This window comes from Acidobacteriota bacterium (assembly GCA_016712445.1).
Taxonomy (GTDB): Bacteria; Pseudomonadota; Alphaproteobacteria; order Caulobacterales; family Hyphomonadaceae; genus Hyphomonas.
In genome coordinates, this window is sequence record JADJRB010000002.1 from 394,513 (window position 1) to 452,183 (window position 57,671).

Genomic DNA, 57,671 nt, shown 5'->3' on the forward strand with positions numbered 1-57,671 from the left:
CAGACTTGCTGAGCGGGTTCACCGGCAATCTCGCCTCCGGTACCGGGCTCAGCGCACCGGCGGGATTGCCGGGATTCGGGGTGTGGATCGGAACTTCCTGACGGCGCCCTCAGGCGAGGCCGCAGGACTCACGCACGATCAGGTCGGTTGGCAGACGCTCGGACCGGGGCGTGCCGAACTCGCCCGCTGACAGCAGCTTCGAGATCATCAGCCGTCCGGCATGTTCCATGTTCTGGGCGACCGTGGTCAGCGCCGGAGAGGCATAGGCGGCGAGCTGGATGTCGTCATAGCCGACCACGGCAACGTCACCCGGCACCGACCGTCCCGCCTTCGCGAGGCTGCGGATCGCGCCGAGCGCGATGAGGTCACCGGCGGAAAAGATGCCGTCGAACGCTGTGCCCCGGGCAAGCAGGCCATCGACGGCTGCTTCGGCGTAGCTGATCTCGAAACGGGCCGGCACGAGCAGGGCAGGGTCGATCTCGAGCCCGGCGCGGCGATGGGCGTCGGCATACCCGTCGAACCGTTGCTGCACTTCGAAGGGAGCGGTGTCGCCAAGGAACACGATCCGCTTGCGGCCAAGGTTGATCAGGTGAGAGGTCGCGCGCGCCCCGCCACGCACATTGTCGGAGCCGACCGAGCAATACTTCTGGCCGGGCAGTTCGGCGCCCCAGACCACGAAGCGGTGGTCGGTCGAGGCGAGTTCGTTCAGGCGGTCGTGCAGCAGCGTCTGCCCGAGGAAGATCACGCCATCGGCGCGGTTGGCCGTCATCAGCCCGGCGAGGTCGTCCTGGCTTTCGAGGTCGAGGTGCGAGATCAGCAGGTCGCAATTGCTGGCCCGCGCGGCTTCGGCGATGCCGGCAATCAGCTCCTGGAAGAACGGTGCCGACATGCGTGTCTGGCGACCCTGCAGCGCCGGAATGACGACCGCGATTGTGGCTTCGGCGCCCGACAGGAGGGCCGGCATGGACGGGCGGAAATGGTAATTCTGCTCACGGGCGATCTTCCAGACCCGCCGCTTGGTCTCGTCATTGACGGCGGGGCTGTTGTTCAGGGCGCGGGAAACGGTGGCGATGGAGACCCCCGCGATCGAGGCGAGGTCTTCGAGCCGGGTGCGGCTGGACATTTCCGGTGAATTCCCCCATGCTCAATACAACGTTGTCATTCGGCCTGACGGGCAACGTCGTGTTCGACTATAGCTGATGCAACAATTTGCAAAATACCCTTGAGCAGTTGAGCGCCTGGGGATTCTAGTGAAAAAAAGTGTTTTAATTCATGGATTTGGACTTGTTCCCTCGACCCGCCGCGCGAAATAACCTGCAACCTTGTGTTGCTAACCACAGGATTTCCTCGCGCGGCCGGCCGGCATGCGTCCAGATTTCGAAACGGAGAGCCTGAAGTGGCCAAGTTTGTTCCCGTCGAACCGTTCGACATCGTCATTTTCGGCGGCACCGGCGACCTGTCGCGCCGCAAGCTCCTGCCGGCGCTCTACCACCGCTGGGTCGATGGCCAGATTCCGCCGAACAGCACGATCATCGGCACCGCAAGGTCGGAGCTGGACTGGGAGGGGTATCGCAAGCTCGCACGCGAGGCCTGCGAGGCCGCGTCTGGCAAGAGCTGGGACCCTGCGGCGTGGGCGAAGTTCGAGAAGCTGGTGCGCTACGTGACCATCGATGCGACCGACCCGAAGGCCGACTGGCCCGAGCTCAAGAAGCAGCTGACGATGAAGCCCGACCGGCCGCGGGTGTTTTACCTCGCGACCGCGCCGCAGCTGTATGTCGATATCTGCCGGGCAATCGGGAAAGCGGGGCTTGCGAGTGAACCGGCGCGTGTGGTCCTCGAGAAGCCGATCGGCACCGACCTCGAATCGGCGCGGGCGATCAATGACGGCGTGGGCGAGGTATTCTCGGAGCGCCAGGTTTTCCGCATCGATCACTATCTCGGCAAGGAAACGGTTCAGAACCTGATGGTGTTGCGGTTCGCCAACATCCTGTTCGAGCCGCTCTGGTCGCACAACTATATTGACCACGTGCAGATCACGGTTGCCGAGAACCTCGGGCTGGAGGGGCGGGCGGACTATTACGACCGGTCCGGCGCGCTGCGCGACATGGTTCAGAACCACATGCTGCAGCTTCTTTGCCTGACGGCGATGGAAGCGCCGAATGATCTCGATGACGACGATATCCGCACCGAGAAGATCAAGGTGCTGAAAGCGCTGGCGACCATTTCCAATGCCGATGTGCGCAAGCAGACCGTACGCGGACAATATGCGGCGGGGCTGCACGCGGGCCAACCTGTGAAGGGATACCTCGAGGAGCTATCGGCCAGGTCCGACAGCCGCACCGAGACCTTCGTGGCGATCAAGGCGGAAGTGAACAACTGGCGCTGGGCCGGCGTGCCGTTCTACCTGCGCACCGGCAAGCGGATGTCGGCGCGCCACTCCGACATCGTGATCCAGTTCAAGAAGGTGCCGCACAACATATTCGGGCAAGGCGGCGACAGCGTGAACCGGTTGGTGATCCGGCTGCAGCCGGATGAAGCCGTGCGCCTGTTCGTGCAGATCAAGGAGCCAGGGCCGGGCGGTCTGCGCGTCAAGTCTCTGCCGCTGAACCTGTCCTATGCGGAGAGTTTCATGCTGCGCTATCCGGATGCCTACGAACGGCTGCTGATGGACATCGTGCGGGGCAACCTTTCGCTGTTCATGCGCCGTGAGGAGGTCGAAGCGGCGTGGCGCTGGGTCGACGGGCTGATCGACGCCTGGGACGCGAGTGGATATGAGCCGGAGGCCTATCCTGCCGGCACCGACGGTCCGCTTGCGGCAGCCATGATGCTCGACCGCGATGGCCGCAGCTGGTGGAAGGAGGCTTAGGCGCAATGGCGCTGGAGCTCTCCGAATTCGCGGGAAGGGAAGACGCCTCCGTTGCCGCCGCCGCAGTGTGCGCCGGCGCGCTGGCAGACGCCATTGCAGCGCGCGGAACGGCGAGCCTGATGGTGTCCGGCGGGTCGACGCCGACCCGTATGTTCGAGTTGCTCTCGGATGCCCGGATCGACTGGGCGCGCGTGACGGCCGGCCTCGTTGACGAGCGCTGGGTGGCGCCGGATGATCCGGACTCGAATGAACGGCTTGTTCGCCGCCACCTCTTGCAGAGGCGCGCGGCCGCGGCGGGGTTCCTGCCGATGTGGGCGCCAGCCGCCACGCCGGAAGAAGCGCTCGAAGGCCGCGATGCCGCCTACCGCGCCCATTGCCGGCCGCTGACGGTCGCGGTGCTGGGCATGGGCCTCGACGGGCATACGGCCAGCTGGTTTCCGGGCCTGCCCGGACTGGCAGAGCTTGTGGCGCCGGATCAGGACCGATGCGTGGCGGCAGTGCGGGCGGCGGGCGCGATCATACCCCAGCGGATGACGCTGACGGGCGGCGCGCTGATGACAGCTGCGCGCGCCGTGCTGCTTGTATTTGGCGCCGAAAAGCGCAGCATGTTGCTGCGGTCGGCGAGCCTGGACCCGATGACGTGTCCGGTGCGGTTTGCGATCGATGGGCTGGGTGACCGGCTGTCAATTTTCTGGGCCCCCTGAATGACTGAAAAACTCAATCCTGTGATCGAAGCGGTAACCGCGCGGATAATCGAGCGCTCGCGCGACTCAAGGGCGGCCTATCTCGACATGATCCGGTCGCGGCGGCCGACCGCATTCGCGCGCGCGCGGCTGACCGAAGGCAACCTTGCCCACGCGTCGGCCGGCTGCGCCGTGATCGAGAAGGCGCAGGTGCTGGGTGGCGGGTGGCCGGTGATCGGCATCATCACGGCCTATAATGACATGCTTTCGGCGCACGCGCCGTTCGAGGACTATCCGAAGATCATCCGTGAAGCGGCGCGCGAGGTGCATGCCGTGGCGCAGGTCGCTGGCGGCGTGCCGGCGATGTGCGACGGCGTCACCCAAGGCCAGGAGGGGATGGAACTTTCCCTGTTCTCGCGCGACGTGATCGCGATGGCCTCGGCCATCGGGCTCTCGCATGACGCGTTCGACGCCGCGCTGCATCTCGGCGTGTGTGACAAGATCGTTCCGGGGTTGATGATCGCGGCCTTGCGGTTCGGCTGGCTGCCGTCGGTGTTCGTGCCGGCGGGGCCGATGACGTCTGGCCTGCCCAATCCGGAGAAGGTCCGTGTGCGGCAGTTGTTCGCCGAAGGGAAGGTTGGCCGCGAGGCACTGCTGAAGGCGGAAGCCGACAGCTATCACGGGCAGGGGACCTGCACGTTCTATGGCACGGCCAATTCCAACCAGATGCTGATGGAAGTGATGGGCATGCACCTGCCGGGTGCGGCCTTTGCCAATCCGGGTACGGCGATACGTACGGCCCTTACGCGCGCTGCGGCGCAGCGGGCGGCAGCGATCACGGCGCAGGGGCAGAACTACCTGCCGGCCGGCGAACTGATTGATGAGCGCTCGATCGTCAACGGCATCGTGGGTCTGATGGCGACCGGCGGCTCAACCAACCATGCTCTGCACATTCCCGCGATCGCGGCGGCGGCTGGCATTGTCGTGACGCCGCAGGATTTTGCGGAGATCTCGCATGTGACGCCGCTACTGGCGCGGATTTATCCGAACGGGCCGGCGGACGTGAACCACTTTCATGCGGCGGGCGGCATGAGCTTCCTGATCGCGCAACTGCTGGCGGGCGGATTGCTGCACGGCGATGCGCGCGGCGTTGCCGGGCCGATCACAGACTACGCGCAAGAGCCCGTTCTGTCGGAGGCGGCGTTGACGTGGCGCCCTGCGCCGGGAGCGAGCGCGGATACCGATGTGCTTCGTCCGCTGGATAATCCGTTCTCGGAGGATGGCGGGCTCAGGCTGGTCGAGGGACTGCTGGGCGAGGGCGTGGCCAAGGTGTCCGCCGTGAAGCCGGCCCACCGCGTGGTCGAAGCGCCGGCCATCGTGTTCGAGTCGCAGGAGGCGCTGAAGACGGCGTTCGAGGCCGGGCAACTGGACAGGGACTTCATTGCAGTCGTCCGGTTCCAGGGCGCTGCGGCGAACGGCATGCCGGAACTCCACGGACTGACGCCCGTGCTGGGCGTGTTGCAGGACCGGGGGCGGAAGGTCGCGCTGGTGACGGACGGGCGGATGTCTGGGGCGAGCGGCAAGATACCGTCGGCGATCCATATCAGCCCGGAAGCGGCGCATGGCGGCCCGATTGCGAAGGTACGCGATGGCGACGTGATCCGGCTCGATACCGAGGCCGGGCGGCTGGACGTCAAGGTGGATGCGGCAGAGTTCATGGCGCGGCCGGCAGCGCCGTTCCGTCCGAACCGGGCGCCGGCAGGGCTGGGGCGCGAGATGTTTGACCTGTTCCGGATGAACGTCAGCAGCGCGGCGGCCGGGGCGAGCCCGTTCAATTTCCTCGGCCTGCGGGGCTGAGCGTCGTGGCGGGGGTGCTGGTCGGAGATGTGGGGGGCACGAACGCGCGGTTTGCGTTGGCAGACTGGGCGGAGGGGCGCCTCGTGCTCAGCCGGGTCGAGCTGCACGCGGGCGAGGCGTTCGCGACGTTCGAGGACGCCGTCGGACATTACCTTGATGCGACCGGGCTGAAACCGGCGGGGGCCTGCATCGCTGTGGCAGGGCCGGTGCGGGACGGGGCGGCGCACCTGACCAACCGTGACTGGCGCGTTTCCGAGGCGGTACTGAGAGACCGGTTCGGGATTGCGGCGCCGCTGGTGATCAATGATTTCCTGGCGATGGCGCGGTCGGTGCCGGAAATGGGGCCTGAGTCCTTCGAAGAGGTATATGACGGCGAGGCCGTCGCCGGGGCGCCGCTGATCGTGGCGGGGCCGGGAACCGGGTTCGGCGTGTCGACCCTGGTGCCATCGCCGGAGGGGTGGACGGTGCTGGCGGGAGAGGGCGGCCATATTGCCTATGCGCCGCGCACGGCGCTGGAGCGCGAACTGGCGGCGGTGCTGGCGCGGGACCATGGGTATGTGTCCAATGAACTCGTCGCTTCAGGCAGCGGGCTGGACGAGGTGCATGCGGCCCTGAGCGAGATCCGCGGTGTGCCCTGCGCCGCCATGACGGCCGCGGAGATGCAGGCGAAGGCCGACGCGGGGGACGGGTTTTTCGCGGAGCTGGCGCAGGTGCGGGCGCTCGCGGTGATGGGCGCCGTGGGCGACCTCGCGCTCGCGAATGGCGCGCTTGGCGGCGTCGTGCTGGCCGGCGGGGTGTCGGAACGGCTCGCCGCATATTTCCGGTTGCCGGCGATGCGGGAGAGGTTTGTGGCGAGGGGGCCGATGAGCGATTACCTCGCGCGGTGCCCGGTGCGGCTGCTGCGGAATCCGGAGGCGCCGTTGATTGGCGCGGCCGCCCACTACGCGCAGGTTCACGGCGTCTAGCGACGGCGCCTTGGCGGTTCACTTCTTGAGAAGAATTCGCAACTAGATTCGCCCGAACGGCGGCGATCTGAGGCCTCTCCGTGACGCACCGCCGCAGCCAATCGCCCGTGTATTGGTGCTTCGGAGCGATATACTGCGAAAGTGCGCCTTGGGCGGGGCGGTACGAGTTGCACACGCAAGAAAACCGTCCTAATCGGGCGGCCATTGGCTCTGTACCTGGAGGTACCAAGCATGTCCGAAGTCGAGCGTCTGGCCCTAGACTATCTGCCGGTCATCTTTTTCATTGTCCTGGGCGCGGTGATTTCCGGCCTGTTCGTGGTTGGCTCGGTGCTGCTGGCACCCTCGAAGCCCGACCCGGAGAAGAACTCGGCGTACGAGTGCGGCTTCAACGCCTTCGATGACGCGCGGATGAAGTTCGACGTGCGCTTCTATCTCGTCGCAATCCTGTTCATTATTTTCGACCTTGAAGTCGCCTTCCTGTTCCCCTGGGCTGTCAGTCTGGGCGAGATCGGCATTCTCGGCTTCTGGTCTATGGTGGCCTTCCTTGGCGTGCTGACCGTCGGCTTCATCTACGAGTGGCGCCGCGGCGCGCTGGAGTGGGAATGATGGCTGACGCTTCGAACAAGCCCTATGCCCTGGGCGCGGCCCGCGCGGGTGTCGAAGGCGGCCACAAGCCGGGCCTCGACGATCCGTTCTACACCGGCCTGTCGGACCAGCTGGCGGACAAGGGATACTTCACGGCCGCGGCCGACGACCTGATCACCTGGGCACGCACCGGCTCGCTGATGTGGATGACGTTCGGGCTGGCCTGCTGCGCAGTCGAGATGATGCATGCAGGCAACCCGCGTTACGACCTCGAACGTTTCGGCATGGCGCCGCGCGGGTCGCCGCGCCAGTCGGACGTGATGATCGTCGCCGGCACCCTGACCAACAAGATGGCCCCGGCGCTGCGCAAGGTCTACGACCAGATGCCGGAGCCGCGTTACGTCATCTCGATGGGCAGCTGCGCGAATGGCGGCGGTTATTATCATTACAGCTACAGTGTCGTGCGCGGCTGCGACCGGATCGTGCCGGTCGACATCTACGTGCCGGGTTGCCCGCCCACGGCTGAGGCGCTCGTGTACGGCTTCCTGCAACTGCAGAAGAAGATCCGCCGCGAAGGCTCGATTGAACGGTAAGGGCAGATGACCATCAACGTCGAAAACCTCGTGGATCTCGCCGCGCACATCGAGAGCCGGATGCCGGACGCTGTGCGTTCGACGAAGATCGTCGTGGGCGAGCTGACCGTGCTGGCCGAGCGTGACCATATCCTGCCGCTGCTACGTTTCCTGCGCGACGACCAGCAGTGCAATTTCGAGACGCTCGTGGACATCTGCGGCGTGGACTATCCGGAGCGCACCGAGCGCTTCGAAGTGGTCTACCATCTGTTGTCGATGCGGATGAATCACCGCCTCCGGATCCGTATCCGGACGGACGAAGAGACCGCCGTGCCGAGCAGCGTGGCCATCTGGCCGTCCGCCAACTGGTTCGAGCGTGAGGCGTTCGACATGTACGGCATCCAGTTTTCCGATCACCCGGACCTGCGCCGGATCCTCACCGATTACGGTTTCGAGGGATTCCCGCTGCGCAAGGATTTCCCGCTGACGGGCCATTATGAAGTGCGCTTCGACGATCTGGAGAAGCGCGTGATCTACGAGCCGGTGAAGCTGACGCAGGAATATCGCAACTTTGATTTCCTCTCGCCGTGGGAGGGAATGACATCCGAGATTCCGGGCGACGAAAAAGCGCGGGGAGGCACCTGAAGCCATGGCTGATTCCGCCCATCTCATCGAAGAAGAAGACCGCAAGTTCACGCTGAACTTCGGGCCGCAGCACCCGGCTGCGCACGGCGTGCTTCGCATGATCATGGATCTCGACGGCGAAGTCGTGACCCGGATCGACAGCCATATCGGCCTTCTTCACCGCGGCACCGAGAAGCTGCTGGAATACAAGACCTACCTGCAGGGCATGCCGTATTTCGACCGGCTGGATTACTGCTCGCCGATGAACCAGGAACATGCCTGGTGTCTGGCGATCGAGAAACTGCTCGGGGTCGAAGTTCCGCGCCGCGCCAGCCTGATCCGCGTGCTGTTCTCCGAAATCGGCCGGATCATGTCGCACCTCCTGAACGTCGGCACCGGCGTGATGGACGTGGGCGCGCTGACGCCGATCACCTGGTGCTTCGAGGAGCGCGAGAAGCTCTGCGTGTTCTACGAGCGCGCGTCCGGCAGCCGTATGCACGCCGCCTATTTCCGCCCCGGCGGTGTCCACCAGGACCTGCCGCAGAAGCTGGTGGATGACATCGCCGACTGGTGCGCCCAGTTCCCCGGCAAGCTCGACCAGATCGAAGCGCTGGTGACCGAGAACCGGATATTCAAGCAACGCAACGTCGATATCGGCGTGGTCGACCAGCGCACGATCATGGAGTGGGGCTTTTCGGGCGTGATGGTGCGCGGCTCGGGCCTCGCCTGGGACCTTCGCCGGTCGCAGCCCTACGAGTGCTACTCGGAACTCGACTTCAAAATTCCGGTCGGCAAGCACGGCGACAATTACGACCGCTATGTCTGCCGCATGGAAGAGATGCGCGAGTCGGTGAAGATCATCCTTCAGTGCATCGAGCGAATGGTGAAGGAAGGTCCGGGGCCGGTATTGCTGGCGGGCAGCAAGCTGGCGCCGCCGCGCCGGGCCGAGATGAAGAACTCGATGGAAGCGCTCATCCATCACTTCAAACTGTACACGGAAGGTTTCCACGTTCCGGAAGGCGAATGCTACGCGGCCATCGAAGCGCCGAAAGGCGAATTCGGCGTGTATCTCGTGGCCGACGGCACCAACCGGCCTTACCGCGCAAAGATCCGCGCGCCCGGCTATCCGCACTTGCAGGCGATGGACCACCTGTGCAAGGGGCACATGCTGGCGGACGTGTCGGCCGTGCTCGGCACGCTGGACATCGTGTTCGGGGAGATCGACCGGTGAGCGCGTCTGCCGAACTCGTGCAGCGCCAGCTGGACGCCTATAACAGCCAGAATATCGACGCCTTCATGGCGTGCTATGCCGATGATGCCGTGCTTGCGGGTTTCAACGGGGCTGTCACGCACACAGGCCATGCTGCCATCCGCAAACGCCATGAGGACCTGTTTTTCGAGTTTCCGAAGAACCGGGCGAAGCTGGCCAACCGGATCGACCTCGGCACCACCGTCATCGATCACGAGCAGGTCGAGCGGGCGCCGGGCGGCGACCGGTTCGAGGTGGCGGCAATCTATACGCTGCGCGACGGAAAGATTGCCCGGGTTGATTTCGCGCGGGCGGGCACGTTCTGATGGGCGTGCTTCCGCAGCAGCGCGTTTCGGTGCTCACGCTGGGGGTCAGGGACCTGCCGGCGATGATCCGTTTCTACACGGACGTTCTGGGCTTCGAGGATCGCGGCGTGGCGGGCGAAGTTGCCTTCCTGAATGCGAACGGCGTGGTGCTCGGTCTCTGGTCCGAAGAAAAGCTCGCAGATGATGCCGGCGTGGCGGCTGACCGGGCCGGAAATTTCCGCGGCTTCGCAATCGCGTTCAACGCGCGCAGCACCGAGGAGGTCGACCAGATCTTCGCGGGTGTGGAGAAGGGCGGTGCGCGCATCACCAAGGCGCCACACAAGACCTACTGGGGCGGCTATTCAGGATATTTTGCAGACCCGGAAGGGAATGCCTGGGAAGTGGCGTTCAACCCTTTCTGGACAATGGATGCGGCGGGCCACGTGAGCGTGCCTGCCCCGAAGGAGCGATAGATGGCATTGCGCCGGTTTGATCTGGAGGCGGGCGGTGACAGCTTCGCTTTCAAATCCGAGACGGAAGAGAAGATTGCGTTCTGGCGGGCGAAATACCCGGCGGACAAGCAGCGCTCGGCTGTGATCCCGTTGCTCTGGCTGGCGCAGAAGGACAACAATGGCTGGCTGTCCGAGCCGGCGATGCGCGCGGTGGCTGACCGTCTCGAAATGCCGTATGTGCGCGTCTACGAGGTGGCGACGTTCTATACGATGTTCCGTCTGCAGCCGGTCGGCAAGTTTCATATCCAGCTTTGCGGCACGACGCCGTGCCAGCTGCGCGGCGCGGAAGGCCTGAAAGAGGTCTGCAGCAAGGAAATCGGCAAGGCGATGTACGTCACCGACGACAAGCGCCTGTCGTGGGAAGAGGTGGAGTGCCTCGGCGCGTGCACCAATGCGCCGATGGTGCAGATCAACGATGATTTCTTCGAGGACCTGACGCCGGAAACGCTGTCGGGCATCCTGTCCCGGCTGCGGCACGGCGCCGATGTGACGCCGGGCCCGCAGATCGACCGCATCAACAGCGCGCCGGAGGGCGGCACGACTGTGCTCACCGAGCCTTCGCTGTTCGATGGAAGCCGCAACAGCGTTCGCACCCTTCCGAACCTGCCGGCAGCGCCCGCCGAAGCCCCGGCTTCGCCCGAAGCGACCGGCAAGCCGGACGCGCCGGCGCCGACGAACAAGCATCGCGAAGAGCCTGCGCCGGTCAACGACAAGCAGGACGCCGCCAAGACCGGCAGCGCCGCGGATGACCTGCTGCAGATCAACGGCATTGGCCCGAAATATGCGCAGCTGCTCAACGAGATGGGCGTGACCCGGTTTGCGCAGATCGCGGCTTGGAACCAGGAAACGGTCGACGGGATGGAGAAGCAGCTCGGCTTCAACGACCGTATCGATCGCGAGAAATGGGTCGCCCAGGCAAAGCTGCTTGCCGAGGGCAAGGTTGACGAACACGCGCGCGAATTCGGCCGGGGGAAAGACTGATGCTGCAGGACAAGGACCGCATCTTCACGAACCTCTACGGCCTGCACTCGCCAGAGCTTGATGCTGCGAAGAAGCGCGGTGCGTGGCACCTGACGAAAGAGATGCTCGATCTCGGGCCGGACTGGCTGTGCGACCAGATCAAGGCGTCGGGCTTGCGCGGCCGCGGCGGGGCTGGATTCCCGACCGGGCTGAAGTGGACCTTCATGCCGAAGGAAGTGCGCGACCGGCCGCATTATCTGGTCGTGAACGCTGACGAGTCGGAGCCCGGCACCTGCAAGGACCGCGAGATCATGCGTCATGATCCGCACCTGCTGATCGAAGGCTGCATGGTGGCAAGCCGCGCGATGCGCGCCCACAAGTGCTACGTCTATATCCGGGGCGAATACATCGCGGAACGCCATGCGCTCGAGAAGGCGGTGAAAGAGGCTTACGAAGCGAAGCTGATCGGCAAGGACAATGTCAACGGCTGGGACTTCGACCTGTATGTGCATCACGGGGCAGGCGCGTATATCTGCGGCGAGGAAACCGCGCTGCTCGAAAGCCTTGAAGGCAAGAAGGGCCAGCCGCGCCTGAAGCCGCCGTTCCCGGCGAATGCGGGCCTGTATGGCTGCCCCACGACGGTGAACAACGTGGAATCGATCGCGGTGGTGCCGACGATCCTGCGGCGGGGCTCGCAGTGGTTCTCGAGCTTCGGGCGGCCGAACAATGCCGGCACGAAACTGTTCTGCATCTCCGGCCACGTGAACAAGCCGTGCAACGTGGAAGAAGAGATGTCGATCACCTTCCGTGAGCTGATCGAAACGCATTGCGGCGGTATCCGCGGCGGCTGGGAAAACCTGAAGGCGGTGATCCCGGGCGGCTCGTCAGTGCCGATGGTGCCGGCCGAGCAGATCATGGACGCCTACATGGATTTCGACACGCTGCGCGACCTGAAATCAGGTCTCGGCACGGCGGCCGTGATCGTAATGGACAAGCAGACGGACCTGATCAAGGCGATCGCGCGCCTTGCCTACTTCTACAAGCACGAGAGCTGCGGCCAGTGTACGCCGTGCCGGGAAGGCACCGGCTGGATGTGGCGCGTGCTTGAGCGCATGGTCAAGGGTGAAGCCACGCATGACGAGATCGACACGCTGCTGGATGTGACCAAACAGGTGGAAGGCCACACGATCTGCGCGCTGGGCGACGCGGCGGCCTGGCCGATCCAGGGCCTGATCCGCCACTTCCGCCACGAGATCGAAGATCGCATCAACCGCTACCGTGCCCCGCGCGCCTTCGTGCAGGGGTCGACCGTGGCGGCGGAGTAGGGACCATGTCAGACACGTTCAAGCTCAATATCGACGGCAAGGAAGTCGAAGTGCCTCGCAGCTACACGCTGATGCAGGCGTGCGAAGAGGCGGGCGCAGAGATTCCGCGCTTCTGCTACCACGAGCGCCTGTCGGTGGCGGGCAATTGCCGGATGTGCCTGGTCGAGTGGGAAGGCGCGCCGAAGCCGATTGCTTCGTGTGCGGAGATTGTCGGCAACATGCGCCCGAACAAGGATGGTTCGGCGCCGAATATCCGCACCAAGGGTGCGTATGTCGACAAGGCCCGCAAGGGGGTCATGGAATTCCTGCTGATCAACCACCCGCTGGATTGCCCGATCTGCGACCAGGGCGGCGAGTGTGACCTGCAGGACCAGGCAGTGGCCTATGGCCGCTCTGACAGCCGGTATGACGAGAACAAGCGCGCCGTCGAAGACAAATACATGGGTCCGCTCGTCAAGACGATCATGACGCGTTGCATCCAGTGCACGCGCTGCGTGCGGTTCGTGGCCGAAGTGGCCGGCGTAGAAGAAATCGGCATGATTTCGCGCGGCGAGAATGCCGAGATCACCACCTATCTCGAAAAATCTCTGACCTCGGAGCTTTCCGGCAACGTCATCGACCTTTGCCCGGTCGGTGCGCTGACGTCGAAACCTTACGCCTTTAACGCGCGCCCCTGGGAGCTGCGCAAGACCTCATCCATCGACGTGATGGATGCGATGGGCGCCGCGATCCGGATCGACTCGAAGGGAGACGCCGTCATGCGGATCCTTCCGGAGACGAATGAAGAGGTGAACGAGGAATGGCTGTCGGACAAATCCCGCTTCGTGTGGGACGGGCTCGCGCGCCAGCGTCTTGACCGGCCGTATGTGCGCCGGAACGGCAAGCTGCACCCGGTCTCATGGCCGGAAGCGCTCGATGCCGTGAAGTCCGCGCTCGCCGTGGGCGCTGACCAGACTGGTGTTGTTGCGGGTGACCTTATCGAGGTGGAACAGGCCAAGGCAGCGCTGGATTTCTTCCGCAGCCTCGGCGTGAAGAACACGGATTGCCGCCCGGCAGGCGCGCAATATGGCGTGGACGGTGTGCGCGAACATTACCTTTTGAACCCGACCTTTATGGGTGTGGAAGATGCGGACGCGCTATTGCTCGTCGGCGCCAACCCGCGCGTTGAGGCGGCCGTCTGGAACGCCCGCATCCGCAAGTCGTGGCTTTGGGGTGAGTTGAAGGTGGCCGTGATTGGAGAAGCAGTCGACCTGACCTATCCGTACGAGCACCTTGGCACCGGCGCAGATGCAATTGCCTCCGACGCGGCGAGAAAATTCCTGAGCGGCGCCAAGAAGCCGATGATCGTTGTCAGCGAGGCGGCTGCGTGCCGCGTGGATGGCGGCGCAATTCTTTCGGCGGCCCGGAAACTGGCGTCGGACGCCGGCGCGATTGCCGAAGGCTGGGCTGGCTATGGCATGCTCCACACGGCGGCTGGCCGGGTGGGCGCGCTCGACACCGGGTTCGTGCCGGCCGAAGGCGGCAAGGCGACCAAAGACATTCTCGCCGGGGGCCTGAAAACCGTTGTGCTTCTGGGGGCCGACGAAGTCGATCTCAGCCAGCTCGGTTCAGCGACTGTGATCTATGTCGGCTCGCATGGCGATGCGGGCGCGTCGCGCGCGGACATCGTGCTGCCGTGTGCGGCTTACTCGGAGATCAGCGCTACGTTCGTGAACACCGAAGGCCGCGTCCAGATGACGACCCGGGCGGTTCAGCCGAAGGGCGAGGCCCGCGAAGGCTGGGCCATTTTCCGGGCCCTGTCGGGCCTGATGGGGAAGGCGCTTCCCTACGACACGGCAGATGCCCTGCGTACCGTCCTGCGTGGCAAGGCTGGGCAGAACACGGTCTTCTCCGGCCGTGGCTATGCGCCCGGCGCAAAGGGGGCTGCGGCCCTGATGAAGCCGGTCGATACCGCCGCCGGCACGCTCGACAAGACGCCGTTCAAGGCGTCCGTGACGGACTTCTATCTCACCAACCCGATCGCGCGCGCCTCGCGCACGATGGCCGAGTGTTCTGCGCTGGCGACCAGCCTAGACACCGCAGTTGCAGCGGAGTAGGGCGGCGCCATGAGTAACGCCATCGAGTCTTTGGGAGGCCTTTGGGGCCCGCTTCTGGTGCTCGGCCAGATCGGACTGTTCACGCTCGTCCTGCTGCTTTCGATTGCGTTCCTGCTTTTGCTGGACCGGAAAATCTGGGCCGGCGTGATGATGCGAAAAGGCCCCAACGTGGTCGGCCCGTTCGGCCTGCTGCAATCGTTCGCGGACTTCGGGAAATTCCTGCTGAAGGAAATCGTGATCCCGGCGGGCGCCAACAAGTTCGTCTTCATCTTCGCGCCGATCCTGACCTGTACGCTGGCCTTTGCGGCCTGGGCAGCCATTCCGGTGGCGCCGGGCACGATGGACAACACGACCTGGGTCATCTCGGACCTGAATGTCGGCGTGCTTTACCTGTTCGCGATCAGCTCGCTCGGTGTCTACGGCATCATCATGGGCGGCTGGGCTTCCAACTCGAAATACCCGTTCCTCGGCGCGCTGCGCTCGGCCGCGCAGATGGTGTCCTACGAGGTTTCCATCGGCTTCGTGATCATCACGGTGATCCTGATGGTCGGCTCGATGAACCTCAGTGACATCGTCGCCAACCAGGCGGGCGGCATCCAGAACTGGCACGCCTTCAGTTTCCAGAACTTCCCGCTGATCGTCGTGATGTTCCCGATGTTCGTGATCTTCTTCATTTCGGCGCTGGCCGAGACGAACCGCCCGCCGTTCGACCTGCCGGAAGCGGAATCGGAACTCGTGGCCGGCTACCAGGTCGAATACGGCTCGACGCCGTACCTCCTGTTCATGCTCGGGGAATACCTGAACATCGTGTTGATGTGCGCGATGATGACGATCCTGTTCCTCGGCGGCTGGCATGGTCCGATTGCCATTGGCGCAGAAGCGGCCAGCAAGTTGCCGCCGCTGCTGCTGAGCCTCGCCGGCCTGTTCTGGTTCATGGCGAAGATCCTGTTCTTCTTCTTCCTGTTCGCCATGGTGAAGGCCATCGTGCCCCGGTACCGCTATGACCAGCTGATGCGGCTCGGCTGGAAAGTGTTCCTGCCGACGTCGCTGGCGGCCGTGCTCGTGGTTGCGGGCTACGTTACCTACTTTGGAGTTCAGTCATGAGCCTCGCGCAGACCATCCGCGGCGCGCTTCTCACCGATTTCCTGGGTGCCTTCTGGGTGGCCACGATCGAGATGTTCCGCCGCAAGGCGACCGTGAACTACCCGTTCGAGAAAAACCCGCTGTCGCCGCGCTTCCGGGGCGAGCATGCGCTACGCCGCTATCCCAGTGGCGAAGAGCGCTGCATCGCGTGCAAGCTGTGCGAGGCAATCTGCCCGGCGCAGGCGATCACGATCGAGGCCGAGCCGCGCGAAGACGGCGCCCGCCGCACCACCCGCTACGACATCGACATGGTGAAGTGCATCTATTGCGGCTTCTGCCAGGAGGCTTGCCCGGTCGACGCCATCGTCGAAGGGCCGAACTTCGAGTTCGCGACCGAGACCCGCGAGGAGCTGTTCTACGACAAGGAACGGCTGCTCGCGAACGGCGACCGCTGGGAGCGTCTGATCGCGAAGAATCTTGAGCTGGATGCGCCGTACCGTTAGCGCGCCGGAAACTTAACACATCCCGATCCGGCGAGGGGCCGCGGGAGCAAAGAGGGGCGAGAAGGCTGTGGCACTGATCGCATTTGGATTGATCGCGGTCATCGTGATCCTGTCGGCAACGTTCGTGATTGCCGCGCGCAACCCGGTGCACTCGGTGCTCTGGTTGATCCTGTCATTCTTTTCGGCTGCGGGCCTGATGGTGCTGATTGGCGCCGAGTTCCTCGCGATGCTGCTGATCGTCGTCTACGTGGGCGCCGTGGCCGTGCTGTTCCTGTTTGTCGTGATGATGCTGGACGTCGATTTCGTCGAGTTGAAGCAGGGGACGCTGCGCTACTGGCCGTTCGCCCTTTTGGTCGGGGTCGTCTTCCTTGCCGAACTGGCGCTGGTCTGGTCGGCGAGCGGCTCGCTGAATTTCGACCAGTTCGATCCTTCGCCCGGCGGCGAGACCAACGCCGAAGCGATCGGTGCGGTGATGTACACGGATTACCTGCTGCTGTTCCAGCTCGCAGGGGGCATCCTGCTCGTCGCGATGATCGGCGCCATCGTGCTGACCTTGCGCCACCGGCCGCACGTGAAGCGCCAGGATGTCGGCAAGCAGACCAGCCGCCGGCGCGCTGACGCCTTTGACTTGAAGGACCCGACACCGGGGCAGGGTATCTGACATGGCTGAACTGGGGCTCATCCACTACCTGATCGTCTCGGCGGCGCTGTTCACAATTGGCGTCGTGGGCATCTTCGTGAACCGCAAGAACGTGATCGTCATCCTGATGGCGCTCGAGCTGATCCTCCTGTCGGTCAACCTGAACCTGGTCGCCTTCTCGGTTTTCACCGGCACGATCCAAGGTCAGATCTTCGCGATGCTGGTGCTGACCGTGGCCGCTGCCGAAGCGGCGGTCGGCCTCGCGATCCTCGTCGTCTATTTCCGGAACCGCCGCGACATCTCGGTTGAGAATGTCGACCTGATGAAAGGCTGAACCCAGTCATGCTTCCGGACAGCCTGCTCATCTATATCGTCCTTGCGCCCGGTCTCGCCGCGCTTACCGGCCTGTTCCACAAGTGGATCGGCGACCGTCTGGTCATGCTGGTCACGACGGGCGTTGTGCTGTCTGCCGGCGCGCTGTCATTGTACCAGCTGTTTGCCTACGTGGCAGGCCTCGGTCACGCGCCCGCAGCGGAGCATCATGCCGGGCTTGATGCCTACCTGACTTCGGGCACCGAAGCGGCCGCGGCGCACATCCAGCAACACATCATCACCCTGATGCCGTGGATACATGTCGGCGATTTCCACGCCAACTGGGCGATCCGTGTGGATACATTGTCGATCGTCATGATGGCGGTGATCACCGGCGTGTCCGGTCTCGTGCACCTCTATTCATGGGGCTATATGAGCGAAGACCCGCACAAGGCACGCTTCTTCGCCTACCTCTCGCTCTTCACGTTCATGATGCTGATGCTCGTGGTCGCGGACAACTTCATCCAGCTGTTCTTCGGCTGGGAAGGGGTGGGGCTCGCGTCCTACCTGTTGATCGGGTTCTGGTACACCAAGAAAGCGCCAAACGACGCCTCGATCAAGGCGTTCGTGACCAACCGCGTCGGCGATTTTGGTCTCGCGCTGGGCATCATGGCCGTGTTCTTCATGTTCCGCTCGGTCGAGTTCGCACCGGTCCTCGAAGCAATCCGGACCAATGCCGTGATCAACCCGATCGCGTTCGCGGAGCCGCTGCCCGCGCGCGAGTCGGTGATCGTGTTCTTTGGTGAGCGCGTCTACGCGCTGGAGCTGATCGGCATTCTCCTTTTCATCGGCGCGATGGGCAAGTCTGCGCAGTTCTTCCTGCACGTCTGGCTGCCGGACGCCATGGAAGGCCCGACGCCGGTCTCGGCGCTCATCCACGCGGCGACGATGGTGACCGCAGGCGTCTATCTCGTCTGCCTCCTGTCGCCGATTTACGAGTACACCTTCTACGCCTCCGGCATGGTGGCGCTGGTGGGCGCCGTGACGGCGCTCTACGCCGCAACAGTCGGCATGGCGCAGAACGACATCAAGCGCGTGATCGCCTATTCGACCTGTTCACAGCTCGGCTACATGTTCTTCGCGGCGGGCATCGGCGCGTACGAAGCGGCGATGTTCCACCTCTTCACCCACGCGTTCTTCAAGGCGCTGCTGTTCCTTGGCGCCGGCTCGGTCATCCATGGCATGCACCACGAACAGGACATGCGGAAGATGGGCGGCCTGGCGAAGTTCATGCCGCTGACCTATGCCGCGATGATGATCGGCACGATTGCGATCATCGGCCTCGGCGTGCCGCACACCAAGATCGGTTTCTCCGGCTTCTTCTCGAAGGACGCGATCCTCGAGAGCACGTTCGCGGGCGCAGCTGCCGGCGTGAGCTTCGGTCAGCTGGCGTTCTGGTTCGGCCTGATCGCGGCTTTCCTGACGAGCTTCTATTCCTGGCGCCTGATCTACATGACCTTCCACGGTCCTGCGCCGCATGAAGCGCATGATGACCACGGGCACGCGGCCCACGATGCGCATGGGCATGACGACCACGCGCATGACGTTCATGGCCATGGCCACGATCACACGCCGCACGAGAGCCCTGCCGTGATGTTGATCCCGCTGGCGCTGCTCAGCCTGGGCGCGATGTTTGCGGGCTTCTACTTCTATAATGCGTTCGTGGACGGACAGAACGAAGCCTTCTGGGCGGGCGCGATCTACCGGTCTGCCGAGAACCACGTGCTGCATGCACGCCACGACGTTCCGGACTGGGTGATCTGGGCGCCGCTGGTGGTTACGGTGGGCGGCTTCCTGATCGCGACGTTCACCTATTTTTTCAATCGCGGCATCGGCAAGCGCATTGCCGACAGTGGCGGCCCGCTACACGCCTTGTTCTACAACAAGTGGTTCTTCGACGAGATCTACCAGGCAACGCTCGTGCGTGGCGCAGCACTGCTGGGTAACCTGTTCTGGAAGGCCGACAAGAAGGTCATCGACGGCATCGGCCCGGATGGTTTCGCGAAGGTGGCGAGCATAAGCTCGCGCGGCCTGTCGCGCATGCACTCGGGTTACCTCTACCACTATGCCTTCGTGATCATCGGTGCGGCGATTACGTTCGGCGCCATTCTGTGGATGCGTTCCGGGGGAGCTAACTAATGGGCGGGTTCCCGATCCTTTCGGTCATGACGTTCCTGCCGCTGGCGGGCGCCGTGCTCGTGATGCTGGTGCGCGCCGCGACGGCGGGCAGTTCGCAGCGCGGCGGCGGAACGGATTCGAGCAAGGCCACCCTGATGGCTGCGTTCATCATCTCGGCCGCAACTTTCGTGGCGTCGATCGCGGCCTTCGCATCCTTCGACCGGAGCGCCGATGGCTATCAGCTGGTCGAGCAATATGCCTGGTACGGACCGATCAGCTTCAAGCTGGGTGTCGATGGCCTGTCGCTGTCGCTTGTGCTGCTGACAACTTTCCTGACGCCGATCTGCCTTTTGGCGAGCTGGAATTCGATCGAGAAGCGCGTGACGGAATATGTCATCGCTTTCCTTGTACTCGAGACCTTCATGATCGGCGTGTTCGTGTCGCTCGACCTCGTGCTGTTCTACATCTTCTTCGAGGCGGGCCTGATCCCGATGTTCCTGATCGTCGGCATCTGGGGCGGCAAGGACCGCGTCTATGCGGCGTTCAAGTTCTTCCTCTACACGCTGCTCGGTTCGCTGCTGATGCTCGTGGCGATGGTCTACATGATCCAGGTGTCCGGCTCGGCCGACTTCGAAGTGCTGGAGAAATTCGCATTCGATCCCTCGGTGCAAACCTGGCTGTGGCTGGCTTTCGTCGCCTCGTTCGCGGTCAAGCTGCCGATGTGGCCGGTGCATACCTGGTTGCCGGATGCGCACGTACAGGCACCGACGGCCGGCTCGGTCATCCTTGCCGGCGTGCTGCTGAAGATGGGCGGCTACGGATTCCTGCGCTTCTCGCTGCCGATGTTCCCGGACGCGAGTGCGCTGTTCCAGCCCTACATGTTTGCCCTGGGTGTGGTGGCGATCGTCTACACCTCGCTCGTCGCCTGGCGCCAGACCGACATGAAGAAGCTGATCGCCTATTCGTCGGTGGCGCACATGGGCTTCGTGACGCTCGGTATCTTCGCGTTCAATGAAACCGGGGTGCAGGGCGCCATCTTCCAGATGCTCAGCCACGGCATCATTTCCGGCGCGCTCTTCCTCATCGTTGGTGTCGTCTATGACCGGATGCACACGCGCGAGATCGCGGCCTATGGCGGCCTCGTGAACCGGATGCCGATCTACGCTTCCTTCTTCATGCTGTTCACGATGGCCAACGTCGGCTTGCCGGGCACCAGCGGCTTCGTGGGCGAGATCCTCACCATGGTCGGCGGCTTCCAGGCGGCAACCTGGGCCGCTGCGGGCGCCGCGCTCGGCGTGATTTTCTCGGCTGTCTACATGCTGACGCTCTACCGGCGCACCGTGTTCGGCGAGATCACCAACCCGGCGCTGAACGGCATCAAGGACATGAACCTGATCGAGTGGCTGTGCATCGCACCGCTGGCCGCCCTCACGCTGCTGTTCGGTGTCGCGCCGAACCTGATCTTCAACCTGACAGACAGTTCCACCGCACGGATACTGTCGATGATGGCCGGAGGCCAGTAAGCCATGCTGGACGTTACAGCCATCCTGATGACGGTCGCGCCCGAAATCTGGCTCGCGCTCGCGGGGCTGACCGGGGTCGTGCTCGGCGCCATTTTCGGAGAGCGCTTCAATTCGCTTTCGTTCAAGTACGGCACGCTTGCCCTGTTCGGCGCGGCGGCGCTGGCAGCGCTGCATTTCCAAGGGGGCGAAGCGTTCGGCGGTCTTGTGCGGACCAATACGTTCGTGAACTTCGCCAAGGTCGTCAGCTTCTCGCTGGCCGGTGTCGCGCTGTTCATTTCCGAGGGCTTCCTGAAGCGGCACGAAACGGACCGCTACGAATATGCCTTGCTGACCATTTTCGCGAGCATGGGGATGGGCATCATCCTGTCCGCTGCTGACCTGATGACGCTGTACATGGGCATCGAGACGCTGAGCCTCTCGTCTTACGTGCTGGCGGCGTTCCACCGCGATTCGGCGCGGTCTTCGGAAGCTGGCCTCAAGTACTTCGTGCTCGGCGCGCTGGCGTCGGGCATGCTGCTGTATGGCGCGTCGCTGGTATACGGATTTACCGGCCACACCTCGTTTGCCGGTATCGCGGCGTCGGAGATGTCCGGCGGCGTGATGTTCGGCATGGTGCTGATGATCGTGGGCCTGGCGTTCAAGATCTCGGCGGCGCCGATGCACGTCTGGACACCGGACGTTTATGAAGGCGCCCCGACTGCGGTCGTCGCCTTCTTCGCGTCTGCTCCGAAACTGGCCTCGACAATTGTGTTTGCGAACGTCCTGTTCACCGTGTTCGGTGAGGCGATCATGCAATGGCAGCTGATCGTGTCGATCATTGCCGGCCTGTCGATGATCATCGGGTCGCTGGGCGCGCTGCTGCAGACCAATATCAAGCGTCTGCTCGGGTACTCCTCGATTGCCAACGTCGGTTATGCGCTCGTCGCCGTTGCGGCGGGCCAGGAGACCGGCGCTGCGGCGCTGCTGACCTTCTCGACGATCTATGCCGTCACCTCGCTCGGCCTTTTTGCGGCCGTGCTGGCGATGCGCCGGCGCGGCGGCATGGTGGAAGGTATCGGCGAGCTCGGCGGCCTCATCCGTACCAAGCCGGTGCTCGCGGTGATGATGTCGATCATGATCTTCTCGATTGCGGGATTGCCGCCGTTCGGGGGCTTCTTCGGCAAGTTCGAAGTGCTGCGCGCCGGTCTCGACGCCGGCCTGCTGCCGCTCGCCATCCTCGTGGTGATCGCCTCGGTGATCTCGCTTGGATATTACCTGAAGCTGATCAAGATCATGTGGTTCGACGAGCCGACCGAGCGGTTCGAGAATGTCGACATGTCGGTGATGACTGCGGTGGTCGTCAGTGCTCTCGTCGCAGGCGTGGTATTCATGGTCTTCATCAGCGAGCTGGGAACCGGCGGTTGGGCCACCTATGCAGCATCGGGGCTATTGCGTTGAGCGAGGCCTGGCCCGTCTACCAGATGGGCGTGATCGACAGCACCAATACCGAAGCCAAGCGCCGGGTTTTGACCGGATTCCATGACCAGTGGCTGGTTGCCTCGCAGCAGACAGCCGGACGCGGCCGGCAGGACCGCCAATGGCTCTCGCCAGCCGGAAACATCTATGCGACGGCGCTGTTCCGGGAGCCAGGCGGGTTGGCGGTCGCGCTGCGCGTTCCGTTCGCGTGCGCGCTGGCAGTGCACGATGTGGTCGCGGCCTATGCGCCCAAGGCGGACGCGCGGCTGAAATGGCCGAACGATGTGCGCATCGACCGGCGGAAGGTCTCAGGCATCCTGGTGGAGACCGGGGGCAGCGGCGCCGATTTCTGGATCGCCGCAGGGATCGGCCTCAACGTGCTGGCCCTGCCGGACAACGTCTCGCAGCCGGCGACCAGTCTGGTTGAACTCGGCATGCCGCCTTCGGTGGGGCTGGACGCGGTGTTCCAGAGCCTGCGCGAAGCCTTTGCGAGGCGTCTGGGGCAGGCGCGTGGCGGGTTCGCAGGCATCCGGTCCGACTGGCTCGCACGGGCGGAAGCGCTCGGTGAGTCCCTTCACATTCGCGCGGGCGATGTTGAAATTGAAGGGATTTTCGAGGATCTGGAGCAGGATGGCGCCCTCGTCGTTCGATTGCGGGATGGATCGCGGCGTTCCATAAGGGCTGGTGAAGTAGAAATCCGCAGGAGCTGAAGAGCCATGTTGCTCGCAATTGACGTTGGCAACACCAACACCGTGTTCGCCCTGCATGACGGGGCGGACTGGGTCCATAGCTGGCGGAGCGCCACCGACTCGACGAAGACGGCTGACGACCATGCTTCGTGGCTATGGCGGCTGGCTGACATGCACGGCGTTGACATGACCAAGGCCGAAGGCTGCGTGATTTCCACGGTTGTGCCGCAGGCGCAGTTCAACTTCCGCAACCTCGCCCGCCGCTACCTGAACATCGAGCCGATGTTCATCGGCGATCCTGACCTGAAGACGGGTGTCGAAATCCGGGTGCGCCACCCGGAGCAGGTGGGGGCGGACAGGATCGTCTCGGCGCTCGGCGCACATGTGAAGTATCCCGGTCCGCTGATCGTGATCGATAGCGGGACGGCCACAACGCTCGACGTCGTCGGCGCGGATGGCGGATTTGAAGGCGGGATCATCTCGCCCGGGATCTACCTTTCGATGCGCGCGCTGCACGAGGCGGCGGCCCAGCTGCCCCGGATCGCCATCCAGAAGCCGGCGCATGTGATTGGCAAGGATACCGTCTCAGCGATGCAGTCCGGTGTTTTCCTTGGATATATTGAACTGATCGACGGGCTCGTGCGCCGGGTGAAAGCCGAGTATGGTGAGCCGATGACCGTCGTTGCGACAGGAGGCGTTGCCTCCCTGTTCGAAGGCGCGAGCGAAACCATCGACCATTATGACCAGGATGTCCTGATCCGCGGGTTGCTGGAAGTCTGGAAGCGGAATCGTTGAGACCTGATGCCCGATAGCGCTGCGACGACAGACGAACTCGTATTCCTGCCGCTCGGCGGATGCGGCGAGATCGGCATGAACCTGAATGCCTACGGGTACGGTCCGGCGCACGCACGCCGCTGGATCGTGATCGATGTGGGGGTAACGTTCGGCGGGCCGGACACGCCCGGAATCGACCTGATCTGCGCTGATCCGGCCTATCTGGTCGGCGAGCAGATCGACGCGATTTTCCTGACTCACGCGCACGAGGACCATATCGGTGCGATTGGTCTGCTGTATCCCCTGCTGCGGACGAAGGCGCCGATCTATGCGACGCCGTTCACGGCCGAGCTGGCGCGCGGGAAGTTGCAGGAGCGGGGCGCCGACACCAAGCGGCTCAAGACCATTGCGCTGGGTGCGTGTGTCACGGCGGGCCCGTTCACCGTGCGCTATGTCACGCTGACCCATTCCATTCCCGAGCCGAATGCGCTCGCCATCGAGACGCCCGCTGGCACGATCCTCCACACCGGCGACTGGAAAATCGACCCCGAACCATTGATCGGGGCACGGACGGATATCGAGGGCCTCACCGCGCTCGGCGACCGGGGCGTGCTGGCAATGGTCTGCGATTCCACGAACGTGTTCGAGAGTGGCGAGTCCGGCTCCGAAGATACCGTGCGGCAGGGTTTGATCGACCTCATCGGCAAGCAGACCGGCGCCGTGGCGGTCACCACTTTCGCGTCGAACGTGGCGCGCGTGAAGTCGATCATCGAGGCAGGCAAGCGCGCGGGGCGGGAAGTGTGCCTCGTTGGCCGCAGCATGCACAAGATTACCGGCGCCGCGAAGGCCGTTGGCATTCTTCCGCCCAATCTTGAGTTCATCGACGAGTCGGAAGCGGGATACCTGCCGCCGGAGAATATCCTTTATCTGTGCACTGGCAGCCAGGGCGAGCCGAATGCGGCGCTCACGCGCATCGCGCGGGGCGACCATCGCAATGTCGTGCTGCGCGAAGATGATACCGTGATCTTCTCGTCGCGCCTCATCCCCGGAAATGAATCGTCGGTTTACGCCTTGCAGAATTCGCTGGCGGAGCAGGGCATCCGGATCATAACGCCGCGCATGGTGGACGAGCCGATCCATGTGTCCGGCCATCCGTGCCGGGACGAATTGCGCCGGATGTATCAATGGGTTCGCCCGCGGGTCTCGGTGCCCGTACACGGTGAGCGGCGGCATATCGTCGAACACGCAGCTTTCGCCCGATCGCTTCAGGTCCAGTCCGCCTTGACGCCCCGAAATGGCAGCCTGATCAGGCTCGCGCCCGGAGAAGCTGAAATTGTCGACGAAGTTCCGGCCGGGCGGCTGATGCTGGACGGGTCGAAGCTCGTGCCGGAGGCGGCCGAAGGATTGATCCAGCGGCGGCGCCTGTCGGTCAGCGGGGTGATCCTGGCGACGCTCTGCCTCGACAGTTCGGGCGAGATCATCGATGGCCCGGTCATCGCCGTCAAAGGCCTGTCGGAAAGCGATGGACGCATCGCGGACGAGAGCCTCGAACCTTTGGACGAAGCGGCAATGCGCGCGCTAGAAGGCATCAAGCGCCGCGACCGCTCTGATGACGAAGTTGTCGAGAAGATTGTCGGCCGGGCCCTGCGGAAGGCTTGCGATGCTGAATTCGGAATAAAGCCACTCATAGAAGTGATCGTATTGAGGAGTTGAGACAAGATGAGCGCATTCAAGATCGGCCCCTGAACCATGTCGGCGTGGCCGTGCCCAACCTTGAGCAGGCCTGCGAAACCTACCGGACGCTCTACGGGGCAACAGACATCACGACGCCGTTCGACATGCCGGAACAAGGCGTGAAGGTCTGTTTCGTCAACCTGCCCAACAGCCAGATCGAACTGATCGAGCCGCTGAATGAAGCGTCGCCGATTGCCAATTTCATCAAGAAGAATCCGTCCGGCGGACAGCATCATGTCTGCTTCGAGGTGGCAGACATCAACGAGGCGGTGACCGAAATGGAGAAGCGCGGCGCGACCGTGCTCGGCAAGCCGCGTATCGGCGCGCACGGCACCATGATCATCTTCGTTCACCCGAAGAACTCCAACGGCGTGCTGATTGAGCTGATGGAAACACCCAAGGGTCACCACTGATGTCGGTAGCCGGGGGTATCATCGTATTCGTCCTGGCCTGGTGGATCAGCTTCTTCGCCGTCCTGCCCATAGGTGTGCAGGGCCAGTGGGAGGATGGCTCGACGATCCCCGGAACGGAGGAAGCCGCCCCGAAATACCCCATGCTGAAGAAGAAGGTGCTGTGGGCTTCGATCGCGGCGGCGGTGATCACTGGCCTTGCTGCGCTGATCATCCCGCGCCTGCTTGCCTACTAGGCCCCCGACCGGCTAGGTGAGCCCGGTCTGAATTGCCCGAAAGAGAGCCCTGAATGCGTCTGTCGAACTACTTCTTGCCGGTTTCCAAGGAAGCGCCGGCGGACGCCGCAATCGTGTCGCACCAGCTGATGCTGCGCACGGGCATGGTGCGTCAGAATGGCGCCGGGGTCTATTCCTGGTTGCCGCTGGGCTACCGAGTGCTGAAGCGGATCGAGCAGATCGTGCGCGAGGAAATGAACCGGGCAGGCGCCATCGAGATGCTGATGCCGACGCTGCAGCAGGCCGATCTTTGGCGCGAGTCCGGCCGGTACGAGGCGTATGGCAAGGAAATGCTGCGCATCAAGGACCGGCATGACCGTGAGATGCTCTACGGCCCGACCAATGAAGAGCTCATCACCGACGTGTTCCGCACCTATGTGAAGAGCTACAAGCAGCTGCCGCTGAACCTCTATCACCAGCAATGGAAGTTCCGGGACGAGGTGCGCCCGCGCTTCGGCGTGATGCGAGGCCGCGAGTTCCTGATGAAGGATGCCTACTCGTTCGACCTGACGGAGGAGGGGGCGCGCGTTGCCTACCGCAAGATGTTCTGCGCCTATCTGAATGCGTTTGACCGGATGGGTCTGACGGCGATCCCGATGCGCGCCGATACCGGTCCGATCGGCGGCGACCTCAGCCATGAATTCATCATCCTGGCCGATACGGGCGAAAGCGCCGTTTTCTGCGACCGGGAGCTACTGGACATGCCGGCGCCCGGGCTCGACCTGGACTTCAGCGCTGACCTCGTGCCGGTGGTTGAGCAGCGCACCAAGTATTACGCCGCGACCGAAGAGATGCACGACGAGGCGGCGTTCAATGCGCTGCCGGAGGATCGCCGCGTCTCGGCGCGCGGGATCGAAGTCGGGCACATCTTCTATTTCGGCACCAAGTATTCGGCGCCCATGAACGCGGTGGTGCAGGGCCCGGACGGCCAAATGGTGCCCGTGCAGATGGGCAGCTACGGCATCGGCGTGTCGCGGCTCGTCGGTGGCATCATCGAAGCCAGCCATGACTCAAACGGGATCATCTGGCCTGATGCGGTTGCGCCGTTCACGGTTGGCATCATCAACATGCGAGCTGGTGATACGGCCTGCGATGCGGCGTGCACGGAGCTTTACGCACAGTTCGACAAGGCAGGCATCGACGCGCTTTATGACGACACCGATGACCGGGCCGGCGCCAAGTTTGCGCGCATGGACCTGATTGGCCTGCCTTGGCAGATCGTGATCGGACCCAAGGGACTGGAGAAGGGTCTCGTCGAACTGAAACGCCGGAAGACCGGTGAGAAGGTCGAGGTGACGGTCGAGGAAGCGTTCCGGAGGATCACTGCGTGAGCAATGGCGGCGCGAAGGCGGCTGCTCCTTTCGGCCGCCTCGAACGAACCCTCGCCTGGCGCTACCTGCGCGCGCGCCGTGAACATGGCGGTGCCAGCCTGATCGCTGTGATTTCGTTCGTCGGCATCTTCTTTGCCGTGGCAGCGCTCATCATCACCATGTCGATCATGAGCGGGTTCCGGGCCACCTTGCTGGATGCGTTGCTTGGCGGTGAGCCGCATATCGCCGCTGCGGTTGACGGATATCCGCAGGAAGAGGCGGAAGCCTTTGCCGAGACGATCCGGACGGTCCCGGACGTGATCAGCGTTTCACCGTACATCGAGCAGTTCGTGCTGCTCTCGGCCAACGGTGTGCGCACTGGCGGCGTGGTGCGCGCGATTCCGCCGGCCGACCTGAAGACCATGCCGATCTTCAAGGACGGCGGCGCCACAGCCATCGCAAACGGCTTCGGCGAAGGGCGCAATGGCGGCAACATCGTGATGATCGGCCAGTACCTTGCGGCCAATCTCGGTCTGGGGGTGGGCGACAAGGTCGAGATTGTCACCACGCAGATGCGGTCCGGTCCGGTCGGCCAGACGCCGATCAGCAAGTCTTATGTTGTCGGGGATATCTTCCGTACCGGGAGCGCCCAACTCGACAACGTCTACGTGTTCATGCCCATGCAGCAGGCCCAGATCCTGTTCCAGTCCAAGGGCCGGTACCAATATCTCGACATCCGTGTGAAGAACCCGGACCTGACAGAAGCAGCAATGCAGAAGGTGACGGATGCGACCGGCTACAGCCTCATGTTGCGCGACTGGAAAACCAAGAACCGCACCTATCTCGGCGCGCTGCGTACCGAGCGCGTCATGGTGCGCCTCCTTGTGACCATCATCATGATGATCGCCACGCTCAACATCATCGTCGGTGTCGTGATGCTGGTGAAGAACAAGACGCGCGATATTGCGATCCTCCGGACGATCGGGCTCAGCCGTTCGGGCGTGCTGCGGGTGTTCCTGATGGTTGGCACGGCTCTCGGGTCGCTTGGCGCGCTGCTGGGCATGGTCGTCGGCATATTGTTCATCCTGAACATCGGGCCGATCGAAGCACTGATCAACATGGCCATCGACGGTGAAGTCTTCCCGGCGGAACAGTACGGCCTCGACCACCTGCCGGCGATCCTGGACTGGAGCGATGTGCTCAGTACGGGCGCCTATGCGCTGTTCATGTCGATGTTCGTATCGATGATCCCGGCCATCTGGGCGTCTTCCCAGGATCCGGTTAAAGCCCTGAGGTTCGAATGAGCACGGTGCCAGTCCTCGAACTCAAGGCGATCGAGCGCACCTACAAGACCAGTGCGGGGGCGCTGCCTGTGCTGCGCGGCACGGACCTGCGCATTGCGCCCGGCGAGCTGGTCGGTCTCGTGGGGCCTTCGGGCTCGGGCAAGTCGACTTTGTTGCACACCGCGGGACTGCTGGAACGGCCGGAGGGCGGCGACGTGCTGCTCGACGGGGTGGACTGTCTCGAGCTGAACGAAAACGGCCGTACGGCCATCCGCCGGAAGAAGATCGGCTTCGTCTACCAGTTCCACCACCTGCTGCCGGAGTTCAATGCCATCGACAACGTCGCTATGCCGTTGATGATCGCCGGTCTGAGCCGAAAAGCGGCGCGGGAGCGGGCGGCGTCCCTGCTCGACGACATGGGCCTTGCCGAACGCCTCTATCATCAGCCGGGCCAACTTTCAGGTGGCGAGCAGCAGCGTGTCGCTATCGCGCGGGCACTTGCCAACGATCCGCGCCTTGTGATCGCCGATGAACCGACCGGAAACCTCGATCCGGCCACCACCGAACGGGTTTTCGCCACGCTGATCAAGATGGTGCGTGAAGAGGGGGCCGGCGTGCTGGTGGCGACGCACAACCTCGCCTTGACGCGCCACATGGACCGTGTCCTGACGCTTCAGGACGGCAAGCTGGTGGATTTCACAGAGTAACAGCCTGTGGAACATGGCCATTGGCCATTGGCGAACCGGGTGATTCGGTGACACTTTGGGTGTCCTGGAGAAAAGATCATGGACAGCCCGCTTTTCATCCCCCTGGCGATCCGCTCGAGCTATTCGCTGCTCGAGAGCATGATCAAGCCGTCGGATGTCGCCAAATGGTGCGCCAAGCACCGGGTACCGGCGGCGGCTGTCACCGACCGGAACAACCTCTTCGGGGCGCTTGAACTGTCGCTCAAGCTGGCTGAGACGGGCGTCCAGCCCATCATGGCTTGCTGTTTCGACATTACGGACGGCGTGCCGCGGTCCGAGCCGACACGGGTGTCGCTCTACGCCCAGGACGAGACCGGCTATCAGCGGCTGATGTTCCTGTCCTCGCGGGCGTTCATGGACGCCCCGGACGGGGTGCCCAAGCTGCACAAGCGGCTGCTGCTCGAAGAGACGGACGGACTGATCGTGCTCACCGGCGGCGCCGAAGGCGAAGTGGCACGGCATATCCAGAAGGGCCGTATGGCCGATGCGCGTACGGAGCTGTCGACGCTCGCCGGCGCCTATCCCGGCCGCTGCTATGTCGAGATCACGCGACATGGCACGGCAGCCGAACTCAAGACCGAACCCGGTTTGCTGGAACTCGCCTACGAGCTGGGCCTGCCGATCGTCGGGACGCACGATGCACGGTTCATGAAGCCGGACGACGCGGTTGCGCATGATGCGCTGATGTGCATCGCCAACGGGCAGTACCTCGGACAGGACGATCGCAAGCGGGTCGAGCCGAGCCAGTATCTCAAGTCCCCCGAAGAGATGCGGGAATTGTTCGCTGACCTGCCCGAAGCCCTTGCCGCGACGGTTGAAATTGCACAGCGCTGCGCCGTGCGGGCCGAGACGCGCAACCCCATCCTGCCCGGCTTCAGCGACGGCGGCCGGTCCGAGCCCGAAGAACTTCGCCTGCAGGCCCACGAGGGCCTCGAGCTGCGCCTGAAAGAAGCCGACCAGCTGTATGCTGATCGGCAGGTTTATGTGGACCGGCTCGACTTCGAACTCGGCGTGATCGAGCGGATGGGTTTTCCCGGTTACTTCCTTATCGTGTCCGACTTCATCAAATGGGCTAAGTCGAACGGCATCCCGGTTGGCCCGGGGCGGGGTTCGGGCGCCGGCTCGCTGGTCGCTTGGTCGCTTCTTATCACTGACCTCGATCCGATCCGGTTTGACCTGCTGTTCGAGCGCTTTCTCAACCCCGAGCGCGTCTCGATGCCCGACTTCGACGTCGACTTCTGCCAGGAGCGTCGCGGCGAAGTGATCAAGTATGTACGCGACAAATATGGCGCCGACAGCGTCGCGATGATTATCACCTTCGGGACCCTGCAAGCGAAAGCCGTGGTGCGCGATGTCGGGCGCGTGATGCAGATGCCGTATCATCAGGTTGACCGGCTTGCGAAACTTATCCCGTTCAATCCGGCCAAGCCCCCCACGTTGCAGGAAGCCATCGACGGCGAGCCGAAATTTGACGACGAAATCGCCGCCGACGCGCGCGTAGGTGAGCTGATCGAAATCGCGCTGGCGCTGGAGGGGCTTTATCGCAATGCGGGCACCCATGCGGCCGGCGTGGTGATTGCCGACCGTCCGCTTGTCAATCTCGTGCCGCTCTACAATGATCCGCGTGCGGAGCTGCCGGCCTCGCAGTTCAACATGAAATATGCGGAAATGGCCGGCCTCGTGAAGTTCGACTTCCTCGGCCTCAAGACGCTGACTGTAATCGACCGTGCGCTCAAGTTCATCGAGGCGAGCGGGCGGGAGGTGGGGCCTGCCTGGCGCAGCCTCGACGACACCTCGACCTATGACCTGATGGCCAGTGGCGAAACCCTGGGCGTGTTCCAGCTCGAGGGATCGGGCATGCGCGATACGCTGCGGCGCGTGCGACCCAACAACATCGAAGACGTGATCGCCATCATCTCGCTCTACCGTCCGGGCCCGATGGAAAACATTCCCGTTTATGTTCAGGGCAAGGAAGATCCGTCTTCGGTGACTTACCAGCATCCGGACCTGCGGCCCGTTCTTGAGGCGACCTACGGCGTGCCGGTCTATCAGGAGCAGGTCATGCGTATGGCGCAGGAGGTTGCCGGCTACTCGCTTGGCGAAGCCGACCTGCTGCGCCGCGCGATGGGCAAGAAGAAGCTCGAAGAAATGGTCGCGCAGCGCAAGCGATTTGTCGAAGGCGCAGCCGCGACGAAGAACATGGCCGAACGGCTCGCAAACGAAATCTTCGACACGATGGAGAAGTTTGCCGGCTACGGTTTCAACAAGTCGCATGCCGCCGCCTACGCGCTGATCGGCTATCAGACCGCCTACCTCAAATGCCATTTCCCGGTCGAGTTCCTCGCTGCCTCGATGAGCCTCGATATTGGCAACACCGACAAGCTCGCCGCCTTCTTCCAGGAGGCCAAGCGGCTTCGCATTCCCGTGCTGGCAGCCGACATCAACGCTTCGGGGGCAGACTTTGACGTGCGTGAAGGCGCGATTGTCTACGCGCTCGGCGCGCTGAAGGGCGTTGGCGTGGAGGCCATGAAACACGTGGCGCAGGTGCGCGCAGAATCCGGACCATTCTCCGACCTGTACGATTTTGCAGAGCGGATCGATCCGCGCCAGGTCAACAAGAAGGCGTTTGAATCGCTCGCGCGGGCCGGGGCGCTCGACCCGCTCGAACAGAACCGGGCGCGCGTGTTCGAGGCTTCAAGCGTTCTGGCGCAACATGCCACAAGCTCAGCCGGCGACCGGCAGGGCGGGCAGGGCGGCTTGTTTGCAGATGCGGAACCGGCGCTGCGCCCCCCATTGCCGAACCCTCGCCCCTGGACCGCGCAACAGAAGCTGGATGAGGAATTCCGGTCGATCGGTTTCTACTTCTCGGGCCACCCGCTGGATGACGTGCTGGAGTCGCTCGACCGTGACCGGATTACCTTGATGATGGAGATCGAAGACCGGGCAGGGGAAGGGCGGCCGCTCGAAATGATCGGTATCGTGCGCGCGCGCAACGACCGCTCGGCCAAGAATGGTTCGAAATTCTCGTTCATCACGGTCTCGGACCCCACCGGCGAGCGGGAAGTCACCGTCTACAGCGAAGCACTGATGCAGTTCGGCGACCTGTTGAAACCTGGCCAGGCCGTTGCGCTGACCGTTTCGGTGAAGATGAACGGCGAAGAAACCCGCCTGATCGTTGAGCGGGTCGTGGAACTGGAATCCGCCCGGCTCTCCAAACCGTCGGGGTCGCTCGTCGTCCGGTTGTCTTCCGGGACCAATCCTGCGGAACTTGCGAGCGTGTGCACCCGGCTGGAAGGCCTCCCGGACCCGGATCGCGGCGCGATCCTGCTGGAAATGCCGCTGGAAGACGGCCGTCTGGTCACCGTACGGCTGCCGCAGACCTATACGATCAGCCTCAAAGCCCAGCGGGCCCTTAAGGAAATTCCGGGGGTCGAGCGGGTTATCCCGCGCCGGGCGGCCTGATCGCCCGTATCTACAGCGGTTTGGGCTTGCCCGGCCCCTTAAAAGCTGTATAGGAGCCCACTTCGAAACCATGTCGCGGGTGCATCCGGTGCGAAGGGCTTTGCCCCAAGTTCCACCCTGCGACGGCCAACCGGATGGAGAAAATCGATGGCCCTACCTGACTTTTCTATGCGTCAGCTGCTTGAAGCTGGTGTTCACTTTGGTCACCAGACCCACCGCTGGAACCCGCGCATGAAGCCGTACATCTACGGCGAGCGCTCCGGCATCCACATCATGGACCTGTCGCACACGGTGCCTTCGCTGCACCAGGCGCTCGTTTTCGTTCGTGACACCGTCGCCAAGGGCGGCCGTATCCTTTTCGTGGGCACCAAGCGCCAGGCGCAGGATCCCGTGGCTGAGGCCGCACAGCGCTGCGCCCAGTACTACATGAACCACCGCTGGCTCGGCGGCACGCTGACCAACTGGTCGACCGTGTCGAATTCGATCAAGCAGCTGCGCGAGCTGAACACGATGTTCGACTCGGCTGGCGGTTCGGGCCTCACCAAGAAAGAACTTCTCGATCTGCAGCGCCGCCGCGAAAAGCTGCAGCGTGCCCTCGGCGGTATCGCCGACATGGGCGGCCTGCCGTCGGCGATCATCGTGATCGACACGAACAAGGAAGCCATTGCGGTGCAGGAAGCCCGCAAGCTCGGTATCCCGGTTGTGGCGGTTCTCGATACCAACTGCGATCCGGCCGACGCTGACTACGGCTTCCCTGGCAACGACGACGCGGCCCGCGCGATCTCGCTGTACTGCAACCTGTTTGCAGACGCGGTGCTCGATGGCCTCGCAGAATCGACGGCCGGCCTCGGTGTTGACCTCGGCGCCATGTCGGACGTTTCCACGATGTCGGACTCGGACGTTGCGGTGGCCGACGAAGCGGCTTCGGGCAACGCCTGAACCCGGGCCTGACGGCCTGCAAAATTCAACTGAAGGATCAAAGCCATGGCTGAGATTACAGCGGCACTTGTAAAACAACTGCGCGAGAAGACCGGCGCGGGCATGATGGATGCAAAGAAAGCGCTCGTCGAGAACAACGGCGACGAAGCTGCGTCCATCGAATGGCTGCGCGCGAAAGGCCTGTCCAAGGCTGCCAAGAAATCCGGCCGAGCTGCGGCTGAAGGCCTTGTGGCGGTGAAGGTTTCGGCAGACGGCAAGTCGGGCGCAATCGTCGAACTCAACGCCGAGACGGACTTCGTCTCGCGCAACGAGAGCTTCCAGAAAGCGCTCGACGGGATCGCCAACGTCGCGCTATCGACTGACGGCTCGGTTGCGGCCGTCGCGGCTGCGGCTGCGCCGGATGGCGAAGGCTCGGTCGACGACATGGTGAAGCGTATGATCGCCACGATCGGCGAGAACATGACGCTCCGCCGTTCTGCGAAACTGACGTCGGCCGGCAAGGTCGCGTCGTACATCCACAACGCTGCCGCGCCCGGTATGGGCAAGGTCGGCGTGCTGGTCGCACTGGAAGGTTCGGGCGACCTGGACGATGCAGGCCGCAAGGTTGCCATGCACATCGCCGCGACCTCGCCGGCAGCGGCCACAACGGCTGAGCTCGATCCGGCGCTGATCGAATCGGAAAAGCGCGTGCTCACCGAACAGGCCCGCGAGAGCGGCAAGCCGGACGCCGTCATCGAGAAGATGATCGTCGGCCGGATGCAGAAATTCTACAAGGAAGTGGTGCTCGTCGAGCAGCCCTTCATCATGGACCCTGACAAGACCGTCGGTGAGTTCCTGAAGGCGCAGGGCGCAACGTTGAAGGGCTTCGTGCACTTCAAGCTGGGCGAAGGCGTCGAAAAGGAAGAATCCGACTTCGCGGCCGAAGTGGCCTCGATGACAAAAGGCTCTTGATCAGGCTTGCCTTTCTCCCCGCGAGGGGCTTTGAACAATCCCGGCTGGCGGTTTCGCACAGCCGGGATTTTTTTGGTTCCAGGTTGAGAATGATCGGTGACAAGCATGCCGGCAGATGAGCCCGAAAAGGCCCCGTTGAAGTACCGCCGTGTGCTTCTGAAGCTTTCCGGAGAGGCCCTGATGGGGTCCGGCCAGTTCGGAATCGACATTCCCACTTGCCTGACCTTCGCCCACGCGATCGCCAACGCGCAGAAAGCGGGCGCAGAGATTTGCCTGGTGATCGGTGGCGGCAACATCTTCCGCGGGGTTGCGGGCGCAGCAAAAGGCATGGAACGGGCGCAAGCCGACTCGATGGGCATGCTGGCGACCGTTATGAACGCTCTTGCGATGCAGAGCGTGCTCGAGAGCATTGGTGTGCCCACGCGCGTCCAGTCGGCGCTCAGCATGGACGCGATTTGCGAGCCCTACATCCGCCGCCGTGCGCAGCGGCACATGGAAAAAGGCCGGGTCGTGATTTTCGCAGCCGGCATTGGCAACCCGTTCTTCACGACAGACACAGGCGCAGCGCTGCGCGCGATTGAAATGAACTGCGACGCGCTCCTGAAAGGAACGCAGGTCGATGGTGTCTACACCGCCGATCCGAAACTCGATGCAAACGCCAAGCGCTACAACCAGGTCGCGTACGACGAATTGCTGATCAAGAACCTGCGCGTCATGGACCCTTCAGCGGTCAGCCTGATGCGCGACAACAATATACCGATCGTCGTTTTCTCGTTGAAGGAAGAGGGCTCGCTGGCGAATGTCTTGCGCGGGCGCGGAACTTCCACGACGATCTCGCAGCAGGGAGGCACGAGCGAATGAGCTATAGCAAGCAGGATATCGAACGCCGGATGGAGGGCGCTCTGGCGTCGCTGGCAACCGAGTTTTCCGGCCTGCGGACAGGCCGCGCATCGGTCAATCTGCTCGATTCCATCAACGTGCCAGCGTATGGCGGCGTCTCGCCGCTGAGCCAGGTGGCGTCGGTGACGGTGACCGACACGCGCATGCTCTCGGTGAACGTATGGGACAAGTCCGTGGTCGGCGCGGTCGACCGTGCCATCCGGGAGTCGGGCCTCGGCCTTAACCCGATCATGGACGGGCAGACACTCCGCATCCCGATTCCCGCCCTCAACGAGGAACGCCGGGTCGAGCTGACCAAGATTGCCGGGAAGTATGCTGAAGCGGCCCGCGTCGCCGTTCGCAACGTGCGCCGCGATGGCATGGATGCGCTCAAGAAGATGGAGAAGGCGGGCGAGATCAGCGAAGATGCTGCGCGCGGCCTGTCGGAAGAAGTGCAGAAGCTGACGGACACCTATGTCCACCGCGTCGATGAAGCCGTGAAGGCCAAGGAAGCGGAGATCATGCAGGTGTAATGGCCCGCTCCGGGACATCCCCTGAACCCTCTCATGCCGGTGGCGATCCGCCGGCCCCCCGCCACGTCGCCATCATCATGGATGGCAATGGACGCTGGGCCAAGGCCAAGGGACTTCCGCGCACCGCCGGGCATGAGCGCGGCGTTGAAGCGCTGAGGCGCACGGTGGAAGCGGCCGGCGACCTCGGAATCCGCTACCTCACAGTCTTTTCCTTCTCGACCGAGAATTGGCGCCGTCCGCCTGCAGAAGTGAATACGCTGTTTGCATTGCTGAAGGCCTATGTGCAGCGCGACCTTGCGCGGCTGAAACAGGACGGCGTTCGCATCCGTGTCATCGGCCAGCGCGCCGGACTGCCGCCAGACATCGCGGAGCTCGTCGACCGGGCTGAGGCGGAAACCGAGACCAATTCCAAGTTCCACCTGACGATCGCATTCAACTACGGATCCCGGAACGAAATCCTGCGGGCGGCGGCCGCCTACGCGCAGGCGATTGCAGCCGGCGAAATTTCGGGCGAGCTCACCGAAGCCGGCTTCGAAGCGTTCCTAGACACGCGCGGGCTGCCCGATCCCGACCTTGTCATTCGCACGAGCGGCGAGCACCGCATCAGCAATTTCCTGCTCTGGCAGGCCGCCTATGCCGAGCTGCTATTCGTCGATGTGATGTGGCCCGACTTCAACCGCGCGCATCTGGAAAGCGCCATCTCGCGGTATCATGAGCGGGAACGCCGGTTCGGCGCCGTGGCACCTGGAGCCGGCTGATGGGCGATTGGACACCCGCTGACAAGCGGTTCTCCGAGTTACCTTTGCGCCTGCTGACCGCCCTGATCCTCATTCCATTCGCGCTGTTTGCTGTCTGGTCGGGATCGTGGTGGCTGGCGCTGGGGTGCGCGGCCTTTTGCGCCGTCATGATGCATGAGTGGTGCACCATGAGCGCAACGCCGAATGCGGCTTTGCTGGCCGGAATTGCCGGACTTTTCGGGTTCGCGCTGGCAGTCGAGGATGCCCGTGTCAGCATTGGACTGCTCTGTGCCGCCGCGGTGCTTGCTGCCCTGTCGCCGCCGCGCGTCCTTGCTGCGCGGCTGACCAGCGTGTTCGGGGTTGTCTACGTCTTCGCCATGGTGTTCGGGCTCTACATGCTCCGCGAAGGTCCCTGGCAGGGGCAGGATGCCGCGATCTACCTGATGTCTTTCGTTTGGGCCTCCGATGCGGCGGCGTATTTCTTCGGGCGCATGATCCGCGGCCCGCGGCTGTTGCCGAAGGAAAGCCCCAATAAGACCTGGAGCGGCGCCATCTCGGCGGTGATCGCCTGTGCGGTGTGCGGCTACGTCGCCGCAGGCTGGCAGGACACGCCGCCCGGTCCCTGGATCGTGGCGGGAATGGCCGTGTCGGTCGTTGCCCAGTTGGGCGACCTCTTCGAAAGCGGCCTGAAGCGGCGCTTCCAGGTAAAGGATTCCGGTTCCATCCTGCCTGGGCATGGAGGCCTTCTGGATCGTGTGGACGGCCTCGGGGCCGTCAGCATAACGGCAACGTTGATATTTCTGAGTGTTCCGGACGTTCCACGCCTGCTAGGTCTCTGAAGGATGACAGGCACGCGGCTCATTTCCATATTCGGGTCCACGGGTTCCGTCGGCCAATCAGCGATCGACGTGATACGCCATGCTAACCGTGACGCACCCCGATTTTCGTTCGTAGCGCTCGCCGGCGGACGCAACGCTTCGGCGCTTGCGTCACAGGCGCTTGAACTCCGGCCCGAAGTCGCAGTGATCGCGGACGAGCGTCAATTGCCGGAGCTGAGAGCGAGGCTCGACGGCAGCGGCATCGCCTGCGCGGGTGGTGAGGCGGCATTGGTGGAGGCGGCGACGCGCCCCTGCGACCGGTTCCTTGCCGCCATCGTGGGCGCGGCGGGCCTTCAGTCGACCATGGCGGCCGTCAAGGCGGGCAACCATCTCGCGCTGGCGAACAAGGAGAGCCTGGTTTGCGCCGGCACGATCCTGCTGGACGCCGCTGAGCGGGCAGGGGTGTCCGTTTTACCAGTAGATTCAGAGCATAGCGCCATTTTCCAATGCATCGGAGACGGCCGCTCGCTTGAAACGTTGACGCTGACCGCGTCCGGCGGACCATTCCGCCTGTCCAGCCTCGAGGATATGGCGCGCGCGACCCCTGCGCAGGCTGCGGCCCATCCGAAGTGGAGCATGGGCGTCAAGATTTCGATCGACAGTGCCACGCTGATGAACAAGGCGCTGGAACTGATCGAAGCCGCCATCCTTTTCCGGGTCGATGCGGCGCGAGTGGATGTCCTGGTGCATCCCCAGTCGATCATCCATGGAATGGCCCATTTCAAGGACGGGTCGGTGATTGCACAGCTTGGGTCGCCCGACATGCGGACACCGATATCGCTGGCTTTGGGTTGGCCTGACCGTATCGAAACAGCCGTAGAACGCCTGAACCTTGCCCAGATCGCTCAGCTCGAGTTCGGTCCGGTGGATGGTAAACGCTTCCGGTCGATCGACTTGGCGCGCCGCGCCTTCGGAATGGGGCCGGCTGGGCCTGTCATATTAAATTCTGCTAACGAATCAGCAGTTTCGGCGTTTGTGGGGGGGCAATGTGGCTTCCTGGACATCGCTTGGGCTGTGGAAGCCGCTCTGGACCGCTTTTCATCGTCGGAATTCGCCTCTACCAAGTGCACGACGCTGGAAGAAGTAGCGTTTCTGGACGGGTACGGGCGCAGCCTTGCCGAAGATGAACTGAAGCGAGCCCCGAGCCGGGCAGGAGGAATGACAGCGTGGAAGGCGTAATCAGCCAAGGCCCACTGTTCATCGCTTGCCTGGTGTTCCTGATGGGCATCGTGATCGTCGTGCATGAACTTGGCCATTACTTCGCGGGGCGCTTGTTCAATGTCGCCGCCGAGTCGTTCGCAGTCGGGTTCGGAAAACCGCTGTTCGAGGTACGCGACAAGCGCGGCACGCGCTGGCGGTTGAACTGGATCCCCCTCGGCGGTTTCGTGGCCTTTGTCGACAAACGGTCGCTGGAAGATGCGGCGCCCGAGGCGAGCGCACCGGTGGGCGTTGCATTCGACGATGTCGGCCCGCTCAAAAAGATCGTCATTTCGCTGGCGGGGCCATTTGCCAACTTCGTTCTGGCAGCGGCAATCTTTGCGCTGGCGCTGGGCGTACACGGCGTTGCGGTACAGCCAGTGCGGGTCGCGGCCACGCTGGAGGGCATGCCGGCCCAAGAGGCAGGCGTGCTTGAGGGCGACCAGATCCTGAAAGTCGACGGCCAGCCCATTCGCAACACCTCCGATTTCATCAGCGCCATACTGCTCAGCCCCAATGAGCCGGTTGACCTGACGATTGACCGGCAAGGCACGGAACGGGTGATTTCTGTGACGCCAGTCGAGGTTTTGCGAGAGAACCCGTTTGGCCAGATGACCCGGCAGAGCACCGTCGGGCTCAGCATCGCGCCTGCGGCGGAAACCGCCCGCATCCGCTATGGGCCCCTCGAATCAGTCGTAGCGGGTGTGCAGCAGACAGGTTCCTCGCTGGACCAGACCGTGAAGATGCTGGGCAGCATTGTTACCGGCAAGATGTCCTTCAACTCGCTTTCCGGCCCCGTGGGCGTTGCCGATGTGTCGCGCCGGATCGTGAACAATGCCATGGACCGGCCGGATGTGCCGCTGTCCAAGCGGCTGAATTACCTGTTCTGGATGCTGCTCAGCCTCTGCGCTGCCATCTCGGTCGGGGTGGGCTTTTTCAACCTGTTGCCACTGCCAGTGCTGGATGGCGGGCGGGTTGTGTTTCATGCATACGAGGCAGTGATAGGCTCAAAAATGCCAAGCCAAGTTGAGGCGATGGCGCTGCGTGTGGGAGTGTTGGTCTTGGTGGCCATGGTGATCGTGATCACTTGGGGGGACATTCTCGAGACCGGCGTCTTCGGACGGGGAACCAGCTGACGGCGGTCAGCTTCAGGAATGAAAGAGTTTTTGAGAATGCGTAACTTCCTCGCAGCGACAGTTCTCGCAACCAGTGCATTGGCACTCGGGGCTGGCGGCCAATTGACAACTGCGCATGCGCAGGAAGATGCACGCTACGGCGGCACGATCCGTTCGATCATTGTTGAAGGCAACAAGCGTATCGAAGCGCGCACGGTCCAGTCTTACCTGCTGCTTGAGCCGGGCGACGCTTTTGATCCTGATCGTATCGACCTGTCGCTGAAGACGCTGTTCGCCACCAACCTGTTCGCCGACGTCTCGATCGACCGACGCGAAGACGATCTCGTGGTGCGGGTTGTCGAAAATCCGATCATCAACCGAGTGATCTTCGAGGGTAACCGCGCGCTCAAGGACGACAAGCTTCGCGAAGAAGTGCAAGCCTCGCCGCGCGGGGTGTTCACCGCAGCCCGGGTTCAGGCCGACGTCCAGCGCGTCCTTGAGATGTATCGCCGGTCGGGCCGGTTCGCGGCCAAAGTCGAGCCGCAGTACAAGCCGCTCGAGCAGAACCGCGTTGACCTGATTTTCGAAATCACCGAGGGGCCCGTCACCGGCGTCCGCGCCATCAACTTCATCGGCAACAAGGAATACTCGGACTCGCGGCTGCGCAGTGAAATCGTGACACGCCAGTCGCGCTTCTGGCGCTTCTTCAGTTCGAACGACAACTACGATTCCGGCCGCCTCGAATACGACCGCGAAAAGCTGCGCGAGTTCTACCAGAACAACGGCTATTACGATTTCCGTGTCACCTCGGCTGTCGCCGAACTGACGCCGGACCAGAAGGACTTCTACGTTACCTTCACGGTTGACGAAGGCCGCCAATACGATTTCGGCGTCATCAAGGTCGAGACAGCGCTTGAGAAGCTGGACGCGGCCGTCCTGCAGGCGGTCGTGCCGGTGAAGGAAGGCGAGCTGTTCCGCGGTGACCAGATCGAAGGCACGATTGACGCACTCACCTATGCCGCCGGCGTGGCGGGTTACGCTTTCGTCGACATCCGGCCGCAGATCAGCGTCAACGAAGAAACTGGCCGTATCGACATCACATTCGCGATTGATGAAGGCCCGCGTGTCTATATCGACCGCATCAACATTGTCGGCAACACGCAGACACTCGACCGGGTCATTCGCCGTGAATTGCGCATTGCAGAGGGCGATGCCTTCAACCGCATCCTTCTCGATCGTTCGCGGAACCGCATCCGGGCGCTCGGCTTCTTCAAGGATGTCGAGATTGTTGAATCGCCTGCCGAAGAACCGGACCGCACGGTCGTCGATGTGAAGGTGACGGAGCAGTCGACCGGTGAGCTGTCTTTCGCCGCCGGCTTCTCCTCGGTGGATGCTTATCTGTTCGACCTCAGCGCCTCGCAGCGCAACTTGCGCGGCCGTGGCCAGTCGGTCGTGGCGCGTACGTCCTTGTCGGATCGTCAGCAGATCGTCGACCTGCGCTTCACGGAACCTCGCTTCCTCGACCGCAATCTGTCTGCTGGCGTGGACCTTTTCGCCACGCGCCAGGACTTCGAAGAGTTCACCGGCTTTACCAGTGAGACGATCGGCGGCGGCCTCCGAATGGCCTTCCCGCTAACGGATCGCATGCAGCTTGGCCTCAGCTATCGTCTGCAATCGGATGATGTGAACATTGCCGACCGCAACGTCATCATCGACTCCAACGGCGTCCTCTTGCGCTCCTTTACGCAGACAGCCGGCCAATCCACGCCGGACGATCTGACCGACGACGTTTACCGCGCCCCGGAAGTCGGCGACCTCGCTGCCGGCGAGTTCCTCGTCGACATTTGCGATCCTGCCTACACGCTGCGCGACACAATCTGCCGCTCCGAGCGGAACGATATTTCGAGCATCATCGGCTACAACTTCTTCTGGGATCAGACGAACGATCCGATCACGCCGACGCGCGGCTTTGACTTCCGGTTCAGCCAGGATGTGGCCGGCCTTGGTGGGGATGTGCGCTACCTTCGCACTGAAACGAACGCCACACTGTATCGCGGAATCTGGCGTGATGTCGTCGCCAGCGCACGGTTTGCGGGTGGATACGTCCTTCCGCTCGACGATTCCCAAGGCGTGCGTATCAACAACCGCTTCTTCCGGGGCGGTAACAGCTTCCGCGGGTTTGACGTCGCAGGTCTTGGCCCGCGCGAGATCATCCGGCTGTTCGACCCGAACACGGGTGAAGTCCTCGAAACGCGCAGGCTGAACTCGCTTGGCGGCAACGCCTATTACCAAGGTACGTTCGAACTGACGGTGCCGAACTTCCTGCCCGAAGAGTATGGCATCAAGAGCGCCCTGTTCGTCGACGTCGGTGCGCTTGGCCTTCTTGAAGACGTCGACAAGAGCGATCCGATATTCATTGACAACGCGTCGTCGCTTCTGACGGGCGCCTCCGCCGTGCGGATCACCAAGGACGCCGCTTCGCTTCGTGCATCGGCCGGCCTTAGCGTGTTCTGGGACTCGCCGTTTGGTCCGATCCGCTTCGACTTCTCCCAGATTCTCCGCAAGGAAGAATATGATCGGACGCAGTCGTTCCGCTTCTCGACTTCGACAAATTTCTGATCTCGCAGCCCCAACGAGGAAACTCCAATGACCTATCTCAAATCCGCAATGGCCGCGTTCACGCTGGCACTGGCTTCCCTGTTCGTCGCGGCGCCCGTCGCCCTGGCGCAAGGCACGGTCGTCATCACGATCGATGAAGGCAAGATCCTGGCCGACAGCAAAGCAGGCAAGGACATGTTCACGAAGCTCAAGAACATCGAAAACCAGATCAACGCCGAGCTGAAGCCTTCGCGCGACTCGCTCGAAACGGAGCGCCAGGCGCTGGCCACCAAGGTTCAAGGCAAGACACGCGAAGCGCTGGTTGCCGACACGGCGCTCGTGAAGCAGATCGAGGACTTCCAGAAAAAGGCGAATGAATTCGCCGCGAAGCGCAATACGCTCTCGCAGGAGTACGCCGCCACCGAGCAGAAGTCGTTCATGGACTTCAACACGGCGCTTGAGCCGGTGCTGCTCGAGGTCGTTAAAGAGAAGAACGCGCAGGTCGTCCTGTCGAAGAGCCAGGCTGTGTTCACGACCGACTCGATCGACGCGACGTCCGCCATCGTCGCCAAACTTGACCAGAAAACGCCGTCCATCGCAGTCGTGCGCCAACGCGCGCCCGCTCCGAAGTAAGCCGTGACGGTTGACCCCCGCTTCTATGCGTCATTGGGGGCTTTGACGCTGGAAGCGGCCGCCGGTCTGACCGGCGCCGAACTTGCCGGAGACCCCGCGCTGGAAATCACTGGCGTGGCGGCGGCAGATAGCGCTCGCGATGGTGAAATTGCGTTTCTGGAAGGTGATGGCGCAGGACAGGCGCCGTTCGGTCCCAACCTGAAGCTGGTGATTGTCACTCCCGAAGCGCGCTCGCGCCTTGGCGACGGGGTATCCGGCCTCGTGTCGAAGTCACCGCGCCATGCCCACAACAGGATAGCGCGCGCACTGTTCCAGCCGCGTCATTCCATGCGCCAGGAGGCCATCGCGCTTTCGCCGAGTGCCCGGATCCACTCCAACGCCGCCATTGGCCCTGGCGTCGTCGTTGGCGCCGGCGCCGCGATCGGTGAGGGCACCGTGGTGTGTCCCAATGCCGTGATCGGGCCCGGCGTACAGATTGGCCGTAACTGCCATATCGGCGCCGGCGTCACGGTGCACTGCGCGCTGGTTGGCGATCATGTGACGCTGCTGGCAGGTGCCCGCATCGGCGAAGCAGGCTTTGGCGTGACGCCGACGCCCGAGGGGCTCGAGGACGCGCCGCATTTCGGCCGGGTGATCCTGCAGGATCACGCAACGATCGGGGCGAATACCACCATCGACCGGGGCGTGTTCGCCGACACGATCATCGGCGAGCGCACAAAGATCGACAATCTTTGCCAGATTGCCCACAACGTGGTGATCGGCCGCTCGGTCATCGTGGCGGCATTCGGCGGTATATCCGGCTCGGTCCGGATCGGCGATGGGTCGATGCTCGGCGGCCGCGCAGGGGTCGCGGATCACGTCACGCTCGGCGAAGGTGTCAGCCTCGCGGCCTCAGCCGGCGTTTTCAGGGATATTGAGGCCGGCGAAACCTGGGGCGGCACGCCCGCGAAACCGATCCGCCAATGGATGCGGGAAGTCGCCTGGATCAACAAACAGGCAAACCCCAAGAAGCGCGATTGACCAGTGGCGCGCAGCCGGTTCGGCTGGTAACGAAAAACCATGACCACATCCGTACATGCGACTGCCGTAGTTGAAGAAGGCGCCGTCCTGCACGACGACGTAACGATCGGGCCATTCTGTCATGTTGGCCCGCAGGCTGTTCTCGGCGCCGGCACAAAGCTGATGTCGCACGCCAGCGTCACCGGGCAAACGACGCTTGGGAAGGATTGCATCCTCCATCCGTTCTCGGCGCTGGGTGGCGGGCCCCAGGTCATCGGCTTGCACAACCCGCCAGACTCACGCCTCGAGATCGGCGACGGCTGCGTCTTTCGCGAATATGCAACGGCCCATTCCGGCATTCCGAAATTCGGCGGCATGACGCGTGTAGGTTCCGGCTGCTACATCATGATCGGCGCGCACATCGCGCACGACTGCCATATCGGAAACAACGTCGTGATGGCCAACAACGTGTCTCTGGCCGGCCATATCGAAGTTGGCGACAATGTGTGGTTTGGCGGTTTGTCGGCGGTCCATCAGTTCAGCCGCATCGGTCGCAATGCCTTCGTCGGCGGCGGCGCCATCGTTGTGGAAGACATCATTCCGTTCGGCTCGGTCGTGGGTAATCATGCAAAGCTAGCGGGCCTGAATACGGTTGGCCTCAAGCGGCGCGGGTTCTCGAAGGCGGACCTTCATGAAATCCGCTCGGCCTACAAAGCCGTGTTCGAAGGCGATGATCTGTTCAAGGACCGTCTTGAGCGCGCGGCGCGCGAATTTGCCGGCAAGAAGCTGGCGATGGAATTGATCGACTTCATTCGCGAAGGCGGTGATCGCCCCATCTGCAAGCCGGCGTGATCCGATGTCGAGCCCGCTAGGCCTGATTGCCGGACTGGGTGACTTGCCGGTCGCAATTGCCGAGAATGCAGTTGCGACGGGGCAGGGGGTGCACGTGTTGCGCCTCAAGGGGTTCGAAGAACCGCGCCTGGCCCGGTATCCCGGCAGCGTCGTGGGGCTTGGTGAGGTGGGCGCCGTGCTTAGCCGTCTACGCGAAGCAGGCTGTCGCGACGTCGTCTTTGCCGGAAACGTCCGTAGACCCCACTTCGCCGATCTGAAACTTGATCTGCGCGGCGCGGCATTGCTGCCGAAAGTGCTGAGTGAGGCGCGCAAGGGCGACGATGCCTTGCTGCGCGTGCTGGTCAACGAATTCGAGCGAAACGGATTCAATGTGATCGGCAGCGAACAGGCGCATGCCAGTTTGCTGGCCCCTGCGGGTCTGATTGCGGGCCGCGAGCCTTCGGAAATGGCTTGGGCAGATATGGAGATCGCGGCGCGCGTTGCCTCGGCAAGCGGGGCGCTGGATATCGGGCAGGCCTGCGTTGTGTGCGATGGCCTGGTGCTCGCCGTCGAAGCGCAGGAAGGCACCGACGAAATGCTGCACCGGTGCGCGGGCCTGCCGGACACGATACGCGGAAACGCTGGCGCCCGTCGCGGCGTACTGGTCAAGCGGCCGAAGCCCGTGCAGGAGCGTCGTATCGATTTGCCGACGACCGGAGTCTCGACGGTGGAATTGGCATCCGCTGCGGGCCTGGCTGGCATTGGCATCGAGGCAGGCGGCGCGTTGATGCTCAATCGCACTGCCATGGCCGCCAGAGCCGAAGAACTCGGATTGTTCCTGTACGGATTTCCGGCAAGCCTGGGCAGCGGCGCCTGATGTCGCTCTATCTCGTCGCTGCTGAAGCATCGGGCGACCTGCTCGCGCGTGAAGTTGCGGAATGGGTTCGCCGGAAGATGCCCGGCGTACAGATCGATGGTATCGGCGGAGCGGAACTTGCTGCGATCGGAATTCGGTCGCCAATCGACATTTCGCCGCTATCGGTCCTCGGCTTCGTCGAAGGCATCAAGGCCTACCGAGATGTGGTCCGGCTCGCGGATGCAGCCGCTGACGATATCTGCGAAAAGCAGCCGGCCGTCGTGGTTCTAGTGGATTCGTGGGGGTTCACGTTGCGCGTGGCGCAGCGGATCCGGGCGAGGGCGCCGTCCATTCGTCTCATCAAGTTGATCGGACCGCAAGTCTGGGCGACGAGACAGGGGCGCGCCGCCACACTCGCAGCGACGGTGGACCATCTTCTCTGCATGCATGAGATTGAGGCGCCGTTCTATGAGCCCTTTGGCCTGAAGACCACCGTGATCGGAAACCCGGCGCTGACGCGTGCGGAGAAGGGTAACGGCGAGGCGTTCCGCCAGCGACACGCTATCGACCCGCTGCAATCGGTGTTGCTGGTTCTGCCGGGAAGCAGAAGAAGTGAAATTTCAAGCGTTGCACCGGTCTTGCTTGAGGCCGCCCGGCGCGTGAAGCAGGACCTCCCAGACACGCGCGTCATCGTGCAGCCCGCCGAACCAATCCAGAAAGTTTTTGCCCAGCGTTTCCCGGAAATCGGCACTTGGGCGGAAGTCAGCCTCGACCCCGTCGAACGGTACGACGCCATGGCCGCTGCCACCGTCGCACTGGCGTGCTCCGGCACGGTGACCAGCGAAGTGGCCATGCAAGGCGCACCCATGATCGTGGGTTACAAGACAGGCTGGATCACATGGGCGCTTGCCCGGGGATTGCTTTACAAGAAGACCCACATCACCCTGCTCAACATTCTCAACGGCGACCGGGAAATCGTGCCGGAATTTGTGCAGACGCGGTTCAAGGCGGGTCTGGTAGCGGACAAGGCGATCGAATGGTTGCGCAATCCGTCGAAGCTGGCCACCCAAGCGTCACACCAGTCGGCGGCGCTGGCACAGCTCACGCGCGATGGAAAGTCTGCCGCTGAAATAGCGGCAGACGCCATCGTGTCGGAACTGGCGTCGGCCTAGCGGCCGGACATCGCCACATAGTCACGCTGCGGCGCGCCAGTATAGATCTGGCGCGGACGCCCGATCTTCTGGGTCGGATCTTCGAGCATCTCGTTGAGCTGCGACACCCAGCCGACGGTGCGCGCCACGGCGAACAGCACCGTGAACATCTTGGTCGGGAAGCCCATCGCTTCTAGGATGATGCCGGAATAGAAATCGACGTTCGGATAAAGCTTCTTCTCAACGAAGTATTCGTCCTGCAGCGCGATGCGCTCGAGTTCCATCGCAACTTTCAGCAGCGGATGGTCGCGCAGGTCGAGTGCATCGAGCACTTCGTGGCAGGTCTTCTGCATCACCTTGGCGCGCGGATCGTAGTTCTTGTAGACGCGGTGACCGAAACCCATCAGGCGGATGCCGCTCGACTTGTCCTTTGCCATTTTCACGAAGGCCGGCACGTTATCCAGCGTGCCGATTTCGCGAAGCTGGCGCAGGGCCGCTTCGTTGGCGCCGCCATGGCTCGGTCCCCAAAGGCTGGCAACGCCAGCGGCGATTGCCGCAAACGGGTGAGCGCCGGACGAAGCGACAAGGCGCACGGTCGAGGTCGACGCGTTCTGCTCGTGATCCGCATGCAGCATGAAGAACCGGTCCATCGCGCGTGCGAGGATCGGGTTGATTTCGTACTCCTCGGCGGTCACCGAAAAGCACATGTTCAGGAAGTTCTCGGAGTAGGCGAACTTGTTCTGCGGATCGACGAAACGCTGGCCGAGATTGTATTTCATGCAGCGGGCCGCAATCGTCGGCATCTTCGCAATCAGCCGGATCGAGCTGATACGGCGCTCTTCGGGGTCTTCGTTGCCCATAGCACCCGGATAGAATGCGGCCATGCCGCCCACCGCGCCCGTCAGCATCGCCATTGGGTGGCTGTCTCGGCGGAGCCCTTCGAAGAACTTGTCTTGCTGGGTATGCAGCAGCGTGTGCTGCCGGACTTCCTTCGAGAAGGTTTCATACTGCGTCTTGTCCGGCAGTTCGCCGTTGAGAAGCAGATAGCAGAGTTCAAGATAGTTGGATTTTTCGGCCAACTGCTCGATCGGATAGCCGCGGTGCAACAGGACGCCTTCGTCACCATCGATGAACGTAATCTGGCTTTCACAGCTGCCGGTCGAGGTAAATCCAGGGTCGAGCGTAAAATGGTCCGTTTCAGCGTAGAGCTTGCGCACGTCGATGACGTTCGGGCCGACCGTTCCGGAATAGACCGGCAGTTCAACCTTCTTGCCGTTGACTTCCAGCTTTGCCATGCCGGCATTCTTTACCTTGTTTTCCATCAGCTCTTTCCCTGTTCAATCTCGTCGAAGCGGCGCCTCAGGCGGCGCCGGCCTGTATCTGGTCTTCAATGCGGCCGAGCGCTTCTGCGCGTCCGAGCCACTCCATCACCGGTGCCAAATCAGGAGCGGGAAGCCCGCCCGTCAATGCCGCCCGCAGCGGCGGTCCTATCTGCCCCATCGATAGGCCTGTTGCAGCGCAATATGTCGCGATTGCGTCTGAAATACTAGCTGTGGACCAAGACGCAAGCCCTGTCAGCGCCGGCAGAATTCCCTGCAGCCGCGCTATGCCTTCAGGCGAAAGTGCCTTTCTCGCATTCTTGGCGAGTTCCAACGGCCGGGCAGCGCGAAGAAAGCGAAATGCAGCGGCGAGTTCAACCAGCGTCGCGCCGCGATCCTTGAGGTGGGGGAGGGCTGTGCGCACCCTTTCGGCCGCCTCGGGAGCGAGCGGGCCCTCAGCCGCGAGGAACGGCTGCAGCAACGCGAACAACCGGTCGTCATCAGCTTCACGGATGAAGTGTGCATTGACGGTGCCGAGCTTTTCGAGGTCCAGGCGCGCCGGCGCCTTGTTTATGCCGCCGAGATCGAAGAGGCGGATCGCCTCGTCCTCGGTGAATATCTCCTGGTCGCCATGGCTCCAGCCGAGCCGGAGCAGGTAGGCTTTCATGCCCTCGGGCAGGTAGCCGAGGTCGCGGTAGACAGTCGTCGACAACGCGCCATGGCGCTTTGACAGCTTGGCGCCGTCATTGCCGTGGATCATCGGCAGGTGAGAGAAGTGAGGCACCTCCCAACCCATCGCTTCGTAGATCGGGATCTGCCGAAAAGTGTTCCTCAGATGGTCGTCCCCGCGAATGACGTGGGTGACACCCATGTCGTGATCATCGACAACTACGGCGAGCATGTACGTGGGTGTGTTGTCCGCCCGCAGCAGAACGAGATCATCAATCTCGGAGGCCTGCACCCTGACGGTTCCCTGCACGCCATCGTCCACGATCTTTTCGCCGCCATCTGGCGCACGCAGCCGCACGGTGAACGCCGCGCCCGGTGACGGCGGGTCGCCGCCGTCGCGCCAAGGCGACCTGAACGGCGCGAGCAAAGCGCCGGCTTCAGCGAGGAGGGCCTGCCGGTCGGTGTCGGAAATACCTTCCTCCCGGGCCGCCAGACGTTTCTCTTCGCCGAGGTCTCTGCGGGCCTGGAGCTCTTCGGCAGTGACGTAGCAACGGAACGCTGTGCCGCGCGCAACCATTTCGTGGGCAACCGCGGCATGTCTGTCCGCGCCCTCTGATTGCATGACGGGCGACTCATCCGGCGTGAGGCCAAGCCAGTTCATGGCGTCCAGAATGGCGTTCGTGGCCTCCGCAGTGGAACGCTCGCGGTCAGTGTCTTCGATTCGAAGCAGGAACTTCCCACCGTGCCTTTTCGCGAAAAGGTAGTTGAAAAGCGCGGTGCGAGCCCCTCCAATGTGTAGCATCCCCGTAGGGGATGGGGCAAATCGCGTAACGACGCGCATGGTCAGGGATATCTCCGCAAAGTCGGTGGAACGGCTACCGACGGGGTGCAGAAACACGAGGATTTACCTGAGTGCAAGGGGGTGGGGCATCCGGAAAGAGCTTCTTCGGAGGCGCCTCGGCACTGGTCGGAATCGACGGGCGGCCGCTCCTGTTTTCCTTCGCACTGTGCGGCGGCGCGGCGGCCTATTTTTCCCTGTCTTTTGAACCCTCTCAAGCGTTTTTGTGGGGATTGGCCGCCATGACCCTGGTGGTTTGGCTGGCGGCACGCCGTTGGTGCACTTCAGATGTTGCGATCGCGTGCGCCGTCGTTTGCCTGGGGCTTTCCGCAGGGACACTCGCGGCCAGTCTGCGCGCAAGTCGGGTCGAGGCGCCAGTAGTCGAGGAACAGTCGCGCCCGGCCATGCTCGAAGGATGGGTGCAGGACATCGAACCCGGCCGCAAGGGTGTGCGCTTGTTGATCCGCGTCCACTCGGTTGCGGGCATGGCAACCGACGACTGGCCGCGATACGTGCGGCTGACACATACCAGCCGGCTGGAAGTGGCACCGGGCCGGTTCGTCCGCTGCTGGGCCATGCTCCGGCCGCCGCCGGGCCCATCCATGCCGGGCGAGTATGACTTCCGCAGGCAAGCCTGGTTCGCGGAGTTAGGCGCGGTGGGTTACGTGCAGGGGCGCTGCCGAGGGGGCGCCTTGGGGGCGCCTAGAGCATCGCGCTTTCATTTGGACGCATAGCCCGCGGCTTTGAAGAAGTTCCAGCATTCGGCTGGTGTGAAGAGCTTGCAGATATCACCGATGGCGTCATTGAGGTCCTCAAAGGTTCGGGCGGCGGCGGCGCGGAGATGGGCTTTCAGCTTTGAGAAAGCCATCTCGATCGGGTTGAGGTCGGGAGAGTATTTCGGCAGGTAGAGGAACCACGCGCCACGTTCAGCGAGGGCGTCTTCGGCGCGCTGGCTGTAGTGGACGCTGAGATTGTCGAGGATGACGACATCGCCGGGTGAGAGTGTCGGGGCGAGCTGGGTCTCGATGTAAACTTCGAACGCAGACCGGTTCATGGCGCCTTCGACGACCCAGGGCGCCGTGAGTTCACCACAGCGCAGGCCTGCAATGAACGTCTGTGTACCCCATTTCCCGAATGGCGCCGTTGCTTTCAGACGCTTCCCGCACAGAGACCGTCCGCGAAGACGGCACATGTTAGTCTTCACGGATGTTTCGTCGATGAAGACCAGACGACCGGGTTCGGCCTGCATCGCGGGCTGACGGTAGTGCTTCCAGTCCGCCCGGGCGGCTTTCACATCAGCGCGTTCTTGCTCCGCTGCCAGAAGCGCTTTTTTTATATGTGAACCCGGCCTGGCAGAGCACCCGGGAGAGCGATGCCGGTGCCGCCGTCACCCCGTGCTCCGACGCCAGCCGGCGCGCCAATTCCGGCATCGTCCGTCCGGCTGCGCCTCAACCTCGCCAATCAAGAAATCCAGATATGGCGCCAGCTTGGCGTGCCGCCGGCCACCCACAGGGCGAGGCGTGACGCTCCCCGTCTCCTGCCACAACTTCAGCAGCTTCACCGCAAAGCTGGGGCTTACCCCAAACTGACGTGCCGCGGCCTGCCGTGAGTTGCCCCGCTCAACAAACGCCACCACTCGGCGACGAAGATCCTTCGAATATGCCTCAGCCATGAGCCACCTCCTGAAAGAAGTGAATCACAACCCGCTCAAACTGGGAATCTTTGATTCTGCGTGACCGCGCGACGCTCTAGCGATCTGCTCGGGCAGGCTACCTTGTGGCTCGGCGCTGCCCGCAGAAATCTTGGACTCCACGTGCACGAAGCGGCGGGCGAGCGCGCAGGTGGTTTTGCGGCTGCGCTCGTCTCCGGCGACCGTAGCTTCATGTCGACAGAAGACTCCGAAGCGCTGCGGGATGCCGGCCTGTTCCATATCGTTTCGATTTCCGGCCTGCACCTCTCGATCGTGGGCGGGATCGTGTTCCTGCTGATCAAGCGATGCCTTGTGTTCATAGAGCCTCTCGCGCTGCGTGTGCCCGTCCAGAAACCTGCGGCCATCGTGGCTACGCTTGCGTGTCTCGCCTACATGACTATTTCGGGCGCGGCGGTGGAAACGCAGCGCTCATTTGTCATGATCGCCGTCGTGTTTGGCGCAGTGATTTTCGACCGCGCAGCAATCAGCCTGCGGACCTTTGCGATTGCCATGATGGTCGTTGTGCTGCTCCAGCCAGAAAGCGTCGTAACACCGGGTTTCCAGATGTCGTTTGCGGCTACCGGCGCGCTGGTTGCGGCATTCGAGATGTGGCGCGACCGACGGGCGGGACGCGACCAGATTTTGGGCCCAATCGGCTTTGGCGCTGCGTCGGTGGCCGTTACATCTCTCGTCGCGGGGCTGGCGACCATGCCTTTCGCGGTTTTCCATTTCGACCGCGCGGCGCCCATCGGCTTCGCTGCGAATCTTGTGGCCACGCCCATCGTCAGCTTTCTCTCGGCGCCCACGGCGATCGCGGCGTTCGTGCTTGCCCCTTTTGGCCAAGCCGACCTGGGTCTACGCCTGTTCGGATACAGCCTCGAGTTATTACTTTGGGTTTCTCATTTCTTCGCGCAGTTTGCCGCCGAGACGGCCACGCCGAACCGCGCGATGCCAACGAGCGCGCTGATTGCTGCGACGCTTTCGCTGGCCGGATTCATGGCGGTGCGCGGGAGGCTCCGCTTGGTCGCGGTCGTCGCGCTTGCCGGCGTCTCGCTGGCCCTATGGGGAACGGCGCCAAGGCGGATCGCCCATTGGTCAATTTCGGGCGACTTCTTCTACGCGCCTGACGCTTCGACGATCTTGAAACTCAACCTTGCTCACGGTGATGGCCTGTCGCCGCTCCGCTTTTCTGAAGCTTCCGGCTTCAATTGCAATAAAACCAGCTGTGAGCTTTCCGCCGTCGCGGGCACAAGCATCCAGATTACTCCGGGTGAGACACCGGATGTGTGCGTCTACGCGCGCGCCCTTGAACCGCCCGATGCGGCCCATTGCGCTGACGGAACTGGCAATCCGAGCTTACACTTACGCTGGCCCGAGGTTGTCGCCGCGGGTGGCCGCACGGTTTATCTGGAGGGTGATAGACTGTTCACTATCGACGCGCCCGCCTGCGGGACAAGGCCATGGTATCCGTGCGCGAAGAACTCGATCCATGGCCCGTCGCGACCTGCCGCGCCGGACTGAACAGGCGTTACTCGTACTTGCGAACCAGTGAGACGAGACGCCCTTGCACCTCAACCCGGTCCGGCCCGAAGATCCGCGTCTCATAAGCCGGGTTGGCCGCCTCAAGCGCAACAGACGCGCCCTTGCGGCGCAGACGCTTGAGCGTTGCTTCCTCGCTGTCGATCAACGCCACGACGATATCGCCGGTCTGTGCGCTGTTGGTGCGCTTCAGGATGACAATATCACCGTTGAGGATGCCGGCCTGGATCATCGAGTCGCCCTGAACTTCGAGCGCGAAATACTCGCCGCTGTCAGACACTTCGGTTGGTGCCGGCACATGGCCGTTGTCCTGCTGGATGGCCGAAAGAGGCGAGCCGGCAGCAATTCGTCCGACCAGCGGGATCATGCCCGGGCGGTATCCGTCCGCGACCTGGTTAGCCACGAGAGCTGGTTTGAACTCGCGGCGCGCCCGGCCAGCCGGAAGGGGGGCGGCCGAGTCCGGCAACTTCAACACTTCCAGCGCCCGGGCGCGGTTGGCGAGCCGGCGGATGAAGCCCCGCTCTTCCAGAGCCGTAATCAAACGGTGAATGCCGGACTTCGAGGCGAGGTCGAGCGCTTCCTTCATCTCGTCGAACGACGGAGAGACACCAGTCTCCCGAATGCGGTCGTTGATGAAAAGGAGCAGTTCTTTCTGCTTGCTCGTGAGCATGGCGGCGGCCTTCCAGTGTGATTCTATGTTCACAACTGTTCTACGTGTGTTCTCGTTTCGGGTCAACCGCCGGAGAGGGTGTAAATCAGGTCGCCTGTCGCAATATCCGGGTAAATCCGGAACGATCGGTGCGTTTCATCAGACTTTCACCGATCAGGAACCTCCGGATACCGAACATCCGCAGGCGGTGGATATGATCCGGGGCCGAAATGCCGCTCTCGGAAATCAGATGCCGGTAGGTCGGCACACCTGGGGCCAATCGTTCGCTGGTGCCAAGGTCCGTCACCATCTTCTTCAGATCGCGGTTGTTGACGCCAATGAGCGGGGAGGGAAGGCGCAGGGCGCGTTCCAACTCTGCCTCGTCGTGAGTTTCGACGAGCACGTCCATGCCGAGATCAGTTGCGACCCGTGAGAGGTCCGCCGCGCAGGCATCGTCCACGGCGCTCATGATCACGAGAATACAGTCGGCTCCATGCGCGCGGCTCTCGACGATCTGCAAAGGGTCGATCATGAAATCCTTGCGCAGCATCGGCAGGGAAACGGATGCGCGGATCGCCACGAAATCCGACAGCTTGCCGCCGAAGCTGGGCCCATCCGTGAGGACGGACAGGCAAGCCGCGCCGCCAGCCTCGTAGTCTCTCGCAATCGCCGTCGCGTCGGCGCCGGGAAGGATTTCACCGGCGCTCGGCGACTTGCGCTTGATCTCGCAAATAAGGCCGTTTTCGCCCGTGGCCGCAACGGCGTCGAGCGCGGCAGCGAATCCGCGTGAAGCCGACTGCGCCCGGGCGTCCGCATGCAAACTCTCGAAAGTCCGCTCTGCCTTCAGCGCGCGAACTTCGTCGGCCTTGTATTCGAGTATGCGGTCCAGCGCCGTCGTCACTCAGCTTTCCCCTCTCGAGGCGCTCACAAGACGCTGCAATGCGTCGCGCGCACGCCCGGAATCGATAGCATCGGCCGCCATGTCGGCGCCTTGTTTAAGATCGCCGGCACGGCCGAGCACGAGCAGGCCGGCCGCCGCATTGATGAGGACCATATCGCGGAACGGCCCGCTGTGCCCGTCGCAGAGGTCCATCAGGGCTTGCGCATTGCCCGCCGCATCCGAGCCTTCAAGCGTCGACAGCGGATGCGACCGCAATCCGGCGATGGCAGGTTCGATCTCGAATTCCCGAACGCCCGCTTCGGTGACTTCGCATACTTTTGTAACGCCCGAGATCGAGATTTCATCGACGCCGTCGACGCCGTGAACGATCCATGACCGCTTCGTGCCGAGCGTCTGCAACGCCTCGGCCATAGGGCGCACCCATTGCGGGGCGAACACGCCAAGGATCTGGTGCTGCGCGTCGGCCGGATTCGTGAGCGGCCCCAGCAGATTGAAGATTGTCCGTATGCCAAGCTTTGCGCGCACGGGGGCAACGTGGCGCATGGCGGTGTGATGCGTGCGTGCAAACATGAAGCCGACGCCCGCGCGCTCAACACAGGCCCGCAGGGTCGCCTCGTCGATATCGAGATTGACGCCCAGCGCTTCCAGCACGTCGGCAGAGCCCGATTTGGGCGGGACGGAACGATTGCCGTGCTTGGCAACGCGGCCACCCGCTGCGGCAATCACGATAGCACTCGCGGTCGAAGTGTTCAGGCTCTTCCACGGCAAGCCGCCGGTGCCGCATGTGTCCAGCAGAGGTCCGTCAATCTGAACTTTCCGCGCATGGCGGCGCATGATCGTCGCGCCTGCGACGAGCTCGCTGGCCGTTTCGCCGCGCACGGCGAGGCCCATCAGAAAGGCGCCAATCTCTTCAGGCGCCGCATCTCCCGAGAGCAGAACGTCGAACGCCCGCTCCAGATCACCGGCCCCGAGCGGTTCGCCGCGCGCAATCGCCTTCAGCGTGCTGGAAAGCGGCCCATCCGTCATTTGCGGATCTGCGCCAGGAAATTCCGGAGCAATGCGTGCCCGTGCTCGGTCATGATGCTTTCGGGGTGAAACTGAACGCCGAACACCGGCCGTGAGCGATGATGCATCGCCATGATTTCACCGTCGTCCGTATACGCATCGGCGACAAGGACGGGAGGCAGGGTGGAAGGCTGAACAGCCAGCGAGTGATAACGCACCACGGTGTAGGAGTCCGGCAGGCCGTCGAAAAGCACACCTCCTTGGTGCGTGATACTCGAAATCTTGCCATGTCGGATTTCGCGGGCACCGACAACATCGCCGCCAAACGCTTGCCCGATGGCCTGGTGGCCGAGGCAGACGCCGAGAATGGGCAGAGTTTCGGGTGCGCTGCGAATCAAGTCCAGGCAGATCCCCGCCTCATTCGGGGTGCACGGGCCGGGCGAAAGCAGGATGGCATCGGGCGCCAGCGCAAGGGCCTCGGCCACCGACAGTTCATCGTTGCGGATCACGTGCGTGCGACTTCCCAGCTCCTCGAGATAGTGAACGAGGTTCCAGGTGAAGCTGTCATAGTTGTCGACGACGAGGATCATTGGTCGAACTCGTAGGCTGCCGACAATTCCGCAGCGCGTTTCAGTGCGCCGGACTTGTGCACGGTCTCGTCGTATTCGTATTGCGGATCGGAATCGAGCACGACCCCGCCGCCAGCCTGGATGTGCAGTTGGCCGTCCTTGATCACGGCCGTGCGCAAGGCGATGCAGGTGTCGAGGTCACCGTTCCAGCCGAAGTATCCCACAGCGCCGCCATAGATTCCGCGCCGCGAAGTCTCGACTTCGTTGATGATCTGCATCGCCCGGATTTTCGGGGCGCCGGAGACGGTCCCAGCGGGAAATCCGGCGAACAGCGCATCAACTGCATCGAGCCCTTCGCGCAAGTCGCCTTCCACGTGGCTGACGATGTGCATCACGTGACTGTAGCGTTCGACAACGAACTGTTCCGTGACCGTGACGCTGCCGTACTTTGCGACACGGCCAACGTCGTTGCGCCCCAGATCGAGCAGCATCAGGTGTTCGGCGCGCTCTTTCGGATCGTTCAGCAGGTCGCTGGCGCGCCGGGCATCCTCTTCCGCATCGCCGCTGCGCGGGCGCGTGCCCGCGATCGGACGGATGGCAACGCGGCCGTCACGCACGCGGACGAGTATCTCCGGGCTGGACCCCACGAGGCAGACATCCCCGAGATTCATGTGGAACATGAAGGCGGAAGGGTTGAGGCGCCGCAGAGCGCGGTAAAAGCTGATCGGCCGGCGCGCGAAGGGCGTCGAGAAGCGCTGGCTGGGTACCACCTGGAATATGTCACCCGCCTTGATGTAGTCACGGCAGGTTTCCACGACTTCGAAATATCGCTCTTTCGTCGTGTCCGAGGTGAGCGCGACTTCGCTCGGGACGCCGTCCTTGGGCGGGACCGAGGCGAGACGTTCCAGTCGTTGCTCGACCTGGTCGAGGAGCGCTTCGACTGACGCGCTGTCGCCTTCTTCGTGCCGGCCAACCAGGAGCAGCTCCTGGTACAGATGATCGAAGATCACGACCACGCGGGGCACCAGCAGAAGGGCTTCAGGTACGCCCAGCACATCGGGCCGCGTGATCTCCACCGGCTCGACATACTGGATCATGTCGTAACCAAGATAGCCGAAGGCGCCCGAAGCCATCGGCGGCAGATCCGAGGGTGCCTCGGCCCGGGCATCGTTCACGAACTGGCGCAGCGCGTCGACCGGTGTGCCGTCTAGGCGTGTGG

The 57,671-nt window shown here is 63.1% G+C and carries 54 protein-coding genes and 1 pseudogene (2 of these 55 only partly in view); 46 read left to right on the top strand and 9 right to left on the bottom strand.

What is annotated here, in order from left to right:
- A protein-coding gene (locus IPK75_14875; GenBank protein MBK8199632.1) for an alpha-glucosidase crosses the window boundary here: on the top strand, nt 1-101 show its 3' portion. It extends 1,516 nt beyond the left edge of the window; only the last 101 of its 1,617 coding nucleotides appear in the window; its start codon lies off the left edge, out of view; its stop codon occupies nt 99-101.
- Nucleotides 102-109: 8 nt separating this feature from the next.
- Here the strand turns inward: IPK75_14875 and IPK75_14880 are convergent, their stop codons facing one another.
- Nucleotides 110-1,123, bottom strand: coding sequence for a LacI family DNA-binding transcriptional regulator (locus IPK75_14880; GenBank protein MBK8199633.1), 1,014 nt, complete (start codon nt 1,121-1,123; stop codon nt 110-112).
- Nucleotides 1,124-1,396: 273 nt separating this feature from the next.
- Between IPK75_14880 and zwf the strand changes: the two genes are divergently transcribed.
- The 43 genes from zwf to IPK75_15095 all read left to right on the top strand — a co-directional run bounded on the left by zwf (nt 1,397) and on the right by IPK75_15095 (nt 47,294).
- Nucleotides 1,397-2,866 (top strand): glucose-6-phosphate dehydrogenase, encoded by a 1,470-nt coding sequence (gene zwf, locus IPK75_14885; protein MBK8199634.1) that lies wholly within the window; start codon nt 1,397-1,399, stop codon nt 2,864-2,866.
- Between the two features lie 5 nt (nt 2,867-2,871).
- Nucleotides 2,872-3,570: a 6-phosphogluconolactonase gene (gene pgl, locus IPK75_14890; protein MBK8199635.1), complete on the top strand. Its 699-nt coding sequence runs from the start codon at nt 2,872-2,874 to the stop codon at nt 3,568-3,570.
- Complete coding sequence (locus tag IPK75_14895) at nt 3,571-5,406, top strand: phosphogluconate dehydratase (protein MBK8199636.1); 1,836 nt, start codon at nt 3,571-3,573, stop codon at nt 5,404-5,406.
- A gap of 5 nt (nt 5,407-5,411) precedes the next feature.
- Nucleotides 5,412-6,371 carry a glucokinase gene (locus IPK75_14900; protein ID MBK8199637.1) on the top strand — a complete coding sequence of 320 codons (960 nt, stop codon included), beginning with the start codon at nt 5,412-5,414 and terminating at the stop codon, nt 6,369-6,371.
- A 231-nt stretch (nt 6,372-6,602) separates the two neighbouring features.
- Entirely contained in the window at nt 6,603-6,977 is a 375-nt protein-coding gene (locus IPK75_14905) for an NADH-quinone oxidoreductase subunit A (GenBank protein MBK8199638.1), read from the top strand.
- Nucleotides 6,974-7,549 (top strand): NADH-quinone oxidoreductase subunit B, encoded by a 576-nt coding sequence (locus IPK75_14910; GenBank protein MBK8199639.1) that lies wholly within the window; start codon nt 6,974-6,976, stop codon nt 7,547-7,549. The genes IPK75_14905 and IPK75_14910 overlap by 4 nt, the downstream gene beginning before the upstream one ends.
- Nucleotides 7,550-7,555: 6 nt before the next feature.
- Entirely contained in the window at nt 7,556-8,173 is a 618-nt protein-coding gene (locus IPK75_14915; protein MBK8199640.1) for an NADH-quinone oxidoreductase subunit C, read from the top strand.
- 4 nt (nt 8,174-8,177) lie between these two features.
- Nucleotides 8,178-9,383: an NADH-quinone oxidoreductase subunit D gene (locus tag IPK75_14920; protein ID MBK8199641.1), complete on the top strand. Its 1,206-nt coding sequence runs from the start codon at nt 8,178-8,180 to the stop codon at nt 9,381-9,383.
- The gene (locus IPK75_14925; protein MBK8199642.1) at nt 9,380-9,727 is read left to right on the top strand and encodes a nuclear transport factor 2 family protein; all 348 of its coding nucleotides are present in this window, start codon (nt 9,380-9,382) and stop codon (nt 9,725-9,727) included. The genes IPK75_14920 and IPK75_14925 overlap by 4 nt, the downstream gene beginning before the upstream one ends.
- Nucleotides 9,727-10,179, top strand: coding sequence for a VOC family protein (locus IPK75_14930; GenBank protein ID MBK8199643.1), 453 nt, complete (start codon nt 9,727-9,729; stop codon nt 10,177-10,179). The genes IPK75_14925 and IPK75_14930 overlap by 1 nt, the downstream gene beginning before the upstream one ends.
- A complete protein-coding gene (gene nuoE / locus IPK75_14935; protein ID MBK8199644.1) occupies nt 10,180-11,199 on the top strand; it encodes an NADH-quinone oxidoreductase subunit NuoE in 1,020 nt (339 codons plus the stop codon). It begins immediately after the preceding gene.
- The gene (gene nuoF, locus IPK75_14940; protein ID MBK8199645.1) at nt 11,199-12,503 is read left to right on the top strand and encodes an NADH-quinone oxidoreductase subunit NuoF; all 1,305 of its coding nucleotides are present in this window, start codon (nt 11,199-11,201) and stop codon (nt 12,501-12,503) included. Before nuoE ends, nuoF begins: the two co-directional genes overlap by 1 nt.
- Nucleotides 12,504-12,508: 5 nt before the next feature.
- Nucleotides 12,509-14,599: an NADH-quinone oxidoreductase subunit G gene (locus IPK75_14945; protein ID MBK8199646.1), complete on the top strand. Its 2,091-nt coding sequence runs from the start codon at nt 12,509-12,511 to the stop codon at nt 14,597-14,599.
- Between the two features lie 9 nt (nt 14,600-14,608).
- Nucleotides 14,609-15,703 (top strand): NADH-quinone oxidoreductase subunit NuoH, encoded by a 1,095-nt coding sequence (gene nuoH / locus IPK75_14950; protein ID MBK8199647.1) that lies wholly within the window; start codon nt 14,609-14,611, stop codon nt 15,701-15,703.
- A complete protein-coding gene (gene nuoI, locus IPK75_14955) occupies nt 15,700-16,185 on the top strand; it encodes an NADH-quinone oxidoreductase subunit NuoI (protein MBK8199648.1) in 486 nt (161 codons plus the stop codon). Before nuoH ends, nuoI begins: the two co-directional genes overlap by 4 nt.
- A gap of 67 nt (nt 16,186-16,252) precedes the next feature.
- Nucleotides 16,253-16,846, top strand: a complete 594-nt coding sequence (locus IPK75_14960) for an NADH-quinone oxidoreductase subunit J (GenBank protein ID MBK8199649.1) — start codon at nt 16,253-16,255, stop codon at nt 16,844-16,846.
- Nucleotide 16,847: 1 nt separating this feature from the next.
- A complete protein-coding gene (nuoK, locus tag IPK75_14965; GenBank protein MBK8199650.1) occupies nt 16,848-17,159 on the top strand; it encodes an NADH-quinone oxidoreductase subunit NuoK in 312 nt (103 codons plus the stop codon).
- An 8-nt stretch (nt 17,160-17,167) separates the two neighbouring features.
- Complete coding sequence (nuoL, locus tag IPK75_14970; GenBank protein MBK8199651.1) at nt 17,168-19,336, top strand: NADH-quinone oxidoreductase subunit L; 2,169 nt, start codon at nt 17,168-17,170, stop codon at nt 19,334-19,336.
- Complete coding sequence (locus IPK75_14975; protein ID MBK8199652.1) at nt 19,336-20,838, top strand: NADH-quinone oxidoreductase subunit M; 1,503 nt, start codon at nt 19,336-19,338, stop codon at nt 20,836-20,838. Before nuoL ends, IPK75_14975 begins: the two co-directional genes overlap by 1 nt.
- 3 nt (nt 20,839-20,841) lie before the next feature.
- Complete coding sequence (gene nuoN / locus IPK75_14980) at nt 20,842-22,275, top strand: NADH-quinone oxidoreductase subunit NuoN (protein MBK8199653.1); 1,434 nt, start codon at nt 20,842-20,844, stop codon at nt 22,273-22,275.
- 23 nt (nt 22,276-22,298) lie between these two features.
- Nucleotides 22,299-23,003: a biotin--[acetyl-CoA-carboxylase] ligase gene (locus tag IPK75_14985; GenBank protein MBK8199654.1), complete on the top strand. Its 705-nt coding sequence runs from the start codon at nt 22,299-22,301 to the stop codon at nt 23,001-23,003.
- A 6-nt stretch (nt 23,004-23,009) separates the two neighbouring features.
- Complete coding sequence (locus tag IPK75_14990; GenBank protein ID MBK8199655.1) at nt 23,010-23,777, top strand: type III pantothenate kinase; 768 nt, start codon at nt 23,010-23,012, stop codon at nt 23,775-23,777.
- A gap of 6 nt (nt 23,778-23,783) precedes the next feature.
- Nucleotides 23,784-25,469, top strand: coding sequence for a ribonuclease J (locus IPK75_14995; GenBank protein ID MBK8199656.1), 1,686 nt, complete (start codon nt 23,784-23,786; stop codon nt 25,467-25,469).
- A gap of 14 nt (nt 25,470-25,483) precedes the next feature.
- On the top strand, nt 25,484-25,903 hold the full coding sequence (gene mce / locus IPK75_15000; GenBank protein ID MBK8199657.1) for a methylmalonyl-CoA epimerase: 420 nt from the start codon (nt 25,484-25,486) through the stop codon (nt 25,901-25,903).
- Nucleotides 25,903-26,136, top strand: a complete 234-nt coding sequence (locus IPK75_15005) for a DUF1467 family protein (GenBank protein ID MBK8199658.1) — start codon at nt 25,903-25,905, stop codon at nt 26,134-26,136. The genes mce and IPK75_15005 overlap by 1 nt, the downstream gene beginning before the upstream one ends.
- A gap of 53 nt (nt 26,137-26,189) precedes the next feature.
- Nucleotides 26,190-27,506 carry a proline--tRNA ligase gene (locus IPK75_15010; protein ID MBK8199659.1) on the top strand — a complete coding sequence of 439 codons (1,317 nt, stop codon included), beginning with the start codon at nt 26,190-26,192 and terminating at the stop codon, nt 27,504-27,506.
- Entirely contained in the window at nt 27,503-28,789 is a 1,287-nt protein-coding gene (locus IPK75_15015) for an ABC transporter permease (GenBank protein MBK8199660.1), read from the top strand. Before IPK75_15010 ends, IPK75_15015 begins: the two co-directional genes overlap by 4 nt.
- Nucleotides 28,786-29,475, top strand: a complete 690-nt coding sequence (locus tag IPK75_15020; protein MBK8199661.1) for an ABC transporter ATP-binding protein — start codon at nt 28,786-28,788, stop codon at nt 29,473-29,475. The genes IPK75_15015 and IPK75_15020 overlap by 4 nt, the downstream gene beginning before the upstream one ends.
- Nucleotides 29,476-29,553: 78 nt before the next feature.
- Entirely contained in the window at nt 29,554-32,976 is a 3,423-nt protein-coding gene (gene dnaE / locus IPK75_15025; GenBank protein MBK8199662.1) for a DNA polymerase III subunit alpha, read from the top strand.
- Between the two features lie 147 nt (nt 32,977-33,123).
- Nucleotides 33,124-33,915 (top strand): 30S ribosomal protein S2, encoded by a 792-nt coding sequence (rpsB, locus tag IPK75_15030; GenBank protein MBK8199663.1) that lies wholly within the window; start codon nt 33,124-33,126, stop codon nt 33,913-33,915.
- Between the two features lie 45 nt (nt 33,916-33,960).
- Nucleotides 33,961-34,866 (top strand): elongation factor Ts, encoded by a 906-nt coding sequence (locus IPK75_15035; protein ID MBK8199664.1) that lies wholly within the window; start codon nt 33,961-33,963, stop codon nt 34,864-34,866.
- A 105-nt stretch (nt 34,867-34,971) separates the two neighbouring features.
- On the top strand, nt 34,972-35,727 hold the full coding sequence (locus tag IPK75_15040; protein ID MBK8199665.1) for a UMP kinase: 756 nt from the start codon (nt 34,972-34,974) through the stop codon (nt 35,725-35,727).
- Nucleotides 35,724-36,278: a ribosome recycling factor gene (frr, locus tag IPK75_15045; protein MBK8199666.1), complete on the top strand. Its 555-nt coding sequence runs from the start codon at nt 35,724-35,726 to the stop codon at nt 36,276-36,278. The genes IPK75_15040 and frr overlap by 4 nt, the downstream gene beginning before the upstream one ends.
- Nucleotides 36,278-37,036, top strand: coding sequence for an isoprenyl transferase (locus IPK75_15050; GenBank protein MBK8199667.1), 759 nt, complete (start codon nt 36,278-36,280; stop codon nt 37,034-37,036). The genes frr and IPK75_15050 overlap by 1 nt, the downstream gene beginning before the upstream one ends.
- Nucleotides 37,036-37,854, top strand: a complete 819-nt coding sequence (locus IPK75_15055) for a phosphatidate cytidylyltransferase (GenBank protein MBK8199668.1) — start codon at nt 37,036-37,038, stop codon at nt 37,852-37,854. The genes IPK75_15050 and IPK75_15055 overlap by 1 nt, the downstream gene beginning before the upstream one ends.
- Before the next feature lie 3 nt (nt 37,855-37,857).
- Complete coding sequence (locus IPK75_15060) at nt 37,858-39,072, top strand: 1-deoxy-D-xylulose-5-phosphate reductoisomerase (GenBank protein ID MBK8199669.1); 1,215 nt, start codon at nt 37,858-37,860, stop codon at nt 39,070-39,072.
- Nucleotides 39,060-40,226 carry an RIP metalloprotease gene (locus tag IPK75_15065; protein MBK8199670.1) on the top strand — a complete coding sequence of 389 codons (1,167 nt, stop codon included), beginning with the start codon at nt 39,060-39,062 and terminating at the stop codon, nt 40,224-40,226. Before IPK75_15060 ends, IPK75_15065 begins: the two co-directional genes overlap by 13 nt.
- Before the next feature lie 36 nt (nt 40,227-40,262).
- Nucleotides 40,263-42,824, top strand: a complete 2,562-nt coding sequence (bamA, locus tag IPK75_15070) for an outer membrane protein assembly factor BamA (GenBank protein ID MBK8199671.1) — start codon at nt 40,263-40,265, stop codon at nt 42,822-42,824.
- 27 nt (nt 42,825-42,851) lie between these two features.
- The gene (locus IPK75_15075) at nt 42,852-43,436 is read left to right on the top strand and encodes an OmpH family outer membrane protein (protein MBK8199672.1); all 585 of its coding nucleotides are present in this window, start codon (nt 42,852-42,854) and stop codon (nt 43,434-43,436) included.
- A 3-nt stretch (nt 43,437-43,439) separates the two neighbouring features.
- Nucleotides 43,440-44,456, top strand: a complete 1,017-nt coding sequence (gene lpxD / locus IPK75_15080; GenBank protein MBK8199673.1) for a UDP-3-O-(3-hydroxymyristoyl)glucosamine N-acyltransferase — start codon at nt 43,440-43,442, stop codon at nt 44,454-44,456.
- Nucleotides 44,457-44,495: 39 nt separating this feature from the next.
- Complete coding sequence (gene lpxA / locus IPK75_15085) at nt 44,496-45,287, top strand: acyl-ACP--UDP-N-acetylglucosamine O-acyltransferase (protein MBK8199674.1); 792 nt, start codon at nt 44,496-44,498, stop codon at nt 45,285-45,287.
- Between the two features lie 4 nt (nt 45,288-45,291).
- Nucleotides 45,292-46,143, top strand: a complete 852-nt coding sequence (gene lpxI / locus IPK75_15090) for a UDP-2,3-diacylglucosamine diphosphatase LpxI (GenBank protein ID MBK8199675.1) — start codon at nt 45,292-45,294, stop codon at nt 46,141-46,143.
- Complete coding sequence (locus tag IPK75_15095; protein MBK8199676.1) at nt 46,143-47,294, top strand: lipid-A-disaccharide synthase; 1,152 nt, start codon at nt 46,143-46,145, stop codon at nt 47,292-47,294. The genes lpxI and IPK75_15095 overlap by 1 nt, the downstream gene beginning before the upstream one ends.
- Here IPK75_15095 and gltA read toward each other — a convergent pair.
- Nucleotides 47,291-48,595, bottom strand: coding sequence for a citrate (Si)-synthase (gene gltA / locus IPK75_15100; protein MBK8199677.1), 1,305 nt, complete (start codon nt 48,593-48,595; stop codon nt 47,291-47,293). The two genes, IPK75_15095 and gltA, sit on opposite strands and share 4 nt — an antisense overlap.
- A 37-nt stretch (nt 48,596-48,632) precedes the next feature.
- Nucleotides 48,633-50,102: a glutamate--tRNA ligase gene (locus IPK75_15105; protein MBK8199678.1), complete on the bottom strand. Its 1,470-nt coding sequence runs from the start codon at nt 50,100-50,102 to the stop codon at nt 48,633-48,635.
- A gap of 239 nt (nt 50,103-50,341) precedes the next feature.
- Here IPK75_15105 and IPK75_15110 point away from each other — a divergent pair, with 239 nt between their 5' ends.
- Complete coding sequence (locus tag IPK75_15110; GenBank protein MBK8199679.1) at nt 50,342-50,833, top strand: DUF4131 domain-containing protein; 492 nt, start codon at nt 50,342-50,344, stop codon at nt 50,831-50,833.
- Here the strand turns inward: IPK75_15110 and IPK75_15115 are convergent.
- Nucleotides 50,818-51,771, bottom strand: a pseudogene (locus IPK75_15115) (IS630 family transposase). The gene IPK75_15110 and the pseudogene IPK75_15115 overlap by 16 nt on opposite strands.
- Before the next feature lie 210 nt (nt 51,772-51,981).
- Here IPK75_15115 and IPK75_15120 point away from each other — a divergent pair.
- Nucleotides 51,982-53,310: a ComEC/Rec2 family competence protein gene (locus IPK75_15120; protein MBK8199680.1), complete on the top strand. Its 1,329-nt coding sequence runs from the start codon at nt 51,982-51,984 to the stop codon at nt 53,308-53,310.
- A gap of 7 nt (nt 53,311-53,317) precedes the next feature.
- Here IPK75_15120 and lexA read toward each other — a convergent pair whose 3' ends face one another.
- From lexA to trpE, 5 genes are all read right to left on the bottom strand, one after another.
- A complete protein-coding gene (lexA, locus tag IPK75_15125; protein ID MBK8199681.1) occupies nt 53,318-53,998 on the bottom strand; it encodes a transcriptional repressor LexA in 681 nt (226 codons plus the stop codon).
- Between the two features lie 85 nt (nt 53,999-54,083).
- On the bottom strand, nt 54,084-54,878 hold the full coding sequence (gene trpC, locus IPK75_15130; GenBank protein MBK8199682.1) for an indole-3-glycerol phosphate synthase TrpC: 795 nt from the start codon (nt 54,876-54,878) through the stop codon (nt 54,084-54,086).
- Nucleotides 54,879-55,904: an anthranilate phosphoribosyltransferase gene (gene trpD / locus IPK75_15135; protein MBK8199683.1), complete on the bottom strand. Its 1,026-nt coding sequence runs from the start codon at nt 55,902-55,904 to the stop codon at nt 54,879-54,881.
- Nucleotides 55,901-56,473, bottom strand: a complete 573-nt coding sequence (locus tag IPK75_15140; GenBank protein MBK8199684.1) for an aminodeoxychorismate/anthranilate synthase component II — start codon at nt 56,471-56,473, stop codon at nt 55,901-55,903. The genes trpD and IPK75_15140 overlap by 4 nt, the downstream gene beginning before the upstream one ends.
- A protein-coding gene (trpE, locus tag IPK75_15145; GenBank protein ID MBK8199685.1) for an anthranilate synthase component I crosses the window boundary here: on the bottom strand, nt 56,470-57,671 show its 3' portion. The gene runs 223 nt beyond the window's last position; only the last 1,202 of its 1,425 coding nucleotides appear in the window; its start codon lies off the right edge, out of view — the gene reads right to left on this strand; its stop codon occupies nt 56,470-56,472. Before trpE ends, IPK75_15140 begins: the two co-directional genes overlap by 4 nt.

What these genes read in the sequence shown, in the direction of transcription:
- IPK75_14880 (MBK8199633.1), bottom strand. Translation starts at nt 1,123, where the DNA reads ATGTCCAGCCGCACCCGGCTCGAAGACCTCGCCTCGATCGCGGGGGTC.
- pgl (MBK8199635.1), top strand. Translation starts at nt 2,872, where the DNA reads ATGGCGCTGGAGCTCTCCGAATTCGCGGGAAGGGAAGACGCCTCCGTT.
- IPK75_14895 (MBK8199636.1), top strand. Translation starts at nt 3,571, where the DNA reads ATGACTGAAAAACTCAATCCTGTGATCGAAGCGGTAACCGCGCGGATA.
- IPK75_14905 (MBK8199638.1), top strand. Translation starts at nt 6,603, where the DNA reads ATGTCCGAAGTCGAGCGTCTGGCCCTAGACTATCTGCCGGTCATCTTT.
- IPK75_14910 (MBK8199639.1), top strand. Translation starts at nt 6,974, where the DNA reads ATGATGGCTGACGCTTCGAACAAGCCCTATGCCCTGGGCGCGGCCCGC.
- IPK75_14915 (MBK8199640.1), top strand. Translation starts at nt 7,556, where the DNA reads ATGACCATCAACGTCGAAAACCTCGTGGATCTCGCCGCGCACATCGAG.
- IPK75_14920 (MBK8199641.1), top strand. Translation starts at nt 8,178, where the DNA reads ATGGCTGATTCCGCCCATCTCATCGAAGAAGAAGACCGCAAGTTCACG.
- IPK75_14930 (MBK8199643.1), top strand. Translation starts at nt 9,727, where the DNA reads ATGGGCGTGCTTCCGCAGCAGCGCGTTTCGGTGCTCACGCTGGGGGTC.
- nuoE (MBK8199644.1), top strand. Translation starts at nt 10,180, where the DNA reads ATGGCATTGCGCCGGTTTGATCTGGAGGCGGGCGGTGACAGCTTCGCT.
- nuoF (MBK8199645.1), top strand. Translation starts at nt 11,199, where the DNA reads ATGCTGCAGGACAAGGACCGCATCTTCACGAACCTCTACGGCCTGCAC.
- IPK75_14945 (MBK8199646.1), top strand. Translation starts at nt 12,509, where the DNA reads ATGTCAGACACGTTCAAGCTCAATATCGACGGCAAGGAAGTCGAAGTG.
- nuoH (MBK8199647.1), top strand. Translation starts at nt 14,609, where the DNA reads ATGAGTAACGCCATCGAGTCTTTGGGAGGCCTTTGGGGCCCGCTTCTG.
- nuoI (MBK8199648.1), top strand. Translation starts at nt 15,700, where the DNA reads ATGAGCCTCGCGCAGACCATCCGCGGCGCGCTTCTCACCGATTTCCTG.
- nuoK (MBK8199650.1), top strand. Translation starts at nt 16,848, where the DNA reads ATGGCTGAACTGGGGCTCATCCACTACCTGATCGTCTCGGCGGCGCTG.
- nuoL (MBK8199651.1), top strand. Translation starts at nt 17,168, where the DNA reads ATGCTTCCGGACAGCCTGCTCATCTATATCGTCCTTGCGCCCGGTCTC.
- IPK75_14975 (MBK8199652.1), top strand. Translation starts at nt 19,336, where the DNA reads ATGGGCGGGTTCCCGATCCTTTCGGTCATGACGTTCCTGCCGCTGGCG.
- nuoN (MBK8199653.1), top strand. Translation starts at nt 20,842, where the DNA reads ATGCTGGACGTTACAGCCATCCTGATGACGGTCGCGCCCGAAATCTGG.
- IPK75_14985 (MBK8199654.1), top strand. Translation starts at nt 22,299, where the DNA reads ATGGGCGTGATCGACAGCACCAATACCGAAGCCAAGCGCCGGGTTTTG.
- IPK75_14990 (MBK8199655.1), top strand. Translation starts at nt 23,010, where the DNA reads ATGTTGCTCGCAATTGACGTTGGCAACACCAACACCGTGTTCGCCCTG.
- IPK75_14995 (MBK8199656.1), top strand. Translation starts at nt 23,784, where the DNA reads ATGCCCGATAGCGCTGCGACGACAGACGAACTCGTATTCCTGCCGCTC.
- IPK75_15005 (MBK8199658.1), top strand. Translation starts at nt 25,903, where the DNA reads ATGTCGGTAGCCGGGGGTATCATCGTATTCGTCCTGGCCTGGTGGATC.
- IPK75_15010 (MBK8199659.1), top strand. Translation starts at nt 26,190, where the DNA reads ATGCGTCTGTCGAACTACTTCTTGCCGGTTTCCAAGGAAGCGCCGGCG.
- IPK75_15020 (MBK8199661.1), top strand. Translation starts at nt 28,786, where the DNA reads ATGAGCACGGTGCCAGTCCTCGAACTCAAGGCGATCGAGCGCACCTAC.
- dnaE (MBK8199662.1), top strand. Translation starts at nt 29,554, where the DNA reads ATGGACAGCCCGCTTTTCATCCCCCTGGCGATCCGCTCGAGCTATTCG.
- rpsB (MBK8199663.1), top strand. Translation starts at nt 33,124, where the DNA reads ATGGCCCTACCTGACTTTTCTATGCGTCAGCTGCTTGAAGCTGGTGTT.
- IPK75_15035 (MBK8199664.1), top strand. Translation starts at nt 33,961, where the DNA reads ATGGCTGAGATTACAGCGGCACTTGTAAAACAACTGCGCGAGAAGACC.
- IPK75_15040 (MBK8199665.1), top strand. Translation starts at nt 34,972, where the DNA reads ATGCCGGCAGATGAGCCCGAAAAGGCCCCGTTGAAGTACCGCCGTGTG.
- frr (MBK8199666.1), top strand. Translation starts at nt 35,724, where the DNA reads ATGAGCTATAGCAAGCAGGATATCGAACGCCGGATGGAGGGCGCTCTG.
- IPK75_15050 (MBK8199667.1), top strand. Translation starts at nt 36,278, where the DNA reads ATGGCCCGCTCCGGGACATCCCCTGAACCCTCTCATGCCGGTGGCGAT.
- IPK75_15055 (MBK8199668.1), top strand. Translation starts at nt 37,036, where the DNA reads ATGGGCGATTGGACACCCGCTGACAAGCGGTTCTCCGAGTTACCTTTG.
- IPK75_15060 (MBK8199669.1), top strand. Translation starts at nt 37,858, where the DNA reads ATGACAGGCACGCGGCTCATTTCCATATTCGGGTCCACGGGTTCCGTC.
- bamA (MBK8199671.1), top strand. Translation starts at nt 40,263, where the DNA reads ATGCGTAACTTCCTCGCAGCGACAGTTCTCGCAACCAGTGCATTGGCA.
- IPK75_15075 (MBK8199672.1), top strand. Translation starts at nt 42,852, where the DNA reads ATGACCTATCTCAAATCCGCAATGGCCGCGTTCACGCTGGCACTGGCT.
- lpxA (MBK8199674.1), top strand. Translation starts at nt 44,496, where the DNA reads ATGACCACATCCGTACATGCGACTGCCGTAGTTGAAGAAGGCGCCGTC.
- lpxI (MBK8199675.1), top strand. Translation starts at nt 45,292, where the DNA reads ATGTCGAGCCCGCTAGGCCTGATTGCCGGACTGGGTGACTTGCCGGTC.
- IPK75_15095 (MBK8199676.1), top strand. Translation starts at nt 46,143, where the DNA reads ATGTCGCTCTATCTCGTCGCTGCTGAAGCATCGGGCGACCTGCTCGCG.
- gltA (MBK8199677.1), bottom strand. Translation starts at nt 48,595, where the DNA reads ATGGAAAACAAGGTAAAGAATGCCGGCATGGCAAAGCTGGAAGTCAAC.
- IPK75_15105 (MBK8199678.1), bottom strand. Translation starts at nt 50,102, where the DNA reads ATGCGCGTCGTTACGCGATTTGCCCCATCCCCTACGGGGATGCTACAC.
- IPK75_15110 (MBK8199679.1), top strand. Translation starts at nt 50,342, where the DNA reads ATGACCCTGGTGGTTTGGCTGGCGGCACGCCGTTGGTGCACTTCAGAT.
- IPK75_15120 (MBK8199680.1), top strand. Translation starts at nt 51,982, where the DNA reads ATGTCGACAGAAGACTCCGAAGCGCTGCGGGATGCCGGCCTGTTCCAT.
- lexA (MBK8199681.1), bottom strand. Translation starts at nt 53,998, where the DNA reads ATGCTCACGAGCAAGCAGAAAGAACTGCTCCTTTTCATCAACGACCGC.
- trpD (MBK8199683.1), bottom strand. Translation starts at nt 55,904, where the DNA reads ATGACGGATGGGCCGCTTTCCAGCACGCTGAAGGCGATTGCGCGCGGC.
- IPK75_15140 (MBK8199684.1), bottom strand. Translation starts at nt 56,473, where the DNA reads ATGATCCTCGTCGTCGACAACTATGACAGCTTCACCTGGAACCTCGTT.